The 43,654-nt window shown below is 54.5% G+C and carries 37 protein-coding genes; 21 read left to right on the top strand and 16 right to left on the bottom strand.

Annotated elements, in window-relative coordinates:
* Positions 1-440: 440 nt before the first annotated feature.
* The 6 genes from VGM48_RS06375 to VGM48_RS06400 form a co-directional block, all read right to left on the bottom strand.
* Complete coding sequence (locus VGM48_RS06375) at positions 441-1,043, bottom strand: hypothetical protein (RefSeq protein WP_331577195.1); 603 nt, start codon at positions 1,041-1,043, stop codon at positions 441-443.
* A 60-nt stretch (positions 1,044-1,103) separates the two neighbouring features.
* Entirely contained in the window at positions 1,104-1,691 is a 588-nt protein-coding gene (locus VGM48_RS06380; RefSeq protein ID WP_331577197.1) for a hypothetical protein, read from the bottom strand.
* Between the two features lie 52 nt (positions 1,692-1,743).
* Positions 1,744-2,787 (bottom strand): agmatinase family protein, encoded by a 1,044-nt coding sequence (locus VGM48_RS06385; protein WP_331577199.1) that lies wholly within the window; start codon positions 2,785-2,787, stop codon positions 1,744-1,746.
* Between the two features lie 187 nt (positions 2,788-2,974).
* A complete protein-coding gene (locus VGM48_RS06390) occupies positions 2,975-3,727 on the bottom strand; it encodes a LytTR family DNA-binding domain-containing protein (RefSeq protein ID WP_331577201.1) in 753 nt (250 codons plus the stop codon).
* Position 3,728: 1 nt separating this feature from the next.
* Positions 3,729-5,363 (bottom strand): sensor histidine kinase, encoded by a 1,635-nt coding sequence (locus VGM48_RS06395; protein ID WP_331577203.1) that lies wholly within the window; start codon positions 5,361-5,363, stop codon positions 3,729-3,731.
* Positions 5,363-6,301, bottom strand: coding sequence for a transglutaminase domain-containing protein (locus tag VGM48_RS06400; RefSeq protein ID WP_331577205.1), 939 nt, complete (start codon positions 6,299-6,301; stop codon positions 5,363-5,365). Before VGM48_RS06400 ends, VGM48_RS06395 begins: the two co-directional genes overlap by 1 nt.
* 109 nt (positions 6,302-6,410) lie before the next feature.
* On the opposite strand from VGM48_RS06400, the gene VGM48_RS06405 reads away from it, so the two are divergent.
* The 5 genes from VGM48_RS06405 to VGM48_RS06425 all read left to right on the top strand — a co-directional run bounded on the left by VGM48_RS06405 (position 6,411) and on the right by VGM48_RS06425 (position 11,887).
* Complete coding sequence (locus tag VGM48_RS06405) at positions 6,411-7,001, top strand: TetR/AcrR family transcriptional regulator (RefSeq protein ID WP_331577207.1); 591 nt, start codon at positions 6,411-6,413, stop codon at positions 6,999-7,001.
* Between the two features lie 11 nt (positions 7,002-7,012).
* Complete coding sequence (gene fabF / locus VGM48_RS06410; protein ID WP_331577209.1) at positions 7,013-8,257, top strand: beta-ketoacyl-ACP synthase II; 1,245 nt, start codon at positions 7,013-7,015, stop codon at positions 8,255-8,257.
* 36 nt (positions 8,258-8,293) lie between these two features.
* On the top strand, positions 8,294-8,707 hold the full coding sequence (locus tag VGM48_RS06415; protein WP_331577211.1) for a cytochrome c maturation protein CcmE: 414 nt from the start codon (positions 8,294-8,296) through the stop codon (positions 8,705-8,707).
* Positions 8,708-8,717: 10 nt separating this feature from the next.
* A complete protein-coding gene (gene ccsA / locus VGM48_RS06420; protein WP_331577213.1) occupies positions 8,718-11,165 on the top strand; it encodes a cytochrome c biogenesis protein CcsA in 2,448 nt (815 codons plus the stop codon).
* Between the two features lie 119 nt (positions 11,166-11,284).
* A complete protein-coding gene (locus tag VGM48_RS06425; protein ID WP_331577216.1) occupies positions 11,285-11,887 on the top strand; it encodes a DUF4294 domain-containing protein in 603 nt (200 codons plus the stop codon).
* A 38-nt stretch (positions 11,888-11,925) separates the two neighbouring features.
* Here VGM48_RS06425 and rfaE2 read toward each other — a convergent pair whose 3' ends face one another.
* Genes rfaE2 through panC form a run of 4 tightly spaced genes read right to left on the bottom strand, consistent with a single transcriptional unit; the run spans position 11,926 to position 14,688 of the window.
* The gene (gene rfaE2, locus VGM48_RS06430) at positions 11,926-12,417 is read right to left on the bottom strand and encodes a D-glycero-beta-D-manno-heptose 1-phosphate adenylyltransferase (protein ID WP_331577218.1); all 492 of its coding nucleotides are present in this window, start codon (positions 12,415-12,417) and stop codon (positions 11,926-11,928) included.
* Positions 12,380-13,435 (bottom strand): lysylphosphatidylglycerol synthase transmembrane domain-containing protein, encoded by a 1,056-nt coding sequence (locus tag VGM48_RS06435; protein WP_331577220.1) that lies wholly within the window; start codon positions 13,433-13,435, stop codon positions 12,380-12,382. The genes rfaE2 and VGM48_RS06435 overlap by 38 nt, the downstream gene beginning before the upstream one ends.
* 12 nt (positions 13,436-13,447) lie before the next feature.
* Entirely contained in the window at positions 13,448-13,792 is a 345-nt protein-coding gene (gene panD, locus VGM48_RS06440; protein ID WP_331577222.1) for an aspartate 1-decarboxylase, read from the bottom strand.
* Positions 13,793-13,830: 38 nt separating this feature from the next.
* Complete coding sequence (gene panC, locus VGM48_RS06445; protein WP_331577224.1) at positions 13,831-14,688, bottom strand: pantoate--beta-alanine ligase; 858 nt, start codon at positions 14,686-14,688, stop codon at positions 13,831-13,833.
* A gap of 228 nt (positions 14,689-14,916) precedes the next feature.
* On the opposite strand from panC, the gene VGM48_RS06450 reads away from it, so the two are divergent.
* The 8 genes from VGM48_RS06450 (at position 14,917) to VGM48_RS06485 (ending at position 22,043) form a co-directional block, all read left to right on the top strand.
* On the top strand, positions 14,917-15,729 hold the full coding sequence (locus tag VGM48_RS06450) for a glycogen/starch synthase (protein ID WP_331577226.1): 813 nt from the start codon (positions 14,917-14,919) through the stop codon (positions 15,727-15,729).
* A 64-nt stretch (positions 15,730-15,793) separates the two neighbouring features.
* The gene (metK, locus tag VGM48_RS06455) at positions 15,794-17,047 is read left to right on the top strand and encodes a methionine adenosyltransferase (RefSeq protein WP_331577228.1); all 1,254 of its coding nucleotides are present in this window, start codon (positions 15,794-15,796) and stop codon (positions 17,045-17,047) included.
* 56 nt (positions 17,048-17,103) lie between these two features.
* Positions 17,104-17,673, top strand: coding sequence for an NUDIX hydrolase (locus tag VGM48_RS06460; protein WP_331577230.1), 570 nt, complete (start codon positions 17,104-17,106; stop codon positions 17,671-17,673).
* Positions 17,660-18,397 (top strand): 23S rRNA (guanosine(2251)-2'-O)-methyltransferase RlmB, encoded by a 738-nt coding sequence (gene rlmB, locus VGM48_RS06465; RefSeq protein WP_331577232.1) that lies wholly within the window; start codon positions 17,660-17,662, stop codon positions 18,395-18,397. The genes VGM48_RS06460 and rlmB overlap by 14 nt, the downstream gene beginning before the upstream one ends.
* Positions 18,394-19,287 carry a hydroxymethylglutaryl-CoA lyase gene (locus VGM48_RS06470; protein WP_331577234.1) on the top strand — a complete coding sequence of 298 codons (894 nt, stop codon included), beginning with the start codon at positions 18,394-18,396 and terminating at the stop codon, positions 19,285-19,287. The genes rlmB and VGM48_RS06470 overlap by 4 nt, the downstream gene beginning before the upstream one ends.
* Positions 19,287-20,273 (top strand): GSCFA domain-containing protein, encoded by a 987-nt coding sequence (locus VGM48_RS06475; protein ID WP_331577236.1) that lies wholly within the window; start codon positions 19,287-19,289, stop codon positions 20,271-20,273. The genes VGM48_RS06470 and VGM48_RS06475 overlap by 1 nt, the downstream gene beginning before the upstream one ends.
* Before the next feature lie 3 nt (positions 20,274-20,276).
* Positions 20,277-21,311: a phosphodiester glycosidase family protein gene (locus VGM48_RS06480; RefSeq protein ID WP_331577238.1), complete on the top strand. Its 1,035-nt coding sequence runs from the start codon at positions 20,277-20,279 to the stop codon at positions 21,309-21,311.
* A gap of 18 nt (positions 21,312-21,329) precedes the next feature.
* Positions 21,330-22,043, top strand: coding sequence for a uracil-DNA glycosylase family protein (locus tag VGM48_RS06485; RefSeq protein WP_331577240.1), 714 nt, complete (start codon positions 21,330-21,332; stop codon positions 22,041-22,043).
* Here the strand turns inward: VGM48_RS06485 and VGM48_RS06490 are convergent.
* Positions 22,003-22,611 (bottom strand): tRNA-(ms[2]io[6]A)-hydroxylase, encoded by a 609-nt coding sequence (locus tag VGM48_RS06490; protein ID WP_331577242.1) that lies wholly within the window; start codon positions 22,609-22,611, stop codon positions 22,003-22,005. The two genes, VGM48_RS06485 and VGM48_RS06490, sit on opposite strands and share 41 nt — an antisense overlap.
* Before the next feature lie 36 nt (positions 22,612-22,647).
* Here VGM48_RS06490 and VGM48_RS06495 point away from each other — a divergent pair, with 36 nt between their 5' ends.
* The 6 genes from VGM48_RS06495 to VGM48_RS06520 all read left to right on the top strand — a co-directional run bounded on the left by VGM48_RS06495 (position 22,648) and on the right by VGM48_RS06520 (position 32,054).
* Positions 22,648-23,748 (top strand): 8-amino-7-oxononanoate synthase, encoded by a 1,101-nt coding sequence (locus VGM48_RS06495; protein ID WP_331577244.1) that lies wholly within the window; start codon positions 22,648-22,650, stop codon positions 23,746-23,748.
* Between the two features lie 162 nt (positions 23,749-23,910).
* The gene (locus VGM48_RS06500; protein ID WP_331577246.1) at positions 23,911-26,382 is read left to right on the top strand and encodes a penicillin acylase family protein; all 2,472 of its coding nucleotides are present in this window, start codon (positions 23,911-23,913) and stop codon (positions 26,380-26,382) included.
* A gap of 9 nt (positions 26,383-26,391) precedes the next feature.
* Complete coding sequence (locus tag VGM48_RS06505) at positions 26,392-26,733, top strand: hypothetical protein (protein WP_331577248.1); 342 nt, start codon at positions 26,392-26,394, stop codon at positions 26,731-26,733.
* A gap of 16 nt (positions 26,734-26,749) precedes the next feature.
* Positions 26,750-29,305 (top strand): DUF5686 and carboxypeptidase regulatory-like domain-containing protein, encoded by a 2,556-nt coding sequence (locus VGM48_RS06510; RefSeq protein ID WP_331577250.1) that lies wholly within the window; start codon positions 26,750-26,752, stop codon positions 29,303-29,305.
* A gap of 30 nt (positions 29,306-29,335) precedes the next feature.
* Positions 29,336-30,376: a rhodanese-related sulfurtransferase gene (locus tag VGM48_RS06515; protein WP_331577252.1), complete on the top strand. Its 1,041-nt coding sequence runs from the start codon at positions 29,336-29,338 to the stop codon at positions 30,374-30,376.
* Positions 30,377-30,656: 280 nt separating this feature from the next.
* Positions 30,657-32,054 (top strand): HAMP domain-containing sensor histidine kinase, encoded by a 1,398-nt coding sequence (locus VGM48_RS06520; RefSeq protein ID WP_331577254.1) that lies wholly within the window; start codon positions 30,657-30,659, stop codon positions 32,052-32,054.
* On the opposite strand, the gene VGM48_RS06525 is transcribed toward VGM48_RS06520, so the two are convergent.
* Positions 32,051-32,980 (bottom strand): phosphoribosylaminoimidazolesuccinocarboxamide synthase, encoded by a 930-nt coding sequence (locus VGM48_RS06525; protein WP_331577256.1) that lies wholly within the window; start codon positions 32,978-32,980, stop codon positions 32,051-32,053. The genes VGM48_RS06520 and VGM48_RS06525 overlap by 4 nt on opposite strands.
* Before the next feature lie 148 nt (positions 32,981-33,128).
* Between VGM48_RS06525 and VGM48_RS06530 the strand changes: the two genes are divergently transcribed.
* Positions 33,129-35,990 (top strand): TonB-dependent receptor, encoded by a 2,862-nt coding sequence (locus VGM48_RS06530; protein ID WP_331577258.1) that lies wholly within the window; start codon positions 33,129-33,131, stop codon positions 35,988-35,990.
* Positions 35,991-36,029: 39 nt separating this feature from the next.
* On the opposite strand, the gene ychF is transcribed toward VGM48_RS06530, so the two are convergent.
* Positions 36,030-37,130: a redox-regulated ATPase YchF gene (gene ychF, locus VGM48_RS06535; protein ID WP_331577259.1), complete on the bottom strand. Its 1,101-nt coding sequence runs from the start codon at positions 37,128-37,130 to the stop codon at positions 36,030-36,032.
* A 77-nt stretch (positions 37,131-37,207) separates the two neighbouring features.
* On the opposite strand from ychF, the gene VGM48_RS06540 reads away from it, so the two are divergent.
* The gene (locus VGM48_RS06540; RefSeq protein WP_331577261.1) at positions 37,208-38,503 is read left to right on the top strand and encodes a nucleoside recognition domain-containing protein; all 1,296 of its coding nucleotides are present in this window, start codon (positions 37,208-37,210) and stop codon (positions 38,501-38,503) included.
* A gap of 55 nt (positions 38,504-38,558) precedes the next feature.
* Here VGM48_RS06540 and VGM48_RS06545 read toward each other — a convergent pair whose 3' ends face one another.
* From VGM48_RS06545 to VGM48_RS06555, 3 genes are all read right to left on the bottom strand, one after another.
* Entirely contained in the window at positions 38,559-39,362 is an 804-nt protein-coding gene (locus VGM48_RS06545; RefSeq protein WP_331577263.1) for a hypothetical protein, read from the bottom strand.
* Between the two features lie 19 nt (positions 39,363-39,381).
* Positions 39,382-41,034 (bottom strand): SusD/RagB family nutrient-binding outer membrane lipoprotein, encoded by a 1,653-nt coding sequence (locus VGM48_RS06550; RefSeq protein WP_331577265.1) that lies wholly within the window; start codon positions 41,032-41,034, stop codon positions 39,382-39,384.
* Between the two features lie 37 nt (positions 41,035-41,071).
* Positions 41,072-43,654 (bottom strand): SusC/RagA family TonB-linked outer membrane protein (locus tag VGM48_RS06555; RefSeq protein ID WP_331577267.1); only part of this gene is annotated, 2,583 nt, incomplete at its 5' end.

Below are 43,654 nucleotides of genomic sequence, written 5' to 3' on the forward strand. Positions count from 1 at the left end.
GCACGGGCAAGGCATCCCACCCGCTGCGGCCGGTGACATAGAGCGAAGTATCTTCAAAGATGTTCCCCTTTCCGTCGGAATAGAGGATAAACGGTGATTCCGAAAGCATCCGCAAATATACGAAAACAAGGCTGAGCACAGCGAAGCCGCCTGAAGGGCCATCACAGGCCCCGCCAGATGCCGCAGGCATCGGTACGCAAAATGCGGAGACCAGCACCTGAACAACCATGCAGCTGCCGTTGCGCTCCGTTCAGCTGTCACCCCCGCATCAGCAGTCGCCACCTCCCGCAATCCCCGCCAACCCTCATCCTTCGCGCTCCCGCCAGATGTCCCGCATCCCCCGTCTGCCCGCATCCCCCGTCTACCCGCACCCCCTGTCTGCCCGCACCCATATCTGCCCGCACCCCCTTCGCCTGGCCTCCCCAAACCGCGCGCCCCGCCTACACCTGCCCGAGGTAATGCCTGCAAAACGCCTTGATATGCTCCAACTGCTCATAATCGAGATTCCGCCGCAGGTCGAACCGCAGATCTTCCTGCTCCGAAGTGGCGATATCGATCCGGTCATAAGTAAAATCCACCCCGTTGATATGGGTCCAGTAGAGGAAACGGCTTTCCGGCAGGCTGGGAATCGTAATGCCGGTATGATGAAAAGAAAGCATCTCCGTATTCCGGAGCGCCCGCTCGCAATAAAACAGATAACTATAACCGATAGCCAGCAGAAAGTGGACGATGCCGGTGATCTCATTGCCCTCGAGGATCATCAGCACCCCGATACAAAAGAAGAAGATGACCTCCACACTTCGAAAGAACAGGTTGACGCGGGGTAGCTGCTGCAACAGATCACGCCCCGCGATCACCAGCAGGAAAATATCCAGCGAGATCAGCAACAGACACCAGAAATAAAGGGTATGAGTATTCTCACTCCGGAAATGACTGACGGCATGAGCCAGTAAAAGAACGCCCGCAAGACTATGCAGCCACACACCATTTCGCTTCAGCTTTTCAAAAGCCGGGGACACGACAGGGAGGGAAATTGAATCCATAAGCACAGTTTTGGGTAGGATGCGGCCGCCGCGATTTTCCACAAGGAAAATCGGGCATTTTTATGCCGTGGCGGCGGCTGCCGCCGCCAGGCGGCCGCGGCAATACACGTTAAACTCCTCCTCATCTGCATCATCCTCTTCATCATCCTCCGTAACCTCCTTCTGTATCAATCGATTACTCTTAAAATCCAGCGTCAGCAACCCATCCTTCAGGATGATATTATTGAAAACCTTCCACTCAAACTCCTGCCGCATAAGCGTATTGATCACCACCCGGTCATTATCAAACCCGATCTCCAGCGGCCGCTTGGTCTGATACTCCAGAAAAGTAAGCACCAGGAAAAGCCCACCCACCCAGGGCGCCGGGGTAAAGAACATCCACCCCATCGCCGCCAGCAACAACAGATAGCGGTAGCGAACTTTGTCATGTCGCATCCGCATCCGCCGCCCGGATAACCAGACGATACCCAGACCGATGAGCAGAAGCAGGCCGATACCCAGGATCACATAGAGCTCCGACCGGCTGCCGGCGGAATGCAAACCGATATACCCCAGGCAAATTGCCGAAAAGAAGCAAAGAAATATACTGAGAAGATCGATGGCGCGCTGGCCCGTTTTCTTAAGAATGACAACGTATTGATATTTCATGCCGTGGAGATATGCGCGAACCGCAGCCTGCGGTTCCTTAGGAAATACTCGCTTAGGAATTACTCGCCACCAGCAAATTACTCAATTTCCATAAGACCCGGGCGCCGACATTGGAATCCCATTCGGTATCCCCCACGCCGATCTCCACCAGGTCGAACCCAAGAAACCGGCGACCGCTTTGGATGATCTTGCGGATCAGATAGAAAACCTGTTCCGTCTCGAAACCGCCGGGTACGGGAGTACCCGTGCTGGGACAAAGCTTGGGATCGAGCCCGTCGATGTCCAGGCTGAGATAGACCTTATCCGGCAGGTGGCTGACGATCTCGTCGGCGATCTGCTTCCAGGTCTGGCCCTCGAAAGCCCTTTCTTTTATTTCTTTATCAAAGTAAGTGATCACCTGGTAGTTGCTGTTCTGGATATACTGCCACTCGTCGAGCGAATAATCCCGAACCCCTACCTGGACCAGTCTTTTTAGTTGAGGTATTTCCTGCAACGCATTGTACATCACGCTTGCGTGAGAATATGTAAAGTCTTCGTAACACTTGCGGAGATCGCAGTGCGCATCGATCTGGAGGATACCGAAGTCGCCGTGTTTTTCGGCGATGGCCTTGTAATAGCCGAGCGGCGTGCTGTGATCGCCGCCGAGCAGTCCGACCAGTTTATCCTGCGCGAGCAGTGCCTTGGTCTGGTCGTAGACCCACTTGTTGAGGTGAGCGCTGCCCTCGTTGATCTCCCGGAGGGACTTGCACATGAAGCTGTTCTTCTCGACGGCCTCGTCCTTAGAGGTAAAGTTGATATACAGCTCGGCTTCTTTGCGGAGGTAGTCGCTCTTCATGAGCACCTTCTTATCGGGCTGCCGCATATACAGACCCTGTCGCCAGGCGTCGTCGGTCTCGCCATCGAAAAGATCTACCTGCATGCTTGCGTGGAAAACATGTTCGCAGGCACGTGATGTCCCCGCGCCATAGCTTACCGTCACCTCCCAGGGAACGGGGACAATGACCAGTCGGGCATCGTCTTCTGAGAAAGGTAAGCCAAAGATGTTGTTCTTAGGGTTGCTCGGGCCGTTCGAATCAAAATGCGATAAATCTGTCATGGCGGTGTAGTCGAAAAATGCACAAAGTCCATCAGTGTCGAAAAACGTCCGTCGACCATCAATGTCGAAAAACGTTCGTCGACCATCAATGTCGAAAAACGTTGCGCAAGGTACATTAGTATAGAGATATAGCAAAAAAAGGGGATAAAATTAACGTTGTAACGCCGAAACCGCAGGCAGCGCAGTCTCAGAAACCCAACGCCTGCAGCACCGCTTCCTTTTTGCTCCGGGAAACCGGGACCGTGTCGCCGTTGTCGAGAAGCAGATAGCCGCCATCCTCGCGGACCCAACTGCGGACATGGCGTTTGTTGATCAGATGGGATTGGTGACAACGGATAAAGCCATACTCTTTAAGCATCGGCTCATACTCGTATATCGGCTTGGAAACCAGTAGTTTCTCGCCGTTATCAAGAAAGAAATAACAATAGTTGTTGTCCGATTCGCAGCGGATGATCTGCCGGGTATAAAGGAAGCGGGTTTCCTTCAGCGTGCTGAGGGCGATGCGGTGCTCCTCTTTAAACGATTGCCGTTCCAGCAACTGAAGAAGGTTTTCGAGTTGAGCATTCTTATGTTTTTCACCCTGCCGGAGTATGGCCTTGCCGACAGCCTCCTGAAGTTCCTGGGGATTGATGGGTTTCAACAGATAATCGACGGCGGCAAATTTAACCGCCTGGATACCGTATTGCTCATAGGCGGTTACAAAGATCAGCTGGAAGTCATGCCGGGGTAATTGTTGCAGCAGTTGGAAGCCATTCTCACCGGGCATCTGAATATCGAGAAAGACAAGCTCCGGTTGTTGGGTGGTGACCAACTGTCGCCCGTCAACGGCATTCATCGCGGTGCCGATAATGTTCACCTCCGGGCAATATTGCTGTAGTAACCTGCTGAGATTATCAAGGTTGTTTGCTTCATCGTCTATTAAGATCGCGGTCATGCTCATGCTAGGTCCACCAGTTTGAGAAGTGCAGTCGGATCGTGGTGCCGGCATCCGGCTGCGAAAGGATAGTCATCGTGATCGGCTGACGCAGGGACAGCTGGTTGAGCAGGCGGATCCGCTCCGCGGTGAGCCGGAGCCCATAGCCTGTCGTCTCGCTTGTTGTATCCCAACCCTTGCCGTTGTCTGCCACCTCCGCAATGAAATTACCATTTTCCCGGGAGAAATGCACCCGGATAAAGCCCGCTGCCTGCCGGCTGGCGACGCCATGCTTCACGGCGTTCTCGACGATCGGCTGAAGAAGAAAAGCCGGGATTCCCGTCGTCACGGCGGACAGATCGGCATCGGTGATGATCTCATACCGGAAGCCAAAACGCAGCTGTTCCAATTGTAAGTAGGTATCGAGAATGCGGATCTCCTGTGGCAATTCAACGGCATCCTGGTCGCTCAGGGCCAGACTATCCCGCAGGAGGTTGCCGAAGTCCGCGAGATAGCGGTTTGCGGCGTCGAGCTCCTTCCGGTTGACAAGACCCTGGATGGAACTAAGCGCATTGAAGATGAAATGCGGGTTCAGCTGCGACCGGATATAACCCAGCTCGAGATCCAGTTTTTGGCGGGCGGCTTTCTCACGTCGCGCCCGGCGCCGCTGGCGAAGAAGAATAAAAAGCAGGATGACGGCAACAGCGGCGGATCCCTGGAGCGCCCCGAGGAAAAGCCGAAAGCTCTTGGTCTCATACCAGGCCGGATCGATCCGAAATGAAAAATCGCTGACATTGTGCCGCTGGGCACGCAGCCGGACCTGCAGTTTGTATTCACCCGGCGGGAGGTCCTGCAGGAAGAGGATGTTATTGTCAAAATTGTTTTGCCTCCAGGCGGTCGTTACCGCGCCATCCTGCACCAATTGGTATTCAATGGCCTGCCGCTGATAGACCTCGGCAGCAACGAAAAAAAGCAGCGAATTCTCATTGCGCCGGAGTTCGAGATTTCCGGCAAGGAGCCGTTTTAACCGGCTGTTCGAGACCGGATCGGGTTTCCAGTTCCAGTCCTCGCGCTTGCTGGCGACGAAGCTTTGGAGGTCTCCGGCCGTATAGATCCCGGAAAGGGTAGGGCGGGCGCTGCGCCAGTAAACAACGGCGGTGGATTCGATGGTCTTTGTTGCTTTTTCCCGGATATCGACCAGCAGCGAGTGGCCCCAGGTGGCGGCATAGCCACCCAGAAAGCCGTACCCTGGTTTAAACTCGTTCAGTTCTTTGCCGGAGTCGACAAATTGAGTGATCGGACTCCAGGGCTGGAGAACATACTTGCCGTCGACGATGACGCGAAATTCATAGCGATCGGCATTTTCCCGATGGATGCCCGGGGCAAGAAAGTAGACCTTCCCCGAATCGATGGTATTCGACTCGCCGATATAGCGCGGTCGTCTTTCGTCCGGGGCGTAAAAGCTGTCTGCCAGATGGAGCTGGTCGGGTTTCGCGGAGAAATAGGTCGCCCCGCCATAAATGCCGTTATAGGGGATAGCCGTGACCAGCACCGGGTGCGATCCTTCCTTCCCATTACCCTGAAAAGAGGTGGAATAATTTGGCCAGTCGATCTGGGCATGGGCGGCCACGGGCAGCAGCAGGAGCAACAGGAGTTTTTTCATTACTGAGGCTTAGCCCAAAAGAGCGCTGGGTTGTTGGTGTTATAGGTGATGCTATGGCCATCCTTTCCCCAGTCGGTGTCCAGCTTGTCGGGTTGATGCCGGATGAGGCGTTGGCGCACCTCCTCGATCCCCAGCAGTTCCCCTTTTTCATTCATCACATAGGCATCATTGGTGGGGTCGATCCAGATCCATTTTTTCAGTGATGGAATATAGACTATATTGATGACGTGGCAATCGGGATCGACGCCGAGACTGTCCTTTGGCATGCAGGTAACATAGCGCGAACGATAACCAAGGGCAAGGTAGCATTCATTCAGGGCGATGGCCAGTCCCCGGCAGTTAAGCCCGCGGTGGTCTCGTTTGCAAACGGCCACCAGGCTCATGGCGTTGCGGACGGCCGGATTCGCGTTATTGCCGTCGTGCGGGATGAGGTCATGCATCCAGTGCAGCAGCCGGATCACCTGGTTGACATCGCTGCCGCCGCCCGCGATAGAGTCGAGATGAAGACCGCTGCGCAGGGCGAGAAGGTTGGAGTCGTTGGCGGGCTCGTATCGAAAGGCCGGTAAAGGCCGGCGATCGGCCAGGTCATAACTGGCGGCTCTTTGCAAGATATAAGGATAGTCGCCGACGGCGCGTAGCGGGGCGATGAGTGTGTGGAAGCGGGAAAGGTTGCGCAGTTCGGCAAGATCGGGGTCTTTTATAATATGCGTATAATTGATGAAGCCGGCACGAATGGACCTTTCCAGGTAATCGAAGGCCTGTTTGGACTGGTATCCGGGGATGTCGCGCTGTTCGTAGGCCTTGATCATCCGGCCATGCTGAGTGTTGGCGAAGGCCGCAAAGTCATTGGTTGCGTGCGCGGCCGCGGCCGCGGGCACCTGAGCCCGAGCCTGGCCCAGCAGCGCCATAAGGAGAAGAAGTAGGGTGTGCTTTTTCATGGATGGAAGGTCCTCCATTTTTGCCGCCACGAATAAGCCGATGTGAATTAGGCCGCTGCGATTGTGAAATTTGCTTACTTATCAATAAGTAAGTACTTTTGGCGGGAATATGAGCGCAACGCGTGAGCATATTATCAGCCTGGCCGATAACCTGATCCGGCAAAAAGGGTTCAACGCCTTTTCCTATTCGGATGTCGCCGCCGTACTGAATATCCGCAACGCAGCGATCCACTATCATTTTCCGGTGAAATCGCTGCTGGGACAGGCGGTCATCTATGAAGAGCTGTTGCGGATGGAGGGATATCGCTACCGGAATGCAGGGTTGTGCGGAGATTTGCAGTTAAGACACCTGGTGGAGACCTTCTACCAAAACTCCCAGCGGGGAGCAGTGTGTCTGATGGGGGCCCTTACCCCGGAATTTGCGACTTTTGACGAGGACATGCAGTCCATGTTGCAGAAGTTGTGCGTCGCCATCCGCGAATGGGCCGCAGATTGCCTGGAGGAGGCCCGGGCATCAGGACAGATGCAATTTGCAGGGGAAGCATTGGACAGGGCGGCATTGCTGGTATCGACACTGCTATCATCGCTGCTGTTATCAAGGATAGAAGGACAGGACCTTTTTCGGCGAATGGTTGACCAAATGCTCGAAGATCTGGGTGCCGGCTGGCGGACCGAAGATCTTCAGGGCATAAAAAACTAGAATTTATGATCATGAAAAGAGTTGTTGTTACCGGTATCGGCGCGATCACCCCTCTGGGAAACGATCCTGTTACTTATTGGCGGCAGATGGTGGCCGGCGTAAGCGGCGCAGGGCCGATAACGCATTTTAATGCCAGCCAGTTCAAGACAAGGTTCGCATGCGAGGTCAGGAATTTCGACCCCTCGGCGTTGCTCGACCGGAGCGAAATGAAGCGGACCGACCTTTTTACGCAGTATGCGCTGGTCGCGGCGGATCAGGCCATCAAAGACTGCGGCATCGACTTCAAAGCAATGGACCCTTTCGACACCGGGGTCATCTGGGGCTCGGGACAGGGCGGCATGCAGACGTTTGAAGAACAGGTGACCGAATATGCGGCCGGAGACGGCACCCCCCGCTTCAGTCCTTTCTTCGTTCCAAAGCTCATCGCAAACATGGCTTCCGGGATGATCTCGATCAAGTATGGCTTCATGGGCATCAATTATACCACGGTCTCGGCCTGCAGCACCTCGAATACCGCCTTTATGGATGCGTTGAACTATATCCGGGTGGGGAAGGCAAAAGTGATCGTGGCGGGTGGCAGCGAGGCGCCGATCACCGCGGCCTCGATCGGTGGGTTTACCTCGATGAAGGCGATGTCGACCCGCAATGACGACCCGCAGCATGCTTCCCGGCCCTTCGACATGGATCGGGACGGCTTCGTGATGGGAGAAGGCGCCGGGGCGCTCGTACTGGAGGAATATGAACATGCAAAGACCCGGGGAGCGCACATCTATGCGGAATTAGCCGGCGCGGCCATGACGGCCGACGCCTATCATATGACGGCGACACACCCGGAGGGCGCCGGAGCTTTTCGGGCAATGCAGGATGCGCTGAAAGACGCAAGTGTCAATAAGGAAGAGGTGGACTATCTGAATGTCCATGCCACTTCGACCCCGGTGGGCGATCTGAGCGAGGTGCAGGCCGTTACCCGGCTTTTCGGACCCGAACCGGCCGGACTGGTCATCAGCGCAACAAAATCGATGACGGGGCATCTGCTGGGCGCCGCCGGTGCCATCGAAGCAATCGCCTGCCTGCTGAGTATCCGGGATGGGGTGATCCCGCCGACGATCAATACCCAACAGCTGGATCCGGCCATTCCGGCAGGATTGGATATCCTGCTCGGCCAGGCAAGACAAAAGCCGGTAAGAGTCGCGATGAGCAATACCTTCGGGTTTGGCGGGCACAACGGGATTGTGGTGTTTAAGAAAATGGAGTAAAAGGAACTGGTTTTTGACCTAACTTTGCCTCCTGTTATGAAGAAACTACATGTCATCATATTGGTCCTGATTGCCGTATCGATCGCCGTGCTGATCAGTTTCACGGGCGATCTGACGACCTTCGAAACGATTGCCTCGGCCCGGCAGAAAAGCGGTAAGACAGTCACGATCATCGCCCATCTCGACAATACCCAACCGATCGAGTACGATCCTGCCAGGGATCCCAATTTTGTCTCCTTTCATATCAGTGATACACTCGGCAACAAGGCCAAAGTCGTCTATCATTTCGAAAAACCCTACGACCTGGAAAAGGCCGAACGGATAACCCTGAAAGGGAAAATGAACGGCGAGGTCTTTGAGATCACGCGCAAGGATGGTATCCTCCTGAAATGTCCTTCCAAGTATAAGGACGATCCCAATTCCGCTCAGAAGGCCCTGAGCCAAAATTAATACCCTGGACATGCAATATCTCGGTGAACATCTTTGGCCCGGCAGGCTTGGCCACTTTTTTGCTATTCTTACTTTCGCAGCTTCTCTCGTCGCACTGATCTCCTTTTTCAAGTCGGCGCAGGCAAAAACTCCCGACGAACAGAATAGCTGGCGCCGTATGGGCCGGGTCGCTTATCGCGTGAATGTGTTCTCGGTGTTTGCTGTCCTGGTGACCATCTTCTATATCGTCTCCAACCGGCTCTTCGAATACAACTTCGCCTGGGAACATTCCAGCAAGGCATTGAAGTTCCAATATGTACTGGCCTGTATCTGGGAGGCGCAGGAGGGCAGCTTCCTGCTTTGGACCATCTGGACCTGCGTCCTCGGATCGATCCTGATGCGAACTGCCGGCAAATGGGAGTCGCCCGTAATGACGGTCATGAGCTTCGCCCAATTTTGTTTGGCCACGATGATCATGGGGATCTATCTTTTTGGCGGCAAGATCGGGCTCAACCCGTTTATCCTCGTCCGGCAAACGGAAATGGGCATGCGGGCGCCGATCTTCAGTCAGCCCAATTACCTAAGCATTCCGCAGATGCAGGATGGCCAGGGACTCAACGCACTGTTGCAGAATTACTGGATGGTTATCCATCCGCCCGTACTCTTTCTCGGGTTTTCCTCCACGGTAGTTCCATTTGCCTTTGCCATCGCCGGTCTTTGGAAGAAGGAATTTGGCACATGGACGCGCGCAGCTCTCCCCTGGACATTGTTCTCGGCCTGTATCCTTGGAACCGGCGTGATGATGGGCGCCGCCTGGGCCTATGAAGCCCTTAGCTTTGGGGGTTACTGGGCCTGGGACCCCGTGGAAAATGCCTCGATGGTCCCCTGGCTGGTCATGGTGGCCGGACTGCATACCCAGGTCATTTATAATGCGACGGGCCACTCCCTGCGCGCGACGTACTTCTTCCTGTTGACGCAGTTCATCCTGGTGCTGTATTCCACCTTCCTTACCAGGAGCGGGATCCTGGGTGATCTTTCGGTGCATGCGTTTGTAGGCGCAGGGATGAATGTTCAGTTGTGCATGTTCCTTGGGGTGTTCCTCGTACCCGCCTATGCCTTGTTCATCGCCCGATACCGGCAGATCCCTCATATTGCCAAGGAAGAAGCGACAGATTCCCGTGAGTTCTGGATGTTCATCGGGTCGTTGGTCCTGTTCCTTTCCGCGGCCTATGTCATCATCTCCACCTCTCTGCCCGTGATCAACCTGGTCAAGGATAAAAAGGTGGCCATCGACGATCAGCCTTTCACGTACAACCGCATCGAGATCTTTATCGCCATCCTGATCGGCATTTTCACGGCCTTCGGCCAATACCTCAAATATAAAGGAACGGGAAAAGGGGTCTTGCTGAAAAAGCTGGGACCGCCGACCGCCATCGCGCTGGCCATTTCGCTGGCAGTGAGTATTTGGGGCGGCATTCACTATGACAAATACGGCGCGGGCTTTCTCGCGGCGATCCATATCGCGCTTTTTGCCTCGATCTATGCAGTGGTGGCCAATTTTGCGTATATCCGTACCGGCTTGAAGTGGAACTGGCGGGCGGCAGGCGGCTCGATCGCCCATATCGGCTTCGGCGTGATGCTGGTGGGAATACTCATCTCTTCAGCCAAGAAGCAGGTGCTTTCCTACAATACCGAAGGGGTTCGTTTTGCCAACGCCGACCCAAAACAGGATCCGCTGGAGAATATCAGCATGGTGAAAGGGGTTCGGATGGACATCAACAAGTACTGGGCAACCTACCTGGGCGACGACTCCCTGGATCAGCGCAGCCAGACCCGGTATTATCATATCCATTTTCAGGACAAGCTCAACAACCATCAATTCGATCTTTATCCCAACCTGATGAAGAACACGAAGGGCATGGAGGGTGGTTCGCCCAACCCGGATAAATATCACTACTGGGATCGGGACATCTTCATGTACATAACTGGATTCTCCCCCCACGACGAACAGAACGATACGGCTCAGTTTAAGCCGCAGGCGTTGAAACTAAAAGATACTGCCTTTTATTCCCGCGGCTATATGATCCTCGATACCGTGATCAAAAATCCCGATAACGGAAAATATCATTTTGGACCCAACGATACGGCACTCATGGCCAAACTGACGGTCGTGACCCGGGATACCATGCGTTATACGGCTACCCCGGTGATCTATATCAAGAACAATCAGCCGCATTTTTTGAACGATACGGTGTTCGCGCAGGACCTGGCACTGCGGTTCAACAAGATCACCGATGATCAGCGGGTGGAGCTGGGAATGAAGGAGTCTACCGATATGGTGCCCTTTATCGCGGCAAAAGTGCTGGAATTCCCTCAAATTAACATTTTGTGGCTCGGCACGATCATCATGATCATTGGCTTCGTAATGAGCCTGTTATGGCGCCGTCGTCAGGCAAGGGTCAAAATGGAGGTGAAATAAGGGTTACCAGAAGCGGGTAGAAGGTATTAAATAGCGAGGTTTTTTGTTAATTTTAAGAACCGCTCATGCGCTTCCGTGTATACAAATATTCACTGCCGATATCCGTTTTACTATCCCTGATGATAGTGACCCGGGTGTCAGGACAGTCTGCCGACACGAGCGCAATCCCCCCAAATATCCCACAGCCCGAGTATGGGCCCTACGATACCATTATCGTCCCCGGCAAGATATACAATGGCCAGCTTCTTCCAGCCAGTACGTTCGAATACACCTGGGTGCACGCCCCGATGCCGCCTGCGATGCGGAAGCGATTCGAGGAATGGACGCGGTTGCGGAATGCAGTGTATGTCACCTATCCTTATGCCCGCCGGGCGGGAATGATCATGAACGAGATGAATGCAAAGATGGCCTTGCTGAGCACCGAGAAAGAACGGCATCAGTATGTAATGTCCAAGGAGAAGGAATTGAAAAAGCAGTTCACGGAACCTTTGGAACAATTGTCCATCTATCAGGGAAAGATCCTGATGAAGCTGATCAACCGGCAGACAGGGAACAATTGCTACGACATCATCAGGGAATATAAAGGCGGGTTTACCGCCCGTTTCTGGCAGACGGTGGCGTTCTTCTTTAGCAGTAATTTAAAACAACCCTACGATCCCAAAGGGGATGATCAGGCCATCGAATCCATCGTACAGGAGGTGGAACGGATGTACCACTCTTAGTTATCTCGCAGATGAACTACATGCGCGGCAATGGCCGTTCATAGCTGGCAGATCTTATCGATAATGCCTGTTGTCGAGAAACCAGGTACCATCGGGTTGATCACTACACGGCCACCGGAAGCCATTACCTCTTTTGCCCCGACGATCTGCTCCAGCGTATAGTCTCCGCCTTTCACAAGAACATCGGGCATCACGGTGGTGATCAGTTGCAGCGGGGTGTCCTCATCGAAAATAACGACAGCATCCACCATCAGCAGCGAGGCCAGGAGGGTGGCACGCGCATCCTGGCCGTTGATAGGTCGCGACTCACCCTTCAGACGCCGGGTACTCGAGTCGGAGTTGACACCGACGACAAGAATATCTGCTTCGCGGGCGGCATCCGAAAGCGACGCGATATGGCCCTGATGCAGGATATCGAAGCAGCCGTTCGTGAACGAAACGGTCTTGCTCAGCAGCCGCCAGCGGCGAACCTGATGCTCTATGCCGGCGAGATCATATATCTTTTGCGGGATGATTTGCGGGACTTTCATGCTCGATAATTTCGTAATGTGGCTTGGAATTGATGCGTGGCAGAATGATAAAGCTGATGGTGCCAAAGAGCACAAAGCTGATAAATTGGCCAAACCAGAGCAACCAGCCAAGGGCCTGACCAAACGGTAGGGCGGGAACGCCATAAAAGGAGACGGTCTCCTGGACCAGCAGGGCATAGGCGCCGATGCCGCCGGGCGAGACGATCATGCCGACGCTGCCCATGGCGAGGACACTGAGGGCGTCCTGGATGCCGAGATGACGCGTGGCTTCGATGGCGAAAAAGCCGAACCAGGTGCTCAGCAGATAAAGACACCAGATGCCGACCGTATAGACAAAGAACAGCGGTTTGTTCCTTACATCTTTGACAGTGGTCAGCCCATGCAGGATATTGAGAATGATGTTCCGCACCTTTCCGACAATTCCGATATGGCTGAATTTATTGAGAAACCAGCGGCCAAGCAAAAAGAGCATCGCCAGCACGACAACGGCCAGGGTGATCTTTATCCACGACGTCTGTCCCTGGGCGTTGCGGAAGAGGATATCGGCCTTGCCGGCCATCATCGTATGAATGACGTCGTATTGCAGGATAAGGGTTAGGCCGAAAACGGTCAGCAGACAAACGACGTCGAAGGCGCGCTCGGCTACAATGGTTCCCACAAGTTTGTCGGCCGGTACCTTTTCATAACGGGCAAGGATGGTGCATTTGATCACCTCCCCAAGCCGTAACGGCCCCAGGTTGACAAAATAACCGATCATCACACCGAGAAAGCAGTTGATCCGGGACGGCGTAAAGCCAAGCGGCTCGATCAGTTGCCGCCAGCGAAGGGCGCGAAGCCAATGGCTGGCCAGCAGGAAGAGGAGGACGGGAACAAGAAGCCAGTAATTGGCTCTGTCCAGAGCGCCCTTTAACTGCGCCCATTTCTGACTGTCCATGCCCTTTAAGCTCAGCCATATGAAGAATACGGCAATAGCGGAAAAGAAAAGGTATTGCAGGACGGTCAAAAGCTTCTTTTTCATAGCCGCGACAAGTTACAGTTTATTTCCTTCTTTCGGAAAAACGATACGGGGCTTGAACTGTTTCGCTTCCTCGAAGTCCATGTGCGCATAGGAGATGACGATGACTACATCACCCACTGCGCCCTGCCTTGCAGCGGGACCATTCAGACAACAGGTCCCCGATCCGCGTTTGCCTTTTATAAGATAGGTCTCGATCCTTGAGCCGTTGTTGACATTGACGATCTGTACTTTTTCGTTCTCGATCATGTTAGCCGCATCCATGAGGTCTTCATCGAGGGTCAGACTACCCACATAGTTGAGGTTGGCTTCCGTTATGACGGCACGGTGAACTTTTGATTTGAGGATCTCTATATCCATAGGTTCATTTTACAAATGGGGCACGAAAGTATACAATTTTAACGGATGGATGGTTCGGACAGGACCATGTTGTCGATCAGGCGGACGTCCCCCTGGAAGGCAGCGATGAGTGCCACGACGCCGGCGGGAGAGGGGCCGGGGATGGGCTCCAGTGTGAGAGCATCGGCGAGCGAGATATAGTCTACCCGGAACTCCGCCGCTTCGAGGAGGCGAATGGCGTTTTCGATCAGGGTGGGCGGCGGCTGAACCGTGAAGCCGGTCTTCATCGCTGTCAGGGCACGGTAGATCCCGGTTGCGTTTGCACGCTGGGGTGGGGTGAGCCGCCGGTTGCGGCTGCTCATGGCCAGGCCATCGGGCTCGCGCAGGATGGGACACCGGTGAAGGGTGGCGGGCAGACCCATGATACCCAGCAACCGTTGCACGACCATACACTGCTGATAATCCTTACTGCCCATGAAAAGATGGTCGGGACGGACCATTTCCAGCAGGCGTCGCATCACCTGGCAAACCCCCTGGAAGTGACCCGGCCGGTATTTACCCTCGAGAAAGGTCTCAAGGGGACCGAGCTCATAGGTTTCCAGGCTTTTTGTACCATCGGGATACATTTCCGCAACGTCGGGAAGAAAGAGGATGTCGACCCCCGCTTTTTCGAGCATCGGGATATCCTGGTCAAGCGTCACCGGATATTTTTGATAATCGATGGGATCATTGAACTGAGTGGGATTGACAAAAATGCTGCAAACCGTTAAAGCTGTGTTCGCTTTAGATATGGCAATAAGTGATATGTGTCCTTCGTGAAGGGCCCCCATAGTGGGTACGAAGCCGATACTCTGCCCGGCTGATCGCTGTTTTTCGAGCCAGGAGGCCAGATTGGCCGCCTTTTTAAATATGATCATCGTGGGAGGATTTGAGCAAAAATCGGCAAAATAGAATTTTTTGCCCAAATACGGTCACCCTCCACCGGGGGGAAACGGGCCGCATTAAATGCCAAAACCGGCTACAGCACCGATTTTGTAATAAAAACTGTACCTTTGCGAACTATTTTGTTAAGGTCGGGTAAGGTCGGGATTAGGTAGAAGCAGGGTCGGGTTAAGGTTCCTCTCAACAATTATTGACATAAAATAATGGTACAAAAAAAGCGAATTTTATTTATTGCCAACGAAATGTCGCCTTATTTAGAGCTGACGGAGTTCGCGGAAATAGTTAATAAACTGGCAATTAAATCGAATGACAATGGATTTGAGGTGCGTTGTATCATGCCGAGGTTTGGAGTTGTGAACGAGCGGAGACACCGGCTCCATGAAGTGGTCCGCCTTTCTGGGATCAATGTCTCGGTCGATAACGATGATTTCCCGTTGCAGATCAAAGTAGCTTCCTTGCCCAATGCCCGCCTTCAGGTTTATTTTTTGGATAACGAAGACCTTTTCAAACGCAAGTTCATCTTTCATGATGAGAACGATAAGTGGTTTGAAGACAATGGCCTGCGTACCGTATTCTACTGCAAGGGCGCCCTGGAGACCGTAAAGAAGTTTGGCTGGCCTCCGGACGTCATTCATTGCAGCGGCTGGATGACGGGCCTCATCCCCCTTTATCTTAAGACCGTCTACAAGAAGGAACCGGTTTTCGCCCATAGCAAATGCGTCTTTACCATCGGACAACCCACCTTTAAAGAGAAACTGGGCCCCGATTTCCTCAAGGTCGCAAACATCCACACCAATATTAAGGAAAAGGATCTCGAACCTTACAAGGAGGCCAATAACACCGCGCTTTTCCGTGGCGGGGCCACTTATGCCGACGCGATCACCTTCGGCGCCGAAAAGGTCGATAAGAAACTGGTCGAGGAGTTTGGAAAGATGCGCGGCCGTAAAGTTCTCTCCTTTAACGCCGAGTCCGATTTAACAGATTATTTGCAGTTGTACATGGACCTGAGTAAATAACGGATTATCTTTGCGCGACTAACAAAAAATAACTCATTACTATTCATCAAACCTTTTAAAAAAAATGCCTTATTTATTCACTTCTGAGAGCGTTAGTGAAGGACACCCGGATAAAGTGGCCGACCAGATCTCCGATGCCTTGATCGATCATTTCCTGGCCTTTGACCCCCAATCCAAAGTCGCTTGTGAAACGTTGGTAACTACCGGTCAGGTCGTATTGGCCGGAGAAGTAAAATCTAAGGCTTACCTCGACGTACAGGACATCGCCCGCGAAGTCATTCGCCGTATTGGTTATACCAAGAGCGAGTACATGTTCGAAGCCAATTCCTGCGGTATTTTCTCCGCCATCCACGAACAATCCTCCGATATCAACCAGGGCGTCGACAAGAAGAAAAAGGAAGAACAGGGTGCCGGTGATCAGGGGATGATGTTCGGCTATGCCAGCAACGAAACCGACGACTATATGCCGCTGGCCCTCGACCTCGCGCATAAGATCCTGTTGGAACTGGCCGCCCTTCGCCGGGAAGACAAACAGATCAAGTATCTGCGTCCCGATGCCAAGAGCCAGGTCACGCTGGAATATGATGATCACAACAAGCCCGTGCGGATCGATGCGATCGTCGTATCCACCCAGCACGATGACTTTGACACAGAAGCCAAGATGCAGGCGAAGATCAAGAAGGATATCATCGAGATCCTCATCCCCCGCGTAAAGGCAAAATATAAGAAATACGCCAAGCTTTTCAACGACCAGATCAAGTATCATATCAACCCCACCGGAAAGTTCGTCATCGGCGGTCCGCATGGTGACACGGGGCTCACCGGCCGCAAGATCATCGTCGATACCTACGGTGGCAAGGGCGCACACGGCGGCGGCGCATTCAGCGGTAAAGATCCTTCCAAGGTAGACCGCTCCGCGGCTTACGCTACCCGTCATATCGCCAAGAACCTGGTGGCTGCGGGTGTGGCCGACGAGATCCTGGTCCAGGTGTCCTACGCTATCGGCGTGGCACAGCCTACCAGCATCAATGTCAACACCTATGGAACTGCCAAGGTAAAGCTCACCGACGGGCAGATCGCCAAGAAGGTGATGGAGCTGTTCGATATGCGGCCTTACTTTATCGAAACCCGCCTGAAGCTGCGTAACCCCATCTATAGCGAAACGGCCGCCTATGGTCATATGGGCCGTCAGCCGCAGATCGTGGAAAAGACCTTTGCTTCCCCCGGCGGAAAAGAAGTGAAACGCCGGGTCGAACTGTTCACCTGGGAAAAGCTGGACTATGTTTCCAAGGTCAAGAAGGCCTTCGGATTGAAATAAAAAGAATCTTTGATAATGCGAACCTCCCCTTTGGGGAGGTTCGCTATTTTTGTAGCATGAAGAATCCCTGGACGATCTTAGGCGAGAAGCCCATTTATGATAATAAATGGATCAAGGTCACGGAATATGACGTGCTGAATCCCGGCGGCGGAAAAGGCATCTATGGTACCGTTCGCTTCAAGAACCTGGCCATCGGCGTGGTTCCCCTCGACGAAGAAGGGTATACCTGGCTGGTGGGACAGTGGCGCTTCCCGCTGGAAATGTACAGCTGGGAGATCCCCGAGGGAGGTGGCGATCCGGCATTGCCGCCGATCGCGTCGGCACGGCGGGAACTGAAAGAAGAGACGGGACTGGTGGCCGACGAGTGGTCCCTGATCCAGGAGATGCATCTCTCGAATTCCGTCAGCGATGAACGGGCGCTTATCTTTATGGCCCGCGGCCTCCGCCAGGAAGACGCGATGCCCGAAGAGACGGAGCAGCTGGCCGTGCGGCGGGTATCCTTTGACGAGGCCTTCGAGATGGTCGAACGGGGAGAGATCACTGACTCCATGTCGGTGGCGGGGATCCTGAAGATAAAATTGATGTTGACCACCGGCGCTTTGAAATTGCACAATGAAACAAAATAAACTCATTATCGGGCGGCAGCCGCTGATCGAGACGATCCGGTCGGGCCGTGCAGTGGACAAGATCCTCCTGCAACGGAATACGGCCGGGGACTCCATCGCGGAGATCCGCCAACTGGCCCGGGAATACAATATTCCCATTCAGGTGGTGCCGGCGGAAAAACTGGGCTCACTGACAAAGGCCAACCACCAGGGGGTGATCGCCTTTGCCGGACTGGTGCGGTATATGGACCTCCAGCAGGTGATCGATCACGTCGTAGGAATGGGTGCGGCCCCGCTGTTCATGATGTTGGACGGCGTGACGGATGTGCGGAATATCGGCGCGATCGCCCGAAGCGCCCTTTGTTGCGGGGCGCAGGCGCTCATCATTCCCGACAAAGGGGTGGGGGCCCTGAATGAAGAGGCGATGAAGTCTTCCGCCGGAGCCCTCGAGCAGATCCAGGTTTGCCGGGTGCCGAGCCTGCTCAAGGCGGTGGATACCCTGCATCTCAACGGGATCAAGGTCTTCACCAGCGAAATGAAGGCGGCGAAGAAGGTGTTCGAACTGCCGCTGGCCGAGCCTTGCTGTATCGTCATGGGTAGCGAGGACAAAGGCGTGCAGCCCTATATCCACAAGGCGGCGGATGAGTTCTTTACGATCCCGATGGCCGGCGACTTCGATTCTTTCAACGTGTCCGTGGCGGCGGGGATCATCCTATATGAAGCAATGAAACACAGAATGCCATGAGTCAACCGACAAGTCAACCGATAAGTCAACTGATAAGTCAACCGATAACGCTTGTCGAATGTCCGCGGGACGCGATGCAAGGCTGGCCGCATATCATCCCGACAGCAAAAAAGATCGAGTATCTCAACGCCTTGTTACGGGTGGGATTCGACGTGCTTGATTTCGGAAGCTTCGTGTCCCCCAAGGCCATCCCGCAGATGGCGGACACGGCCGAAGTACTGGCTGGACTGGACCTCAAAGGAGTAAAGACAAAACTGCTGGCCATCGTCGCCAACTTCCGCGGCGCGGAGGCGGCTGCGGGAAAGCCGGCGATCCAATATCTCGGGTTCCCCTTTTCGGTGTCGGAAACCTTTCAATTACGCAATACCAACAAAACGATAGAAGGCAGCTTTGCCACAGTGGAAGAGATGCAGGACCTCTGTGCCGCGACGCAAAAGGAATTGGTGGTCTACCTGTCGATGGGCTTCGGCAATCCCTTTGGCGATCCCTGGAACGAGGAGATCGTCTATGAATGGGCCGCCGCGCTGGCCAAACTGGGAGTGAAGACCCTGTCCATAGCCGATACGGTCGGGCTTGCAACACCGGAGCAGGTGTTCTCGGTGGTGGACTATCTGATTCGGCAGCTTCCGCAATGTACCATCGGCGTCCACTTGCATTCCACACATCATAACCGGAAGGCAAAGGTCGATGCAGCTCTGCAGGCCGCGTGCCGGCGGTTTGACGGCGCACTGAAAGGGATCGGCGGCTGCCCGATGGCGGGAGATGAACTGGTGGGGAATATGGATTCGGAGTGGATGATCCGGCATTTCCGGGAGAAAGGGCTGCTGGGTCAGTTGAAGGAAGAGGCTTTGAAAGAAAGCCTGCGATTGGCGGAAGAGATTTTTAAATAATGGAATTTCAAGTACCGATATCGCTTTCCCCCTTGCCTGTCCCCATTAAATACGGGGATAAGATAATATTGACGGGTTCCTGCTTTACCGAACATATCGGCAACGCCCTTACCGAATGGAAATTTGACATCCTGCAAAACCCAAACGGGATCCTTTTCGATCCGGCGAGCGTGGCGTCGAGCCTGATCGGCTATATCCAGCCGAAGCGGTTTGAGACCGCGGATGTTTTTTACCAAAACGAGTTGTGGCAAAGCTGGCAGCACCACGGTATTTTTTCGCATGTGGATCAGTCGGCATGCCTGGCGGGGATCAATGCCTCGCAACAACGGGCGCATGCCTTTTTGAAGCAGGCGGATTGGCTGATCATTACCCTCGGCAGCGCATTCTCCTACCGGCTGGCGGAGAGTGGAACGCCAGTGGCCAATTGCCACCGCGCGCCTGCACAGCTCTTTCAGAAACATCTGATGACGATCGAGGAGATCCACACGGCGCTGGATAGCTGTTTGTATCAGCTGTTCTATTTCAACCCGGGACTGAAAGTGCTGTTCACGATCAGCCCCGTTCGGCATATCCGCGACGGCGTGATCGACAACAACCGCAGCAAGGCCCGGTTGATCGAGGCGGTGCATCATCTGGTGAACAAATTCGACCGGATCGGCTACTTTCCCGCGTACGAACTGGTGATCGACGTATTGCGTGACTATCGTTTCTATGACGTGGATATGGTCCACCCGAACTATCCCGCGACGCAGTTTGTGCTGGAGAAGTTTGTCCGGCAATGCCTCGATGCGGGAGCGCAGGGGTTGCTGGAGGAAGTGAAGAAGATCGTTATCGCCCGCAGGCATAAACCCTTTCAGCCCACGACACAGGCCCACCGGCGATTTTTGCAGGAGCAGCACGCCAAAGCGGTCGCCCTCGCCCAACGGTATCCATTCCTCGATCTGAGCGAGGAGATAAATTATTTTTCGAATAATCCCGATCTTTAAGGCATGAAAAAATATCTTCCTCTTTCCCTCTTGCTGCTGATAGGTTGTTATAGCGCTGCGGTTGCACAGGACCGAAAGGTGCACCAGGCCGGCGATCCGGATGACTCGGTGAAGGTGGAGAAGGCCGCCGCGGCTTCGGGCATGGAGGCTGCGCCACTTCGCTGGGTTACGGTTGATGAAGCGTTTGGCCCCTTGCCGGCAGGAGTGCATGTCTACCGGACGGCGGATTCCCTGGACGGGCGGCCCGAACTGGCCTACTATGTTTCTGCGCCGTTGAAAGACCGGGCACTTTTTTTTACCGCGCAGGTCGGCTATGGAAAACGGCTCACCCCGGCACAATACTATCAACAGGAGAACCGGCCGCTGCTGGTGATCAATACCTCTTTCTTCTCCTTTAAAACAAACGGGAATCTGAATGTCGTCGTCCGCGACGGCAGGATGCTGGCCCATAACCAGCCCTCACGCCGGACAAAACGCGATCCGGGGATATGGCATTACACGACGCGAAGCGCATTAGGCATCACTGCCGGCCGGAAAGTGGATGTGGCCTGGCTGTTCACCGACACGACCCAGCGCTGGCCTTACGCGTTTGAGGACGATCCAGTGACGGCCCAGGGCGCCGATTCGATACCCCGGCTGCAAGACCTGAAGAACACCCATTGGCGTCACTGGAAAATGGAGACTGCCGTCGGCGGCGGTCCGGTGCTGGTCCAGGCAGGCAAGGTCCGGGTGACCAATGAAGAGGAAGGGTTATTCATCAACGGAGAGAAGGATCTGCATCCCCGGAGCGCCATAGGGTATACCCGCGACGGACGGATCATCGTTCTGGCGGTGCAGGGACGCACGCCCGGTATCGCCGCAGGCGTTACCCTTTCGCAGGAAGCGAAAATATTGCGTGACCTGGGTTGCGAAGAGGCCCTGAATCTCGACGGCGGCGGCAGCAGCTGTATGCTCGTGAACGGCAAGGAGACGATCCATCCCTCGGATAAAGAAGGCGAACGGCCGGTGCCGGCGGTGTTTTTGATCGGCAGGCGCTAATATGCGATCTTTGCGCCCATGGCAAAAACCTTCGACACCCAAGCAGAAGCCATCCTGCACTTTTTCCGGCAGCTGAAGCCGGATTTTGAGATGGGAGCGGGCATCTCCATCATGAATCCGTATAAGAACCCAGCCACCTGGTCGGTAGCAGAAAAGTTCTATCATAAATTCTATGGGGATGACCGCCCCAGGGCATTCATCTTCGGGATCAACCCGGGCCGCCATGGGGCAGGGGTGACCGGCGTGCCGTTTACCGATCCGTTAAGACTGGAGGAGAAATGCGGTATCCCAAATGAATGGAAGAAGAAAGCGGAGCTTTCCTCGCAGTTCGTGTATACGATGATCGATGGCTATGGCGGCGTGGAGGCTTTTTACGGCCGGTTCTACATCACGGCCTTATCGCCGCTGGGTTTTGTCCGGGATGGGAAGAACCTGAACTATTATGACGATAAACAGCTGATCAAAGATTTCGAGCCCTGGATGTTGCGCTGTATCCGGCGGCAGCTGGCGACAATGCCGACGGAAGAAGTCTGTTATTGCCTGGGAGAAGGTCAGAATTTCAAATATTTCAGTAAGGTAAATCAGCGGTATGGTTTCTTTAAGGAGATCATTCCGCTGCCGCATCCGCGCTGGGTGATGCAATACCGGCTGAAGCGCATGCCGGAGTTTGTAGACCTGTATCTCGAACGGCTCAGTGTATCCGATCGCCGCGAACCTCGAGAGAAGCAATGACCTGCGCTTCATAATCAAGCCACTCTTTCCAGCGACCGCGGACGATATCCTTGTCGACATAGGTCTCGGCCAGTTCGATAAACAGATGATAATGCCCGGCTTCACTTTCCATAAAGCGGCGGTAGAAAAGCCGGAGATAGTCATCCTTAAGCCCCTCGCTGAGTCGTTTGAATCGTTCGCAACTGCGGGCTTCGATAAGCGCAAAAACAAGAAGGCGATCCAGGAAGCGTTCTTCCTCCGTGCCGGTCTTCTTTTGAAATTCTAGTAATTTATTTACGTACTGGTCTTTGCGCTGGCGGCCGAGCCGGAGCCCTCGCTTTTGCAGTTCGGCAAGTACCAGGCGGAAGTGTCCCCATTCCTCGGTGACGATGGGCGACAGATCGGCTACGAGCCGTTCTTTTTCGGAGTACCGCTGGACAAGGGAGATGCAACTGGTAGCGGCCTTTTGTTCACACCAGGCATGGTCGGTGAGGATGTCTTCCAGCGAGATACTGGCCAGATCGACCCAGCGTGGGTCGGTGGGGAGCTGGAGGCCGAGGATGTTCTTTTGGCTGGTAGTGGTTTCCATGGGGCGAAATTACGTAGGTTTGCGCGAAAACCGGTTATGCGTGACGAGTCCTTTTTACAGCGGAAACTGGCCGAAAGACGCGGGAATGCGGCTTTTCGGGAGCTTCGGCTACCGGAAGGCAAGGTGGATTTTTGTTCGAATGATTACCTCGGTGTCGTAAGGAACGGATGGCTGGAAAAAACAGCGCCGGAGCCGTTGCCGCACGGCAGCGGAGGATCGCGGCTGCTGGCGGGTAATTATCCGTTGATCACCGAAGTGGAGCGGCAACTGGCCGGCTTTCATGCGGCGCCGGCAGGACTGGTCTACAACTCCGGCTATGATGCCAATCTGGGGCTGCTTAGCTGCGTCCCGCAACGCGGCGATTGGGTGTTGTACGATGCACTTAGTCATGCTTCGATCCGGGATGGCATGCGGTTGTCGTTCGCGCAAAACTTGTCATTTGCCCACAACGATCTTGCCGATCTCGGGCGGCGGTTGGCGGGCCGCAACGGCGATGGAACCTGTTTTGTCGTGACGGAGTCGGTGTTCTCCATGGATGGCGATATGGCACCGCTGAAGGAGATGGCAGCCCTTTGCCGCGAGCATGGGGCTCAGCTGATCGTGGACGAGGCGCATGCGACTGGGGTCGTTGGAAATGCCGGCGAAGGGCTTGTGCAGGGGCTGGGATTGGCGGACGAGTGTTTTGCGCGCATTCATACGTTTGGCAAGGCGGTGGGCTGCCATGGCGCCGTCGTGCTGGGCAGCGGGTTGTTACGGGACTACCTGATCAATTTTTCCCGCAGTTTTATCTATACGACGGCATTGCCCCCGGCCAGCGTGCAGGCTATCGCCGCCGCCTACACTTTGTTGCCGCAGCTGGGTGCTCAACGGGCGCAGTTGCAACGCCTGATCGACCGGTGGCGAAGCGCAGCGATCGGCTATCAGCGGCTGGACAGCCGGACGCCGATCCAGGTGGTCATCGTACCGGGGAACGACGCGGTACGGGCGCTCGCGGAAAGACTGCAGACGGCGGGACTGGATGTCCGGCCAATCCTATATCCCACCGTGCCGAAGGGGAGCGAACGGCTGCGCATCGTGATGCATGCCTTCAACACCGAAGAGGAAGTGGATACACTCACCGGGTTACTAAAAAAATAAGCCGGCTCATCACTGAGCACGGCCTATTCATCTACCTGAACCACCTGAACTAACTTAAAGAGTACGCGTTTTTACCTATGCAAAATTGGGACGAAGAAGGCAACAAGACAATACCATTTTGTGGTAGTTTTGAAGTATTTTTAGCCGACTAATCACTTCTTCATGAGAATTATCCCCTTTCTTCTTTCCCTTATCCTGACCGTCGGCCTCATCGTTTGTCTCAACCGGCAATGGCAACTGGGCGGGTCAAAAACTCCGCTGCTCGGCGATTTTCTCAGCCCCCAGCATGGATTCTGGCAGAATGCCGAACCCGTTAACAAAAGTTTTGACGGGAACATGGCGCTTCCCGGGCTGAAAGGAAAGGGAGATGTCTACTTTGATGAGAATCTGATCCCCCATGTTTTCGCGGGAAGCCACCAGGACGCCTGTTATATCCAGGGATATCTGCACGCAAAATTCCGGCTTTGGCAGATGGAGTTCCAGACCTTTGCCGCGGCCGGCCGCGTGAGCGAATTTTTGGGTGCAGGCGCCGGCAACGCGTATGTCAAATACGATCGCAGCATGCGGCGCCTGGGGATGGTCACCGCCGCGAAGGCCGCACTGGCGGAGATGGAGAAGGACAGCGTCGTAAAGGCGGATTGCGATGCCTATACAGCCGGGGTCAACGCCTATATCGGTCAGCTCAGGGCCAGTGAACTTCCACTCGAATACAAATTACTCAACTATTCCCCGGAGCCCTGGACGAATCTCAAGATCGCGCTTTTTGTCAAATACATGGCCTATGACCTTGCCGGACATGACAACGATTTCGAAATGACGAATGCAAAGAGCTTTTTCAGCAAGGAAGATTTTGCAAAGCTCTATCCTGAAATGCAGGACAGCGTAGACCCCGTCATCCCCAGGGGAACGCGGTTCCTTCCGCCTGGGATCGTCCCGAAGGCGCCGTCGAAGGTCGACAGCCTCTATCTCGATCATCCGCTGACAGTGACTGCGGCCGAGTCGAAGCCGGACCGCGACAATGGCAGTAATAACTGGGCCGTCAGCGGAAAAAAGACGCTCAGCGGCCGGCCGATCCTTTGCAACGACCCGCATCTTAGTACGAACATGCCTGCCATCTGGTACCAGATGCAGATCCATACACCCGACTACAATGTCTATGGAGTTTCCTTCCCGGGCGCACCCTACGTGATCATCGGATTCAACGACAGCTGTGCCTGGGGGATCACCAATGCAGAACGCGACGTCCGCGATTACTATACCATCAAATTCAAAGACGAAACGCGGAAGGAATACTGGTACAACGGAAAATGGGCGCCGGCCGCTCAGCGGGTGGATACCATCCTGATCCGGGGCGGACTGCCGTTTTACGATACCGTCGCTTCGACGGTCTTTGGCCCTGTGATGTATGATCCGGGCTTCGCCGGGTTCTCCGAAGAAGCAAGCAACCGGAGTTACGCCGTTCATTGGAAGCCGGCCGATCCCTCCAACGAAATGCGGACGTTCAGTAAATTCCAGTCGATGCGCGATTACTCAGACTATAAAGAGGCGATCCTGACCTTTAAGAGCCCGGGACAGAATTTTGCCTTTGCAGATAAAAGCGGGGTGGTCGCCATCTGGCAACAAGGCGAGTTCCCGGCCAAGTGGAAGGAACAGGGACGTTTTGTAATGCCGGGCGAAGACAGCTCTTACAGTTGGCAGGGGAACATCCCGCAGCAGGAAAACCCGACGATGCTGCTCGACAATGATGACAATGGCCGCGGCTTCGTGAGCAGCGCCAACCAGCTGCCGGTGGATACCACCTATCCCTATTACCTGGGGATCGATTACCCGCCCTATCGGGGACTGATCATCAACCGGAAGCTGAACAGCATGAACTCCATCACCCCTGCCGATATGATGTCGATGCAGACGAACAATTACGACATCTTTGCTGCGATGGCCCGGCCGCTGTTGCTGCGCAATATCCATGAGTCCCGGCTTAGCACGGACGAAAAGAATTATCTCGATGTCTTCCGTAACTGGAACCTCAACAACGATCCCAATGAGGAAGGCCCGGTGATCTTCCAGTACTGGTGGAACCATCTTACAAAGGATATCTATGACGATGAGTTCTCCAAATCGAGTCTCTATATGATGAAGCCTTTCGAGAGTACCCTGCTGGAAGCGCTGTTGAAGGATTCGGCCTATTCCTTTATCGACAACATCAACACACCGGAGAAAGAGACCCTGCCACAGGTTGTGACAAACGCCTTCCTGCAGTCCGTGCCCGATCTTGCGGCCGCTGCCAAGGACGACAGGCTCACCTGGGCAAAGAACAAGGATACCTGGGTCCGCCACCTGCTGCAACTGCCTGCCCTGAGCCGGACACATCTGCCCATCGGCGGAGGGGTGCATTGCATCAACGCGGCCAAGAAACTGCATGGGCCAAGCTGGCGCATGATCGTGCAGCTTACGGATAAAACGGAGGCTTACGGGATCTACCCGGGCGGTCAGAGCGGCAACCCGGGAAGCCCCTACTATGATAGCTTTGTCGATAAATGGGCCGCCGGCAAATACAACGCCCTTTGGGTCATGGGAGCCGACGAGGTAAAAGATCGTCGAGTAAAATGGGCGATGCATTTTTCAAATCAATAATCATTTTTTATGATAAAATTCTTTGTCTCTATCGCCCTCATCGCCCTGCTGAGCTTTATCTTCGGACTGTTCCTTCCCTGGTGGAGCATCGCGGTCGCCGCCTTTGTGGTCAGCCTGTTGATCCACCAGCGGCCCGTGGTTGCTTTTTTTGCCGGATTTCTTGCCCTGTTGCTGCTTTGGGGCGGGTTGGCATGGTACATCGACATGGCCAATGACAGCATCCTGTCGGCGCGGGTGGCGGGTATCCTGCCGTTGCACGGGTCTTCAGTCGCCCTGCTGATCGTGACCGGGGTCATAGGCGCACTCGTGGGTGGGGGCGGTTCCCTCACCGCCGCCTTTTTAAGAAAATGAAATCGGATTCTCTCCTATGCGGGTTCTACTCTTGTGCCTCCTCACTCTTCTTTGCTCCTCAGCGGCCCGGGCCAACCGGGTTACCGGCACCGTTCGGGATGAAAAGGGGAATGTCCTGCCTTATTCTTCCATTCTCATCAAAGGAACGACACGCGGGGTGACCGCGGGCGGCGATGGCCGTTATAGTATCGAACTCTCCCCCGGCGAGCATACCATCGTCTGCCAGTATGTGGGCTATGGCCGTCAGGAAAAGAAAGTCCAGGTGGGGCGGGCCGATATCGTGGTGGACTTCCGCCTTTCCCCGCAGCAGCTCTCCATGGCCGAGGTCGTCGTGCGGCCCGGCGGCGAGGACCCGGCTTATGCCATCATCAGGCACGCCATAAAAAAACGCCGGGATTACGAGACGCCGCTGGATTCGTTTACCTGTGAAGCGTATATCAAGACGCTGATGAGAACCCGCAGCTTGCCCAAGCGCATCCTGGGACAGAAGATTGACGAGGCCGATAAAAAAGATATGGGCGTGGATTCGGCTGGGAAAGGGATCATCTTCTTATCGGAGTCGCTTACGAAGGTGGCTTTCAAACGACCGGATAAGGTCAAGCTGGAAGTGCTCTCGGGACGGCAAAGCGGGAACAACGGGTTCGGGTTTAGCGTTCCCACCTTCATCAACTTCTATGCAAACAATGTTTCGGTGCTCGGCGACCAGTTGAGCCCGCGGGGGTTCGTCTCGCCCATCGCCGACGCGGCGTTGAACTATTACCGGTATAAATTCCTGGGCAGCTATTTCGAAGAAGGGAAGGAGATCAATGAGATCGAAGTGATCCCGCGCCGGAAGTTCGAACCGTTGTTCTCGGGGAAGATCGACATCATCGAAGGGGAGTGGCGGATCCACAGCCTTGATCTGCGGTTGGTAAAAGAGTCGCAGCTGGAGATACTCGACACGCTGGAGATCCGGCAGATCCATGCGCCGGTGGCGGCCCCTGGGGCGACTGCGGGGGCCGGGATATGGATGGTAAAGAGCCAGGTGATCTATTTTGCAGTCAAGCTCTTTGGCTTCGACGCAGTGGGAAACTTCCTGAATGTCTATAACAACTATGACGTGGCCCCGCAGTTTCGGAAACGGTTCTTCAATAACGTACTTATCCGGTATGACACGGCGGGCAACCGGAAAACAAGAGCCTATTGGGACAGTATCCGGCCCTTGCCGCTGGAGCCGGACGAAAAAGTGAACTACACGATCCGGGACAGCATTTATCAGTATAACCGGGATTCGATGGGCACGAAGAAAAACCGGGACTCGCTCCTCAAGAAGCAGGGACCGGTGAAGTTGTCGGAAGTATTGTACACGGGTTTTAACCGGAGCGATTTCCGGCAGCCACGGCCGCTGCGCTATTCCATGGCCGGTTTGTTGCCGGATGCAAGCTACAATACGGTGGAAGGGATCAGCATGAAGTTGGATGCAACGATCAGCAAGAGGCTGAAGGGAGAAGGGGGAGACCTCAGCTTTTCCCCTCATTTCCGGTATGGGTTTCACAACACGCACTTTAATGCATGGGGACAGCTGGTACTCAACCGCCGGTCACTCACCCGGGAGGGGGACGAGCTGTCCTCGTCACGGCAGACCTGGTCGCTGGCAGGCGGCCAGCGGGTGGTTCAGTTCAATCCCGATAACCCCATTTCTCCCCTGGTGAACACCGTATACACGCTCTTCGCCCGCCGGAACTATATGAAGATCTATGAGAGCCGTTTTGCCGAGCTGAGCTCGGCAACCCGTTTTGACAACGGGATGCGGCTGAATGTAAATGCCCTCTATGAGGACCGGCTGCCCCTGGACAACACCACCGGTTATTCTGTCATCCGGTATAAGGACCGTCTTTTTACTCCCAACTATCCCGTAGAGAAGTTGCCGGCGCAATTTACCCGGCACCAGGCCGTGGTGACGACCATTGGATTTCAATATCAGCCGGGTCAGCGGTTCATCGAATACCCCAACCGGAAAGTATCCATCGGTTCGAAGTATCCGACTTTTAGCGTCACCTATACGAAAGGCTGGGACGGAGTGCTGGGAAGCGATGTCAATTTTGATAAATGGAAATTCTCGGTTTGGGATGACCTGAATTTCAAATTGCGGGGCCAGCTGCGATATCTGTTCTCCGTGGGCGGCTTCATGAACACAAACTCGGTCTATATCCAGGACTACCAACATTTCAACGGGAACCAGACCCTTCTCGCCAGCGAGTATCTGAATAGTTTTCAACTGGCGCCGTATTATGCCAACAGCACGACGGCAAGGTTTTACGCGACGGGACATCTGGAACATCATTTCAACGGTTTTTTGACCAATAAACTCCCTTTATTTCGCCGGCTGAACTGGCACCTGGTGGGCGGCGCGAATGCGTTCTACGTAAACCCGGGGAATCATTATGAAGAGATGTTTTGGGGCCTGGAGAACATCTTCAAGGTGCTTCGGGTGGATGTCGTGACCTCATGGCTCAACGGGGCATATTATCAGACCGGCCTGCGGGTCGGATTTGGCGGGTTGCTCGGGGATGGCTTTCGCCGCCAGCGGTAGCCCCTCTGGAATTTTTTGTAATTTTGCGGGATGGCCGCATTACATAACCGGGTCTCCCAAAAGGAGCTGAAAGATCGTTTGTACCAGGAGTCCGATCCCCGGACGACCATTTCCTTCTACCGTTATTTTCCCATCGATGATCCGCGTGTCTTCCGGGATGAGTTGTACTCCGTGCTTTCGGCATTGCAGGTGTTTGGCCGGGTCTATGTGGCCCGGGAAGGCATCAACGCCCAGATCAGCGTGCCCCAACCCCGGTTCGAACAACTGCGGGCAGTCCTCGAAGGTGTTCAGGGGTTGGCGGGGTTGCGGCTGAATATCGCCGTGGATGATGACGGGAAGTCGTTTTGGGTGCTGAAGGTCAAAGTGCGGGAAAAGATCGTCGCGGACGGCATCGCGGACCCGGACTTCGATATGAGCCGCAAGGGGAATTATGTCGACGCGGCCACTTTTAACCGGCTGACGGATGACCCGTCGACCATCGTCGTGGATATGCGCAATCACTATGAATACGAGGTAGGGCATTTCGACAAGGCGATAGAGATCCCCTCGGATACCTTCCGGGACCAGTTGCCGATGTCGGCGGAGATGCTGGAAGAACAGAAGGAGAAGACGATCATCATGTATTGCACAGGGGGGATCCGCTGCGAGAAGGCCAGCGCCTATCTACTGCACAAAGGGTTTACCAATGTGTTCCACCTGGAAGGCGGGATCATCCAATATGCCCATGCCGTGGAAGAACAAGGCCTCGAGAATAAATTCCGGGGAAAGAACTTCGTATTTGACAACCGGCTTGGTGAGCGCATCAGCGACGAGGTGATCGCCCATTGTCACCAGTGCGGCGCGCCGGCCGATACCCATACCAATTGCCGCAACGAGGGCTGTCATTTGCTGTTTATCCAATGCCCGTCCTGCGCTCAGAAATATGAAGGATGCTGCAGCCCGGCCTGCCAGGAGACCATCAATCTGCCGGCGGATGAGCAAAAAGCACTGCGAAAAGGAGTTGAAAAAGGCGTTCACACGTTCAATAAAGCGAGGAGCCGGGTGCCCGGGAAGGGGGCCGGCCTACCCTAATCCGTTCATTCTTCAACCACGGGCGCTTACCCATCCCTCCCGGGAATGATTTTGAAAGGCCGCTCCACCCTGAAATCCCCTGCCTTGTCCCGCATCCGGCATACGATTTATTGAAAAGATATATGTGTAACAGTTTTTCTTTCAATAAAATTCCGATAGTTTTGAATCCAACAAAAAGTGTAAAACGTACGTTTATAACTTTTTACTTAGTAGCTCAATCGTTCTTGCCGCCCGTACCCGCCAATTAGCAACCCCGTAAACCAACCTTAAGGTTCTGACCATGAACAAGGCAGCAAAAAGTTTCTTTCGTCTTCGAGGCTATGTCTGGAACATCGGTTACCGGCCTTCGTTGGGCAGCTACGAGAAGCGGAAACTGGGCATTTTCAATGTCATGAATTTTCTGGGGCTGACCGCAGGCATCCTGATCCCCCTCCTGGGACTCTTCAACAAAGATCATTTTTCCCCCACCGTCTGGATCGCGGCCGGCGCACCGGCCCTGATCAGCGTTTTTGTATTGCTGGCCAACTACTACCAGCGCTACGAGTTTGCCCGCCTTTTGTATTTTACGCTTTATCCCGTTGTTACTACGCTGACCTATGCGCTGGGGATCGATGCCGGGATCGAATTCTTCTTTGTGCTCTACGGCGTACTCTCGGTGTTCTTCCTGCAGAGTATCTACAATATCGTCTTTTCGTTTACCCTCTCGATGGCCTGTTATTTTTTGGTGGCCCTGATCTGGAAGGATTATTCCTATAGCCTGGAGAAGCATAACTTCTATTTTTATGTTTTCAACCACCTGCTCGCGGTCTTCTTTATCTTTTACGGCTTGCTGCTGATCAAGAACGAGAATACCCGCTATCAGAACCAGAGCAGGGACAAGAACTGGCAGCTGCGCCGCAGCAATCTGAAGATCCTCCGCCAGAAAGCGGATATTTCGGGAAAGGCGGCATTGCTGGAAGAGCAGACCCACCAGTTGACGGAACTCAATACCCTGAAGAATAAACTTTTTTCGATTATCGCCCACGATCTCAAATCGCCGTTGTATGCATTGCGCAATCTTTTTCGCAACGTGCAGTTGTATGACCTGCCCGGTGATGAGATCAAGATCCTGATCCCTGAGGTCGTAAATGAGCTGACGTATACGACGGGGCTGATGGAGAATCTGCTGCAATGGGCGAAGAGCCAGATGCAGGTCGAGTCGGTGAAGCCGCAACTGCTGGATATCGCCCGGATCACAAAAGAGGTGATCCAGTTGCTGCGGTTGCAGGCCGAGGCAAAGCATATCTACATGAACAGCAAGATCGAACGGCCGGTATATGTATATGCTGACAGGGACATGATCAACCTGGTGCTGCGCAATCTGCTTTCCAACGCCATCAAGTTTACCCCCGAATCCGGCTCGATCTGTGTCGACGCAAGGGAGATGAGGGGACATATCGAGGTGCTGGTCCAGGATACCGGGTTGGGGATCCCGCCGGAAGGCCTGCAGAAGCTGATGGATGCCAACTACTATAGCACCCGCGGCACGGTCGGCGAGGCCGGGACTGGCCTGGGGCTGATGCTGTGTAAGGAGTTCCTTTCCCGTAACGGCGGCCGCATGTGGATCGAGAGCGAACCGGGCAAGGGAAGTACGGTGTCCTTTTCCCTGCCCAAGGGCGGCGTTGGCTTGATGGATTAATCTTCCAGATTTCCTACTGAATACAGGGCGCGCTGATAGGTTTCCTCATCGCTGAGGGATTGCGGTTGAAAACGTTCGCCGATCACCTGTTCATACAGCTCGATATAGCGTTTGCTGATGGTATCGACCCATTCGTCCGTCATGACGGGCACCGTCTGGCCTTCTTTCCCCATAAAATTGTTGGCGATGAGCCACTCGCGAACGAATTCCTTGCTTAGCTGCTGTTGTTTCTCGCCTTTCGACTGCCGCTCTTCAAAGCCATTTGAATAGAAATACCGCGAGGAGTCGGGCGTATGGATCTCGTCCATCAGAACAATCATGTCGCCGATCTTCCCGAATTCATACTTGGTATCGACAAGGATGAGCCCGCGTTTGGCCGCCAGCTCCCGCCCGCGGGCGAAGAGGGCTAAGGTGTATTTTTCCAATTGGGCATAGTCGGCCTCACCCACGATCCCACGGCGGATGATCTCATCGCGGCTGATATCCTCATCGTGACCGACCTCGGCCTTTGTGGAGGGAGTGATGATCGGGGTGGGGAAGTAGTCGTTCTCATTCATCCCTTCGGGCAGCGACACACCGCAGAGTTCCCGCCTCCCCGAGGCATAGGTGCGGGCGGCATGACCGGTGAGATTTCCTCTGACGACCATCTCTACCCGAAACGGGACACATTTGCGGCCAACGGCTACGTTGGGGGCGGGCGTGTCGATCAGCCAGTTTGGGCAAATATCCCTCGTAGCCTTTAACATATAGGCGGCGATCTGATTCAGGACCTGGCCCTTATAGGGAATGGGGCGGGGCAGGATGACGTCGAAGGCCGAGATCCGGTCGGATGCGACCATAACCAGCCATTTGTCGGATATCGTGTAGACATCGCGCACTTTTCCGCGATAGAATTTCGTTTGATTGGGGAATTGTAGCTGCTTCATGTTGAACTATTGATGGGGACGGACAGTCCCGTAGCGGGCAAAATTAAATTTTAAGGTCAACATTACAATGTGTATTTTAGTGATAGACCGGACTTTGTCCGGCACCATTAACCAACATTATCTAGCTTACTTAACGAAAACTTGCGCAATGAGAAAGAACCTTCTGCGGATGGCTGTATACAGCCTGGCCATTCTGTTTTCCCTTCCCGCCTGGTCCCAAGCGCCCCTTACTCTTACCGGTACGGTCCGCCAGTCGATCACAAAAGATCATGTGCCGGCGGTGAGTGTGACCATCAAAGGTACCTCCATCGGGACTTTTACCGACGATAAGGGTAATTTCAAGCTCGCCGTCACACAGCAACCCCCCTTCGTCCTTGTCTTCTCCTCCATCGGCTTCGAGACCCAGGAAGTAAACGTCTCCAGTGCGGGTTCGCCGGTGACAGTGGATTTTGTACCGGCTTCTTCATTGGGTAAAGAAGTGGTGGTTTCCGCTACACGGGCCGCCATCCGCAGCCTGGAATCCCCGGTATCCATCGAGCGCATCGGCGCGACACAGGCACACGAAGTTCCGGCGGTCTCTTTCTACGACGCCATCGCCAACCTGAAAGGGGTGGATATAGTGACCTCTTCCATGCTTTTCAAGACCCCTGCGACCAGAGGGTTTAACGGCAGCGGCAATACGCGGATGAACCAGCTGGTGGACGGGATGGATAACCAGGCGCCGGGGCTGAATTTCTCGGTCGGCAATATCGTCGGGCTTTCCGAGCTGGATGTCGACAATGTGGAACTCCTGCCGGGCGCCTCTTCCGCCCTCTATGGCTCGGGCGGGATGACGGGGACCTTGCTGATGACGAGTAAAGACCCCTTCAAATACCAGGGCTTCAGCGCCCTGTACAAACAGGGGATCAACCATGTCGGCGACGCCAATATGGGCGCCAAACCGTATTATAATGTCGCCGCCCGGTATGCTCAGGCCTTTAATGACAAGTTTGCCTTCCGCATTTCCGCGGACTATACAAAGGGCACCGACTGGATGGGCACCGACATGCGCAATTTTGCTCCGGTGACCGGCCAGATCCTGCCCGGCCATGATCACAGCGGCGCACCCGATTACAACGGGATCAACGTCTACGGGGATGAAAGTTCCTATTTCAACGTAAAATCGGTGTTTACGAGCCAGTCGCAACAAGCTTCCGCCGCTTCCCAGCAGCTGGCCGCCGCGGCCCAGCAGGCCGCTCTCGCGGGCAATGCAGCGCTAGCGGCCCAGTACCAGGCGCAGGCCACGCAATACGGCGTGCTGGCTGCTCAGACCGGGGCGATCGCCTCGCTGACCCCCTCGGCGTCCAATGTTACGCGAACGGGTTACTCGGAAAGTGCGCTGACCAACTATGACGCCTACAACACAAAGATATCCGGCGGCCTTTTTTACAAACTGACGCCGGGCACGACGATCAGCCTGACCGGGAATTTTGGCCAGGCCAGCACGGTGTACACCGGTACCGATCGGTATAGCCTGCGCGACGTGAAGATCGGCCAGTACAAAGCCGAGATCAGCGGTAAGCATTTCTATGTAAGGGCCTACACCACGCAGGAGAACGCAGGCAACTCCTACGATATGGTGGCGGTGGCAACGCTGATGAACGAAGCCTATGCTCCGACAGCCACCACCTGGGCGCCGACCTATCTCCAGACCTATGCCGGGGCCCTTCAACAGGCGTTGGGCGCGGGTCAAAGCGGGCAGCAGGCCTATCTGACGGCCAGCAATGCCGCCCGGAATGCCGCCGATGCCAACCGGTTCCAGCCGGGGTCGGCAGGCTTCAACCAGGCCTTTGCCAATTTGAAGACAAAGGCCATCCCCAGCGGCGGCAAGTTCAACGACCAGACCAATCTCTATGTGGGCGATGCCATGTATAATTTCGGAGACGTGGAGAAGACCGTGGATGTCACCGTGGGCGCCTCCACGCGGGAATTCGTGCTGAACTCCCACGGGACGATCTTTGCCGACACCGCCGGCCGCATCAAGATCAACGAGACGGGAGCCTTCGCCCAGTTGCAGCGCGCTTTTGCGGACGATCTCCTCAAACTGTCGGTCTCGGGCCGGTATGACAAGAACTCCAATTTCAAGGGCCGGTTCACGCCCCGCGCCACCGCCTTGTTGAAAGTGGCCAAAGACAACTATATCCGCGCCTCCTTCCAGACGGCCTATCGCTTCCCCTCGACTCAAAACCAGTTTATCAATTTGCAGACAGGCTCTGCCCGGCTGATCGGCGGCCTGCCCCAATTCATCGATGCTTATGGGCTGAATGACGGTCATACCTATGATACAGCCACGCTGAACAGATATGCTGCCACCGGCCAGTTGGGAAATGCGTATCAGTATAAAGAGTTCAAACCCGAGACGGTGGCTTCCTGGGAATTAGGATATAAGGGGGTCATCGGGGGTAAGTTGCTGATCGACGTGTATGGCTTTTATGCGCAATACACCAATTTCATCGGGCTCATGGCGCTGGTGAAGGACCCGTTCGCTACGGGTTCCTATGTTCAGAATGCCGCCAACACCTTTGGTATCTACACGAACAGTACCAACAAGGTGAATACGATAGGCGCGGGGATAAGCCTGGAATATAAGTTGCCCGATGGGTTCCTCGCTTCAGGTAACTACGCATACAATAATATTTCAAAGGCAAGCAGCGGTCAGCAAACGGATTTTAACACGCCGAAGAACAAGTTCAACCTCAGCCTTGCGAATTACACGATCGCCAAATATTACGGGTTTAACCTGACCTATCGCTGGCAGCAGGCGTACCTGTACCAGGCTTCATTCATTACCGGGATCACGCCGGCCTTCGGAACGCTCGATGCGCAGATCAGCATGAAGATCCCGCATATGACGAGCAGCGTGATCAAACTCGGAGCGACCAATCTCCTGAACAAATATTATGTGGATGCCATCGGGAATGCGAATATCGGGGGCCTTTACTATATAAGTTTCGGCTATAACATCCTGTAAGAAAAAGGGCCGGTTGACAACCGGCCCTTTTTCTTAGTATTATACGTTAAATCGGAAGTGCATCACATCGCCATCTTTGACGACATAATCCTTCCCTTCGATCCTTAGCTTTCCATTATCCCGGGCGGCAGCTTCAGAGCCGAATTTGATATAATCCGCGTAAGCGATGACCTCGGCCTTGATAAATCCTTTTTCGAAATCGGTGTGGATGACACTGGCAGCCTGCGGCGCCTTCCAGCCTTCATGGATCGTCCAGGCGCGAACTTCCTGTACACCGGCGGTGAAGTAGGTGGCCAGGTTCAGCAGTCGATAGGCACTGCGGATAAGCTTGCTAAGCGCGGGTTCGGTCATCTTGTATTCTTCCATGAACAGTTGGCGGTCTGCAGGGTCTTCCATCTCGGAGATCTGTGCCTCGATGGAATTGTTCATGACGATGACCTGCGCATTTTCGCCGGCAACGGCAGCCTTCAGCGCCTCGGAGTATTTGTTGCCGGTGTGCATGGAGGCCTCATCGACGTTGGCTACATAAAGAACGGGTTTCTCCGTCAGCAGGAAGAGATCGGCGATGGCCGTGCGTTCTTCCTTTGACAGGTCCAGTTCGCGAATGGACCTGCCTTTTTCGAGATGGTCCTTGCATCTTTTCAGGATCTCGTATTCGATCTTTATTTTAGGATCGGGGGATTTGAGCAGCTTCTCGGTGCGCGAGAATTTCTTTTCAACACTTTCGAGGTCCTTGAGCTGCAGCTCGGTGTCGATGATCTCCTTGTCGCCGACTGGGTTGATGGCCCCTTCGTCCCGGAGGATGTTCTCGTCTTCGAAGCAGCGGATAACGTGGACGATGGCGTCCACTTCCCGGATATTGGCGAGGAATTTATTGCCGAGGCCCTCGTTTTTGCTGGCGCCTTTTACGAGTCCCGCGATATCGACGATGCTCAATTGGGTGGGAACGGTGCGTTCGGGTTTCACGAGGGCAGCCAGATTGTCGATCCTTTCGTCCGGTACGTCCACAAGCCCCGTATTGGGTTCGATGGTGCAGAAACGGTAATTGCTCGCCTGTGCCTTTGCGCTATTGCTCACCGCATTGAACAGGGTCGATTTTCCAACGTTCGGTAGTCCTACTATGCCTGCTTGTAAAGCCATGATTTCTCCAATTGTGGGCGCAATATTAGGCAATTAATGGTAATTTCAGGGCGTTAAGATGTAAATAGAAGATTACTATGGCGTTAAGTCGGATTTGGGGGGCTTTTATCCTGGTGGCCATCCTTGTGGCGGGTATCCGCTATGCCTTTGTACCAGCGGACAAGGAGATCTTTGGGCAGATGGTGACGGGGAAGTCGGGGGATGTCATCGCAGCGGATGGAACAAAGCAGCAGGCGGACGGGTTGATCGAGACCTGTAAGAACGCCGTTAGCCTGTCGTTGGGACTCATCGGCATTATGGCCCTGTTCATGGGCCTGGTCAGCATCGCGGAAGCGGCGGGCGGGATGCGTTTTCTGGCCCGGGTGACGGGGCCCTTCTTTTCGAAACTGTTCCCGGATGTACCCAGGGGACATCCCGCGATGGGTCATATGGTCATGAACTTCTCGGCCAACCTCCTGGGTCTGGATAATGCAGCAACCCCATTTGCCCTCAAGGCAATGGAAAGCCTGCAGGAGATCAACCCCAACAAAGACTCGGCCTCAAACAGCCAGATCATGTTCCTTTGTCTGCATGCTTCGGGCCTGCAGGTGATCCCGGTGAGCATGATCGCCTTACGGGCTTCGATGCACGCACCCGATCCGACGGATGTCTTTGTGCCGATCGTGATCGCGACGTTCATCACCACAGTGGCTTCGATGTGTATCGTGGCGGCCTGGCAACGGATCAATATCTTTCAACCGGCGATCCTGCTATGGGTAGGTGGAATATCGCTGATCATGACCGGGTTGGTGCTCTATCTGCGAAGCCTTTCCGCGGACCATGTACAGAGCTTTTCCCGGGCGCTGGGCGGAGGCCTCATCCTGCTCATCTTTTTCCTCATCATCGGCGTAGCCTGGTACCGGAAGGTGGACATCTTTGGCGCCTTCGTACAGGGAGCGAAGGGCGGTTTCGAGACCGCCGTGCGGATCATTCCCTACCTGGTGGGGATGCTGGCGGCGATCAGCCTACTGCGCGTGAGCGGCACCTTTGACACGGTGATGACCGGTATCCGGCATCTTGCTTCGGTCTTTGGCTCCGATACCCGATGGGTGGATGGGATGCCGACTGCACTGATCAAACCGCTGACGGCGGCAGGCGCGAGGGGAATGTTGGTGGATACCTCGGTCGCGCACGGGATCAATAGTTTTGCAGCCAGGTTGTCAACGACCATGCAGGGGTCATCGGAGACGGCCTTTTACGTCGTTGCGGTATATTTCGGCTCGGTGTCGATCCGCAATACCCGGTATGCCTTGCCCGCAATGTTGCTGGCGGAGCTGGTGAGCGTCGTCAGTTCGATCTTCCTCTGCTATTTATTCTTTGGGAACGTACAATAAAAAAACCCGCCCCTCTCGGGGCGGGCTGTCTCTGCGCAAAATAGAACCATAACCATTAACGATTCAGATATGCTACAAGATGGTGGCGTTTCGGATCCTTGGCGGTGGCGTTCTTGGCGTCCCCTTCATAGATCAGCGTATAGGTTCTGTAGCCATTCAATTGTTGGGTATTCAGGACATCCAGGTTCGTGGTAGTGCCGGCCCTGCGGCAATACAGCGTGTCGCTGACAAAGCTGGATCTGAATTGTCCAAAGTCGACGACGGCGCCGGGTTTTACCCCTGCGAAAATGGTCTTGGCCTGCCGTGCCGAATAGACATCGACGCTCGCCGTGTCGTTGAGAACGGTATTGATGAAGCGCATGTTGTAAGCCGTGCTGTCCGTCAGCGTGAAATTGTCCTTCAGCACCATCCGCAACTGGTCATTGCTTGATTTGATGGAATCGGTGACCAGGAGCGTATAGTACGTATTCGCCTGAAAGGTTTCGTTAAACGAATAGAACAACACCGAATCGAGCGTATTGACGCCCCGGGCAAACTTGATGGTCTGGTCACCCGTGGGCACTTCCGCGTAGCCATAGCTCGTGCCGGCCAGGGGATAGATGCTCCCCATGGTCATCACCGGGGAGGTGCCGGCGGTATAACCGGTGACTTTGATGCCGTTGATCAGAATGTTGAAGGTGTCCGCCTTGGCTCCCAAAACGGTGTTAAGGTTGACCGCGACGTCGATAAACGAAACGTGCGCCGAATTCGCCGAAGCGGGAACCGCGGGATCCTTCAAGGCTATATCTCTTTTGCAAGAGAAGAAGCCGGTGACCATCGCCAGCACAGCAAGTGCGAAAGGTATATTGATCTTTTTCATTATTGCTAGATTTTGACCATTAGTTTTTTTGTGAGAACCACATTTCGTACGTATTGTAATTCGGGTTAAGCGCGCCGATGCGGGTAAGTTCAGGCACGTCGTACAGGTATTCCGAATTGTAGCGGGGTTTACAGCGATACACGGGTTGTCCGCCGTTGGTCGCATACATGTTGCTTCCGGAAGGAAGGACGAAATTGGCATAGACCTGGTTGCCCGTAATGGGATCCGCATCGATGTAGTGAAATCTCCGCATGTCCGTCCACGTCTCATTGACGCCCCAGCCATACAACGCGATATACTTCTGCAGCATGATATGGGAGAGGGTCAGACTACCCACGGCGGGTACCACTTTTGGATTCGCCAGATAGGCGGCCTCGCTGGTAGGGGTCATCACCTTGGCGGTCGGGATGTTCTTCGGATAGGTGGTGGTCAGCATATCCATATTCAGCTGGATGGCGTTCTTGTAGGCCGTCAGTGCGCTGGCCTGGTCACCCTTCCGCAGATAGGACTCGGCAAGGATGAGCTGCATTTCAGAAGCCGTCATCATCGGGTATTCAGCGGTATCATCGAAGATATACCGGCTGTTGTTGACCTTGGGCGCTACAAGTGAATTGCCGGCTACATCACCCCAGAAGTTCTGCGGATAGTCACCGGTGGAAAGCCCGCTGGTGCCGAGCCAGGGAATAAATCCTTTGTAAGTGCCGTTTGCATTTTCCCGCAACATATAGGGAGTGCGGGGATCGGGGACGCCGTTGAACATCTGGGGGTTGTTACCCGACATCAGATCGGCGATATACTGTCCCTGACGATAAGTGCCGAGGTTGGCGCGGTAAGGCCCGTAGTAGCTATTGACGGGGGAGGTGGTGCCACCCTGGAACTTGCACATGGCGTTATCGACATTGGCGGACATGGCCAGCGCCGCATATTTTATCGCGGAGTCGACGTAGTGGTTGGATGCATATTCGGTCTTATTGGACAGATCGTTGAAGCTGCGGGCCAGGAGACCATAGACGAATTTCTTCCATTTGTTGACGTCGCCGCCATAGAAGTAATAGTCGCCCTTGAGCAAATTGGCGGGGCTGACGCTGTCACCCGTCCTGCTCAGGAAGTCGAGCGCCCGGTAGCAAATAGTCCGGCAGCTGTCATAGAACATCGGCTGGGCGTCGTATTTGAACTGGGAGAGGCTGGTGTTGAACGCCTGGACCAGCGGTGCATCACTGTACTGATTGGTGAGGGTGAGCCAACCCCAGGCGCGGATCGCCCAGGCAACGCCCACATAGTCCCATTTCTTCTGCTGGGAGCCCCATTCGATGATCTTGTTGACATTCTGGCCCTGGCCGTAGTAAACGGTGGCCCAGATGGAGCCGGTGTTGTCTGACGCGCCGATCACGGGACCCATCTGACCGTAGAGTTCCCCGTTGGTCGTGGTGCCCCAGTACTGGATGTAGCGGCCGAGCAGGGTACCGTCGAGCTGAAGGCCATAACCGCTGCCGTTGGCGGTGTAGAAATAGGAGAAACCGTCGATAACGGGGGCCAGCAGCGTTTCCACCGGCTGGATGACCTGGGCGTTGGGATTCAGATAAGCGTCGTCGATGGTTTTCTTGCAGGAGCTGAACAGCGTCAAAGCCGTGGCTCCTAGCAGAAGGAGAGACCGGGAGAATTTATTTCGCATATAAGAAGATTTGTTGGTAGTCATGATCGCAGGGAATTTAAAGGTTAACACGAATGCCTCCACTGATACTCCGCGGCGTAGCCGGGCTACCAAAGTCCATGCCATAGGAACCTATACCTCTTGTACCGGGGTTGTTGCCCTGCACGTCCGGATCGGCGCCTGCATAGTTGGTGATCAGCACGAGATTGTTGGCCGTCACGAAAACGAGCAAGCCCGTAACCCCATGGATATGTTTGTAAATGTTTTCGGGCAGCCGGTAGCTGAGCGTAAGGTCACGCAGTCTCATCCAATTGACGTTGCGCTGCATGTATTCCACATCCGGCAGATTGGTGTAATAGAAGCTGTTATAGTACGGGACGATCGAGATGTTATTGGTGGTGGGATGCGCTGAATTCTCGTTCCCGTCCTGGAGCACGCCTTTCACGACGACGGGCGTATTGCGGTTGTGCGTCCTTGTGCTCTTGCCGATCCCGGTGAGGAAATAATCGGTACCGTTATAGATATCGCCGCCGACCTTCAGATCCCAGAGGAAATTCAGGTTCCAGTTCTTATACCGGAAGCTGTTGTTGGTCCCCAGCGTAAAGGTTGGCGTACGGTCGCCGATGGAGTAGTTCAGCTGCTGGCGAATGGCGACACCGCTGCCTGGGTCGATCAACGCCTGGCCGGCGCTATTCGTCAGATAGTTGAAGCCTGTGACGGTGCCGGTGGAATGGCCGCGGATCAGGCCGGCGCGAACGTTACCCGAGAAATAGGTGTCGGAGTTGTAATAATCGTTAAGGACACCGATGGAGTTGGGAAGCGTCAGCACATCACTCCACATGTGGTTGAAGTTGAAGGTGATGTCCCAGGCGAAATCCGCTTTTTTTATCGCGCTGACACCCAACGTCAATTCCACGCCTTCATTCCGGGTGGAACCTGCATTCTGGGTGTTGAGGATGAAACCCGTTGCATAGCTGGCCCGGTATTGCTGCGCGATCTGGTTATAACAATAGGTGTTGTAATAGGCGCCTTCGAGGTTGATCCTGTTGTTGAACAGGCGTAATTCCGTACCGATTTCGAAAGTACGCTGTCTTTCTGGTGTGAGATACGGGTTGGAGTTAGTGTACCCATAAGCGTAAGAGGGGATGTACTGGGTCGCGAGATTATTCACAAAGAAGGACTGGTTAGAATAGGGATCGTTCAGCCGGGCCGTGCTTGCATATGACCCGCGGAGTTTCCAGTAGTTGAGGACATTGTTGTTCTTGATGGACGGAAAGATGTCGGACATGATCGCGCTCAGGCTGGCGCCGGGATAGTTATAGTTCCTGCTCGCTGCGGGCAGGGGAGAGGCGCTTTCGATCCGGTGGGAGTAGGTCAGGTAGATCAGGTCCTTCCAGCCGAGAGTGAATTCGCCGAAGTAGGCAAGTTCGCGGGTAATCGATAGGTTGGCGTGTCCTGACTGGTTCCGCAACAGCCGGATCCGGCTGCTGGGGAGGGTGTTATTGCTATCCGTACGGGATGAATCGATCAGGTGGGTTCCGTTGACGTCCCATGCCTTTGTCTCGAGGTCCTGCCATTGGGTTCCGACCAGGAGACGCAAAGAAAAGTCGCCGACCTTTTTATGGGCACTCGCCGTAATGGTATGGTTGTAACCGCTATACTGGTGATAGTAATTATCCAGGGTACCGCCGGTAGCCGAGGTCAGGAAATAGGATTCCGGATGGACGAACTGGTAGCCATCCTGTTTATAAGTGTCGTAGCCAAATCTACCGGCAATGTCCAGCCAGGAGAAGGGGTGGATGTTGACCCCCAGGGTGGCGATGACCCGATCGGTCAAATCCCGGCTCTTGTTGTTCTTGGCGCTCCAAAGCGGGTTGTCGTAGTCGGCATTCACATTGGATTGGAACAGGACGTTCTTATTGCCGTTCTTGTCTTGGAAGTTCCGGATGTCGTTATTAGCCGGCCACAGGTAGAGATCCTCGAGATAGCCGGAAGCGCCTTTCAGCGGTTTGAGATTGTTCGTGTGAATGTATTCGATCGACGGGTTCACGTCCACATACTTGCCGATCTTGGTCGTATTGACGATACGGACATTGGTCTTGAGGTAGTTATTATGAGGGACGACACCGTCGGCGTTAAGGTAGGAACCGGTGATCCGGAAGCCGCTGTTCTTAACCCCGAACTCGCCTGCAATATTGTGGGTTTGGGAAAAGGCCGTCTTGAAGAAATTGTGCAGGTTGTCATACAGCTTCGTGCCGCCGGCCCATTTTGGCCCGAAATATCTCAACACCTGTGTCGAATTCGGGGTGCTGGGGTTCCCGTTGCTATAACCGTTGCTATAGCCATTGTCTACGTCCACAAAGCGTGTGATTGTCTGGGCGCGGAAATTGTCGTCATAGACGAAGCTCGGCTTGGCGCCCGCCTTGGGTTTCCGGGTGACGATCACGACGGCGCCGTTGGAAGCCTGGCTGCCGTACAACGCGGTGGCCTCCGGTCCCTTCAACACCGTGATGGACTCGATGTCGTTCGGGTTGATGTCGGCGATCCGGTTGGTATAGTCATTGTTCCGGTTGGGAAGGTCCTGCGACAAACCCACGCCGGTACCACCATAGGAATTCTGGTTCATCGTGGTATTGTCGAT

The sequence above is a fragment of the Puia sp. genome (assembly GCF_036500295.1).
In the GTDB taxonomy this organism is placed as follows: domain Bacteria; phylum Bacteroidota; class Bacteroidia; order Chitinophagales; family Chitinophagaceae; genus Puia.

Bases quoted from the DNA above. Each gene is read 5' to 3' on its own strand.
- VGM48_RS06375 (WP_331577195.1), bottom strand. From the start codon at position 1,043: ATGGATTCAATTTCCCTCCCTGTCGTGTCCCCGGCTTTTGAAAAGCTG.
- VGM48_RS06380 (WP_331577197.1), bottom strand. From the start codon at position 1,691: ATGAAATATCAATACGTTGTCATTCTTAAGAAAACGGGCCAGCGCGCC.
- VGM48_RS06385 (WP_331577199.1), bottom strand. From the start codon at position 2,787: ATGACAGATTTATCGCATTTTGATTCGAACGGCCCGAGCAACCCTAAG.
- VGM48_RS06390 (WP_331577201.1), bottom strand. From the start codon at position 3,727: ATGAGCATGACCGCGATCTTAATAGACGATGAAGCAAACAACCTTGAT.
- VGM48_RS06395 (WP_331577203.1), bottom strand. From the start codon at position 5,363: ATGAAAAAACTCCTGTTGCTCCTGCTGCTGCCCGTGGCCGCCCATGCC.
- VGM48_RS06400 (WP_331577205.1), bottom strand. From the start codon at position 6,301: ATGAAAAAGCACACCCTACTTCTTCTCCTTATGGCGCTGCTGGGCCAG.
- VGM48_RS06405 (WP_331577207.1), top strand. From the start codon at position 6,411: ATGAGCGCAACGCGTGAGCATATTATCAGCCTGGCCGATAACCTGATC.
- fabF (WP_331577209.1), top strand. From the start codon at position 7,013: ATGAAAAGAGTTGTTGTTACCGGTATCGGCGCGATCACCCCTCTGGGA.
- VGM48_RS06415 (WP_331577211.1), top strand. From the start codon at position 8,294: ATGAAGAAACTACATGTCATCATATTGGTCCTGATTGCCGTATCGATC.
- ccsA (WP_331577213.1), top strand. From the start codon at position 8,718: ATGCAATATCTCGGTGAACATCTTTGGCCCGGCAGGCTTGGCCACTTT.
- VGM48_RS06425 (WP_331577216.1), top strand. From the start codon at position 11,285: ATGATAGTGACCCGGGTGTCAGGACAGTCTGCCGACACGAGCGCAATC.
- rfaE2 (WP_331577218.1), bottom strand. From the start codon at position 12,417: ATGAAAGTCCCGCAAATCATCCCGCAAAAGATATATGATCTCGCCGGC.
- VGM48_RS06435 (WP_331577220.1), bottom strand. From the start codon at position 13,435: ATGAAAAAGAAGCTTTTGACCGTCCTGCAATACCTTTTCTTTTCCGCT.
- panD (WP_331577222.1), bottom strand. From the start codon at position 13,792: ATGGATATAGAGATCCTCAAATCAAAAGTTCACCGTGCCGTCATAACG.
- panC (WP_331577224.1), bottom strand. From the start codon at position 14,688: ATGATCATATTTAAAAAGGCGGCCAATCTGGCCTCCTGGCTCGAAAAA.
- VGM48_RS06450 (WP_331577226.1), top strand. From the start codon at position 14,917: ATGGTACAAAAAAAGCGAATTTTATTTATTGCCAACGAAATGTCGCCT.
- metK (WP_331577228.1), top strand. From the start codon at position 15,794: ATGCCTTATTTATTCACTTCTGAGAGCGTTAGTGAAGGACACCCGGAT.
- VGM48_RS06460 (WP_331577230.1), top strand. From the start codon at position 17,104: ATGAAGAATCCCTGGACGATCTTAGGCGAGAAGCCCATTTATGATAAT.
- rlmB (WP_331577232.1), top strand. From the start codon at position 17,660: ATGAAACAAAATAAACTCATTATCGGGCGGCAGCCGCTGATCGAGACG.
- VGM48_RS06470 (WP_331577234.1), top strand. From the start codon at position 18,394: ATGAGTCAACCGACAAGTCAACCGATAAGTCAACTGATAAGTCAACCG.
- VGM48_RS06475 (WP_331577236.1), top strand. From the start codon at position 19,287: ATGGAATTTCAAGTACCGATATCGCTTTCCCCCTTGCCTGTCCCCATT.
- VGM48_RS06480 (WP_331577238.1), top strand. From the start codon at position 20,277: ATGAAAAAATATCTTCCTCTTTCCCTCTTGCTGCTGATAGGTTGTTAT.
- VGM48_RS06485 (WP_331577240.1), top strand. From the start codon at position 21,330: ATGGCAAAAACCTTCGACACCCAAGCAGAAGCCATCCTGCACTTTTTC.
- VGM48_RS06490 (WP_331577242.1), bottom strand. From the start codon at position 22,611: ATGGAAACCACTACCAGCCAAAAGAACATCCTCGGCCTCCAGCTCCCC.
- VGM48_RS06495 (WP_331577244.1), top strand. From the start codon at position 22,648: ATGCGTGACGAGTCCTTTTTACAGCGGAAACTGGCCGAAAGACGCGGG.
- VGM48_RS06500 (WP_331577246.1), top strand. From the start codon at position 23,911: ATGAGAATTATCCCCTTTCTTCTTTCCCTTATCCTGACCGTCGGCCTC.
- VGM48_RS06505 (WP_331577248.1), top strand. From the start codon at position 26,392: ATGATAAAATTCTTTGTCTCTATCGCCCTCATCGCCCTGCTGAGCTTT.
- VGM48_RS06510 (WP_331577250.1), top strand. From the start codon at position 26,750: ATGCGGGTTCTACTCTTGTGCCTCCTCACTCTTCTTTGCTCCTCAGCG.
- VGM48_RS06515 (WP_331577252.1), top strand. From the start codon at position 29,336: ATGGCCGCATTACATAACCGGGTCTCCCAAAAGGAGCTGAAAGATCGT.
- VGM48_RS06520 (WP_331577254.1), top strand. From the start codon at position 30,657: ATGAACAAGGCAGCAAAAAGTTTCTTTCGTCTTCGAGGCTATGTCTGG.
- VGM48_RS06525 (WP_331577256.1), bottom strand. From the start codon at position 32,980: ATGAAGCAGCTACAATTCCCCAATCAAACGAAATTCTATCGCGGAAAA.
- VGM48_RS06530 (WP_331577258.1), top strand. From the start codon at position 33,129: ATGAGAAAGAACCTTCTGCGGATGGCTGTATACAGCCTGGCCATTCTG.
- ychF (WP_331577259.1), bottom strand. From the start codon at position 37,130: ATGGCTTTACAAGCAGGCATAGTAGGACTACCGAACGTTGGAAAATCG.
- VGM48_RS06540 (WP_331577261.1), top strand. From the start codon at position 37,208: ATGGCGTTAAGTCGGATTTGGGGGGCTTTTATCCTGGTGGCCATCCTT.
- VGM48_RS06545 (WP_331577263.1), bottom strand. From the start codon at position 39,362: ATGAAAAAGATCAATATACCTTTCGCACTTGCTGTGCTGGCGATGGTC.
- VGM48_RS06550 (WP_331577265.1), bottom strand. From the start codon at position 41,034: ATGCGAAATAAATTCTCCCGGTCTCTCCTTCTGCTAGGAGCCACGGCT.